Annotated in this window: 53 protein-coding genes (2 of these 53 running past the window's edge); 29 read left to right on the top strand and 24 right to left on the bottom strand. The window is 70.0% G+C overall.

What is annotated here, in order from left to right:
* Nucleotides 1-683: the 5' portion of a DMT family transporter gene (locus IEZ21_RS36790; protein ID WP_189326168.1), read on the bottom strand. 511 nt of this gene lie to the left of the window's left edge; 683 of the gene's 1,194 nt are visible here — the first part of the coding sequence; its start codon is at nt 681-683; the stop codon falls past the left edge of the window.
* A 414-nt stretch (nt 684-1,097) separates the two neighbouring features.
* On the opposite strand from IEZ21_RS36790, the gene glgA reads away from it, so the two are divergent.
* The 4 genes from glgA to IEZ21_RS36770 all read left to right on the top strand — a co-directional run bounded on the left by glgA (nt 1,098) and on the right by IEZ21_RS36770 (nt 6,921).
* Nucleotides 1,098-2,258 (top strand): glycogen synthase, encoded by a 1,161-nt coding sequence (gene glgA / locus IEZ21_RS36785; RefSeq protein WP_189326167.1) that lies wholly within the window; start codon nt 1,098-1,100, stop codon nt 2,256-2,258.
* 61 nt (nt 2,259-2,319) lie between these two features.
* A complete protein-coding gene (gene glgC, locus IEZ21_RS36780; protein WP_033319117.1) occupies nt 2,320-3,540 on the top strand; it encodes a glucose-1-phosphate adenylyltransferase in 1,221 nt (406 codons plus the stop codon).
* 432 nt (nt 3,541-3,972) lie between these two features.
* Nucleotides 3,973-5,310: a wax ester/triacylglycerol synthase family O-acyltransferase gene (locus IEZ21_RS36775; RefSeq protein ID WP_189326166.1), complete on the top strand. Its 1,338-nt coding sequence runs from the start codon at nt 3,973-3,975 to the stop codon at nt 5,308-5,310.
* Between the two features lie 114 nt (nt 5,311-5,424).
* Entirely contained in the window at nt 5,425-6,921 is a 1,497-nt protein-coding gene (locus IEZ21_RS36770; protein ID WP_189326165.1) for an SDR family NAD(P)-dependent oxidoreductase, read from the top strand.
* A 197-nt stretch (nt 6,922-7,118) separates the two neighbouring features.
* Here IEZ21_RS36770 and IEZ21_RS36765 read toward each other — a convergent pair whose 3' ends face one another.
* From IEZ21_RS36765 to IEZ21_RS36750, 4 genes are all read right to left on the bottom strand, one after another.
* Nucleotides 7,119-7,940: an SDR family oxidoreductase gene (locus IEZ21_RS36765; RefSeq protein ID WP_189326164.1), complete on the bottom strand. Its 822-nt coding sequence runs from the start codon at nt 7,938-7,940 to the stop codon at nt 7,119-7,121.
* Between the two features lie 45 nt (nt 7,941-7,985).
* Nucleotides 7,986-8,468, bottom strand: coding sequence for an inositol oxygenase family protein (locus IEZ21_RS36760; RefSeq protein WP_189326163.1), 483 nt, complete (start codon nt 8,466-8,468; stop codon nt 7,986-7,988).
* 132 nt (nt 8,469-8,600) lie between these two features.
* The gene (locus tag IEZ21_RS36755; RefSeq protein WP_189326162.1) at nt 8,601-9,230 is read right to left on the bottom strand and encodes an MBL fold metallo-hydrolase; all 630 of its coding nucleotides are present in this window, start codon (nt 9,228-9,230) and stop codon (nt 8,601-8,603) included.
* Entirely contained in the window at nt 9,230-10,318 is a 1,089-nt protein-coding gene (locus IEZ21_RS36750) for an S-(hydroxymethyl)mycothiol dehydrogenase (protein ID WP_189326161.1), read from the bottom strand. Before IEZ21_RS36750 ends, IEZ21_RS36755 begins: the two co-directional genes overlap by 1 nt.
* A gap of 405 nt (nt 10,319-10,723) precedes the next feature.
* Here IEZ21_RS36750 and IEZ21_RS36745 point away from each other — a divergent pair, with 405 nt between their 5' ends.
* Nucleotides 10,724-10,900: a hypothetical protein gene (locus IEZ21_RS36745; protein WP_189326160.1), complete on the top strand. Its 177-nt coding sequence runs from the start codon at nt 10,724-10,726 to the stop codon at nt 10,898-10,900.
* Nucleotides 10,901-10,959: 59 nt separating this feature from the next.
* Nucleotides 10,960-11,442 (top strand): GNAT family N-acetyltransferase, encoded by a 483-nt coding sequence (locus IEZ21_RS36740; RefSeq protein WP_189326159.1) that lies wholly within the window; start codon nt 10,960-10,962, stop codon nt 11,440-11,442.
* A 414-nt stretch (nt 11,443-11,856) separates the two neighbouring features.
* Here the strand turns inward: IEZ21_RS36740 and IEZ21_RS36735 are convergent, their stop codons facing one another.
* Complete coding sequence (locus IEZ21_RS36735; RefSeq protein ID WP_246568510.1) at nt 11,857-12,162, bottom strand: hypothetical protein; 306 nt, start codon at nt 12,160-12,162, stop codon at nt 11,857-11,859.
* A gap of 31 nt (nt 12,163-12,193) precedes the next feature.
* Nucleotides 12,194-13,537, bottom strand: coding sequence for an amidase (locus tag IEZ21_RS36730; protein ID WP_189326158.1), 1,344 nt, complete (start codon nt 13,535-13,537; stop codon nt 12,194-12,196).
* A gap of 415 nt (nt 13,538-13,952) precedes the next feature.
* Here IEZ21_RS36730 and IEZ21_RS36725 point away from each other — a divergent pair, with 415 nt between their 5' ends.
* The gene (locus IEZ21_RS36725) at nt 13,953-14,723 is read left to right on the top strand and encodes a DUF4142 domain-containing protein (protein ID WP_189326157.1); all 771 of its coding nucleotides are present in this window, start codon (nt 13,953-13,955) and stop codon (nt 14,721-14,723) included.
* An 80-nt stretch (nt 14,724-14,803) separates the two neighbouring features.
* On the opposite strand, the gene IEZ21_RS36720 is transcribed toward IEZ21_RS36725, so the two are convergent.
* Both IEZ21_RS36720 and IEZ21_RS36715 read right to left on the bottom strand, forming a co-directional pair.
* Nucleotides 14,804-15,334 (bottom strand): MarR family winged helix-turn-helix transcriptional regulator, encoded by a 531-nt coding sequence (locus IEZ21_RS36720; protein ID WP_189326156.1) that lies wholly within the window; start codon nt 15,332-15,334, stop codon nt 14,804-14,806.
* A gap of 71 nt (nt 15,335-15,405) precedes the next feature.
* The gene (locus IEZ21_RS36715) at nt 15,406-16,128 is read right to left on the bottom strand and encodes a FadR/GntR family transcriptional regulator (protein ID WP_189326155.1); all 723 of its coding nucleotides are present in this window, start codon (nt 16,126-16,128) and stop codon (nt 15,406-15,408) included.
* A gap of 164 nt (nt 16,129-16,292) precedes the next feature.
* Here IEZ21_RS36715 and IEZ21_RS36710 point away from each other — a divergent pair, with 164 nt between their 5' ends.
* The 8 genes from IEZ21_RS36710 to IEZ21_RS36675 all read left to right on the top strand — a co-directional run bounded on the left by IEZ21_RS36710 (nt 16,293) and on the right by IEZ21_RS36675 (nt 24,332).
* Entirely contained in the window at nt 16,293-17,369 is a 1,077-nt protein-coding gene (locus IEZ21_RS36710; RefSeq protein WP_189326154.1) for a sugar ABC transporter substrate-binding protein, read from the top strand.
* Nucleotides 17,366-18,901, top strand: a complete 1,536-nt coding sequence (locus IEZ21_RS36705; RefSeq protein ID WP_189326153.1) for a sugar ABC transporter ATP-binding protein — start codon at nt 17,366-17,368, stop codon at nt 18,899-18,901. The genes IEZ21_RS36710 and IEZ21_RS36705 overlap by 4 nt, the downstream gene beginning before the upstream one ends.
* Entirely contained in the window at nt 18,894-19,934 is a 1,041-nt protein-coding gene (locus IEZ21_RS36700) for an ABC transporter permease (RefSeq protein WP_189326152.1), read from the top strand. Before IEZ21_RS36705 ends, IEZ21_RS36700 begins: the two co-directional genes overlap by 8 nt.
* An 85-nt stretch (nt 19,935-20,019) precedes the next feature.
* Nucleotides 20,020-21,393, top strand: coding sequence for an L-fuconate dehydratase (locus IEZ21_RS36695; protein WP_189326151.1), 1,374 nt, complete (start codon nt 20,020-20,022; stop codon nt 21,391-21,393).
* Complete coding sequence (locus IEZ21_RS36690; protein ID WP_189326150.1) at nt 21,390-22,154, top strand: SDR family NAD(P)-dependent oxidoreductase; 765 nt, start codon at nt 21,390-21,392, stop codon at nt 22,152-22,154. Before IEZ21_RS36695 ends, IEZ21_RS36690 begins: the two co-directional genes overlap by 4 nt.
* Entirely contained in the window at nt 22,154-23,173 is a 1,020-nt protein-coding gene (locus IEZ21_RS36685) for an aldo/keto reductase (RefSeq protein WP_246568508.1), read from the top strand. Before IEZ21_RS36690 ends, IEZ21_RS36685 begins: the two co-directional genes overlap by 1 nt.
* A complete protein-coding gene (locus IEZ21_RS36680; RefSeq protein ID WP_033319100.1) occupies nt 23,170-23,484 on the top strand; it encodes an L-rhamnose mutarotase in 315 nt (104 codons plus the stop codon). The genes IEZ21_RS36685 and IEZ21_RS36680 overlap by 4 nt, the downstream gene beginning before the upstream one ends.
* Complete coding sequence (locus tag IEZ21_RS36675) at nt 23,481-24,332, top strand: amidohydrolase family protein (protein WP_189326149.1); 852 nt, start codon at nt 23,481-23,483, stop codon at nt 24,330-24,332. Before IEZ21_RS36680 ends, IEZ21_RS36675 begins: the two co-directional genes overlap by 4 nt.
* Here the strand turns inward: IEZ21_RS36675 and IEZ21_RS36670 are convergent.
* Nucleotides 24,320-25,738, bottom strand: coding sequence for a lipase maturation factor family protein (locus tag IEZ21_RS36670; RefSeq protein ID WP_189326148.1), 1,419 nt, complete (start codon nt 25,736-25,738; stop codon nt 24,320-24,322). The genes IEZ21_RS36675 and IEZ21_RS36670 overlap by 13 nt on opposite strands.
* A gap of 200 nt (nt 25,739-25,938) precedes the next feature.
* On the opposite strand from IEZ21_RS36670, the gene IEZ21_RS36665 reads away from it, so the two are divergent.
* Complete coding sequence (locus IEZ21_RS36665; protein WP_189326147.1) at nt 25,939-28,017, top strand: SpoIIE family protein phosphatase; 2,079 nt, start codon at nt 25,939-25,941, stop codon at nt 28,015-28,017.
* Nucleotides 28,018-28,147: 130 nt separating this feature from the next.
* On the opposite strand, the gene IEZ21_RS36660 is transcribed toward IEZ21_RS36665, so the two are convergent.
* From IEZ21_RS36660 to IEZ21_RS36650, 3 genes are all read right to left on the bottom strand, one after another.
* Nucleotides 28,148-28,792, bottom strand: a complete 645-nt coding sequence (locus IEZ21_RS36660) for a zf-HC2 domain-containing protein (RefSeq protein WP_033319096.1) — start codon at nt 28,790-28,792, stop codon at nt 28,148-28,150.
* Between the two features lie 219 nt (nt 28,793-29,011).
* A complete protein-coding gene (locus IEZ21_RS36655) occupies nt 29,012-29,527 on the bottom strand; it encodes a hypothetical protein (protein WP_189326146.1) in 516 nt (171 codons plus the stop codon).
* Between the two features lie 135 nt (nt 29,528-29,662).
* The gene (locus IEZ21_RS36650; RefSeq protein WP_033319094.1) at nt 29,663-30,208 is read right to left on the bottom strand and encodes a sigma-70 family RNA polymerase sigma factor; all 546 of its coding nucleotides are present in this window, start codon (nt 30,206-30,208) and stop codon (nt 29,663-29,665) included.
* Nucleotides 30,209-30,490: 282 nt separating this feature from the next.
* On the opposite strand from IEZ21_RS36650, the gene IEZ21_RS36645 reads away from it, so the two are divergent.
* A complete protein-coding gene (locus tag IEZ21_RS36645) occupies nt 30,491-31,639 on the top strand; it encodes a CapA family protein (RefSeq protein ID WP_246568506.1) in 1,149 nt (382 codons plus the stop codon).
* 8 nt (nt 31,640-31,647) lie between these two features.
* Here IEZ21_RS36645 and IEZ21_RS36640 read toward each other — a convergent pair whose 3' ends face one another.
* Nucleotides 31,648-33,102: an amino acid permease gene (locus IEZ21_RS36640; protein WP_189326144.1), complete on the bottom strand. Its 1,455-nt coding sequence runs from the start codon at nt 33,100-33,102 to the stop codon at nt 31,648-31,650.
* Between the two features lie 87 nt (nt 33,103-33,189).
* Nucleotides 33,190-33,663 carry a universal stress protein gene (locus IEZ21_RS36635; protein WP_033319092.1) on the bottom strand — a complete coding sequence of 158 codons (474 nt, stop codon included), beginning with the start codon at nt 33,661-33,663 and terminating at the stop codon, nt 33,190-33,192.
* Between the two features lie 193 nt (nt 33,664-33,856).
* Between IEZ21_RS36635 and IEZ21_RS36630 the strand changes: the two genes are divergently transcribed.
* On the top strand, nt 33,857-34,705 hold the full coding sequence (locus IEZ21_RS36630) for a polysaccharide deacetylase family protein (protein ID WP_189326143.1): 849 nt from the start codon (nt 33,857-33,859) through the stop codon (nt 34,703-34,705).
* Between the two features lie 94 nt (nt 34,706-34,799).
* Here IEZ21_RS36630 and IEZ21_RS36625 read toward each other — a convergent pair whose 3' ends face one another.
* Complete coding sequence (locus IEZ21_RS36625; protein ID WP_033319090.1) at nt 34,800-35,462, bottom strand: class F sortase; 663 nt, start codon at nt 35,460-35,462, stop codon at nt 34,800-34,802.
* A 332-nt stretch (nt 35,463-35,794) separates the two neighbouring features.
* Between IEZ21_RS36625 and IEZ21_RS36620 the strand changes: the two genes are divergently transcribed.
* On the top strand, nt 35,795-36,289 hold the full coding sequence (locus IEZ21_RS36620) for a hypothetical protein (RefSeq protein ID WP_189326142.1): 495 nt from the start codon (nt 35,795-35,797) through the stop codon (nt 36,287-36,289).
* A 91-nt stretch (nt 36,290-36,380) separates the two neighbouring features.
* On the opposite strand, the gene IEZ21_RS36615 is transcribed toward IEZ21_RS36620, so the two are convergent.
* Nucleotides 36,381-36,899 carry a hypothetical protein gene (locus IEZ21_RS36615; protein ID WP_189326141.1) on the bottom strand — a complete coding sequence of 173 codons (519 nt, stop codon included), beginning with the start codon at nt 36,897-36,899 and terminating at the stop codon, nt 36,381-36,383.
* A 341-nt stretch (nt 36,900-37,240) separates the two neighbouring features.
* On the opposite strand from IEZ21_RS36615, the gene IEZ21_RS36610 reads away from it, so the two are divergent.
* The 3 genes from IEZ21_RS36610 to IEZ21_RS36600 all read left to right on the top strand — a co-directional run bounded on the left by IEZ21_RS36610 (nt 37,241) and on the right by IEZ21_RS36600 (nt 41,522).
* A complete protein-coding gene (locus IEZ21_RS36610) occupies nt 37,241-38,242 on the top strand; it encodes an SCO0930 family lipoprotein (RefSeq protein WP_189326140.1) in 1,002 nt (333 codons plus the stop codon).
* A gap of 332 nt (nt 38,243-38,574) precedes the next feature.
* Entirely contained in the window at nt 38,575-39,387 is an 813-nt protein-coding gene (locus IEZ21_RS36605; protein WP_189326139.1) for an SAM-dependent methyltransferase, read from the top strand.
* Entirely contained in the window at nt 39,384-41,522 is a 2,139-nt protein-coding gene (locus IEZ21_RS36600; RefSeq protein ID WP_189326138.1) for a putative bifunctional diguanylate cyclase/phosphodiesterase, read from the top strand. The genes IEZ21_RS36605 and IEZ21_RS36600 overlap by 4 nt, the downstream gene beginning before the upstream one ends.
* Before the next feature lie 165 nt (nt 41,523-41,687).
* Here IEZ21_RS36600 and IEZ21_RS36595 read toward each other — a convergent pair whose 3' ends face one another.
* On the bottom strand, nt 41,688-42,569 hold the full coding sequence (locus IEZ21_RS36595) for a LysR family transcriptional regulator (protein ID WP_189326137.1): 882 nt from the start codon (nt 42,567-42,569) through the stop codon (nt 41,688-41,690).
* An 83-nt stretch (nt 42,570-42,652) separates the two neighbouring features.
* On the opposite strand from IEZ21_RS36595, the gene IEZ21_RS36590 reads away from it, so the two are divergent.
* From IEZ21_RS36590 to IEZ21_RS36570, 5 genes are all read left to right on the top strand, one after another.
* Nucleotides 42,653-43,360 carry a succinate dehydrogenase gene (locus IEZ21_RS36590; protein WP_189326136.1) on the top strand — a complete coding sequence of 236 codons (708 nt, stop codon included), beginning with the start codon at nt 42,653-42,655 and terminating at the stop codon, nt 43,358-43,360.
* Nucleotide 43,361: 1 nt separating this feature from the next.
* Complete coding sequence (locus IEZ21_RS36585) at nt 43,362-45,314, top strand: fumarate reductase/succinate dehydrogenase flavoprotein subunit (RefSeq protein WP_189326135.1); 1,953 nt, start codon at nt 43,362-43,364, stop codon at nt 45,312-45,314.
* Nucleotides 45,311-46,060, top strand: coding sequence for a succinate dehydrogenase/fumarate reductase iron-sulfur subunit (locus IEZ21_RS36580; RefSeq protein WP_189326134.1), 750 nt, complete (start codon nt 45,311-45,313; stop codon nt 46,058-46,060). The genes IEZ21_RS36585 and IEZ21_RS36580 overlap by 4 nt, the downstream gene beginning before the upstream one ends.
* Nucleotides 46,061-46,315: 255 nt before the next feature.
* On the top strand, nt 46,316-47,086 hold the full coding sequence (locus IEZ21_RS36575) for a GNAT family N-acetyltransferase (protein WP_189326133.1): 771 nt from the start codon (nt 46,316-46,318) through the stop codon (nt 47,084-47,086).
* Between the two features lie 251 nt (nt 47,087-47,337).
* On the top strand, nt 47,338-48,117 hold the full coding sequence (locus IEZ21_RS36570; RefSeq protein WP_189326171.1) for a lysophospholipid acyltransferase family protein: 780 nt from the start codon (nt 47,338-47,340) through the stop codon (nt 48,115-48,117).
* On the opposite strand, the gene IEZ21_RS36565 is transcribed toward IEZ21_RS36570, so the two are convergent.
* On the bottom strand, nt 48,114-49,121 hold the full coding sequence (locus IEZ21_RS36565; RefSeq protein ID WP_189326132.1) for an LLM class flavin-dependent oxidoreductase: 1,008 nt from the start codon (nt 49,119-49,121) through the stop codon (nt 48,114-48,116). The genes IEZ21_RS36570 and IEZ21_RS36565 overlap by 4 nt on opposite strands.
* Before the next feature lie 183 nt (nt 49,122-49,304).
* Between IEZ21_RS36565 and IEZ21_RS36560 the strand changes: the two genes are divergently transcribed.
* The gene (locus tag IEZ21_RS36560) at nt 49,305-51,710 is read left to right on the top strand and encodes a SpoIIE family protein phosphatase (protein WP_189326131.1); all 2,406 of its coding nucleotides are present in this window, start codon (nt 49,305-49,307) and stop codon (nt 51,708-51,710) included.
* A 467-nt stretch (nt 51,711-52,177) separates the two neighbouring features.
* On the top strand, nt 52,178-52,669 hold the full coding sequence (locus tag IEZ21_RS36555) for a phosphatase domain-containing protein (protein WP_189326130.1): 492 nt from the start codon (nt 52,178-52,180) through the stop codon (nt 52,667-52,669).
* Between the two features lie 50 nt (nt 52,670-52,719).
* Here the strand turns inward: IEZ21_RS36555 and IEZ21_RS36550 are convergent, their stop codons facing one another.
* From IEZ21_RS36550 to egtA, 5 genes are all read right to left on the bottom strand, one after another.
* Nucleotides 52,720-52,935: a dodecin gene (locus IEZ21_RS36550; RefSeq protein WP_189326129.1), complete on the bottom strand. Its 216-nt coding sequence runs from the start codon at nt 52,933-52,935 to the stop codon at nt 52,720-52,722.
* 80 nt (nt 52,936-53,015) lie between these two features.
* Nucleotides 53,016-53,978: an L-histidine N(alpha)-methyltransferase gene (egtD, locus tag IEZ21_RS36545; RefSeq protein ID WP_189326128.1), complete on the bottom strand. Its 963-nt coding sequence runs from the start codon at nt 53,976-53,978 to the stop codon at nt 53,016-53,018.
* Nucleotides 53,975-54,766, bottom strand: coding sequence for an ergothioneine biosynthesis protein EgtC (egtC, locus tag IEZ21_RS36540; RefSeq protein WP_189326127.1), 792 nt, complete (start codon nt 54,764-54,766; stop codon nt 53,975-53,977). The genes egtD and egtC overlap by 4 nt, the downstream gene beginning before the upstream one ends.
* On the bottom strand, nt 54,766-56,094 hold the full coding sequence (gene egtB / locus IEZ21_RS36535; protein WP_189326126.1) for an ergothioneine biosynthesis protein EgtB: 1,329 nt from the start codon (nt 56,092-56,094) through the stop codon (nt 54,766-54,768). The genes egtC and egtB overlap by 1 nt, the downstream gene beginning before the upstream one ends.
* Nucleotides 56,091-56,233, bottom strand: the final stretch of a protein-coding gene (gene egtA / locus IEZ21_RS36530) for an ergothioneine biosynthesis glutamate--cysteine ligase EgtA (protein ID WP_189326125.1). It continues 1,234 nt past the right edge of the window; the window shows 143 of its 1,377 coding nt (coding positions 1,235-1,377); the start codon falls outside the window, past its right edge; it ends in the stop codon at nt 56,091-56,093. The genes egtB and egtA overlap by 4 nt, the downstream gene beginning before the upstream one ends.

Below are 56,233 nucleotides of genomic sequence, written 5' to 3'. Positions count from 1 at the left end.
ACCACGGTCAGCGTGGCCAGCGGCGCCGCGAGTCCCGCGCCCCGGTAGGAGGCCTGCGAGAGCAGCATGCCGGCCGTGGCCAGGACGCCGATCACCGCCAGGGCGGGCAGCTGGCCGAGCGTGAAGGCGCCCGTCCAGTCCACCGCGACCGTCTTGGTGAACACCGACGACATACCGAACGCGATACCGGAGGCGATCGCCAGCAGCACACTGCGCACCGCCGGGTGCCGGTGCGCCGCGCGGGCCGCCATCATCAGGCCCACCACCGCACCGCCGGTGGCCAGGGCCACCGCAAGCTGCTGGGAGTTGTCCAAGGACTGCGAATCGGCCGTGCCGACCAGCGACAGCAGTCCGGCCAGGCCGACCGTCGCCATGATCGCGCCCCGCCAGGCCGTCGCACCGGCCTTGCGACGAACGAAGAGAGCCGCCATGGGAAGCGCGAACACAATGGTCAACGCGCCCAGCGGCTGCACCAGACTCAGGGGGCCGAAGGCTAGGGCCACGACGTGCAGCAGACCACCGAGGCCGTTGAGACCCACCGCGGCCCACCAGGCGGGCCGGCGCATGGGAGCGTACGACTGATCCGGCGTCGCCGCGGCGACCCGTTCCTGCACGATCGCGCCACCGGCGTAGGCGACGGCGGACACGAGCGAAAGCAGCACAGACAGTGCGAGGGCGCTCATGGGTCCCTCCTCTGCGTCTGGCTGGCGCGCTCCGGCTGGCGGGGAGTCCGGCGCGGCGAACGGTCGGTTTTCATGGTGAATACGATGCCCTTCGAAGGCGCTCGCGTCGTCGTCCTTGAGCAGGCATTGGGTCCTACTGCCGATGGAGTACGACGCGTGCCCAGTCCTCCCCAGGTTGGGTGACACCGGGTACAACTCCCATGCTCGAACCGGTATGCCCGCTTGGTCCACTCGAATTCCGTGAATCTCGCCGGATCTCGACCGTGATCACGTTCCGTGTCCGCGAGGTCGCACACTGGTGCGCTTCGCCCGCCCGTCGCACCGTTCCCACCCCGCTGTCACTTGCGGTCTTCCCCCGCGGGCCTGTTCTGGGTGACCATGGGGGAATCAGCCGCTGAGACAGGGGGTAACCGGGTGCGAGTGGGCTTGTTGACCCGGGAGTACCCGCCGGACGTGTACGGCGGCGCGGGCGTCCATGTCGAGTTCCTCGCCAGGGAGCTGCGGCCCTTGACGGACCTGGACGTGCACTGCTGGGGCGAGGGCACCGCGGGCGGAGTCCTCCGCCACCGGCCCTGGCCCACGCTCGACGGCGCCAACGACGCGCTGCGTACCTTCTCCGTGGACCTCGCGATGACCGCCGCCCTCGAAGGCCGCGAGCTCGTCCACTCGCACACCTGGTACGCCAATCTCGCCGGCCACCTCGCGAAAATGCTGTACGGCATTCCGCACGTGATGACCGCCCACTCCCTGGAGCCGCTGCGCCCCTGGAAGGCCGAGCAGCTCGGCGGCGGCTACGCCCTGTCGAGCTGGGCCGAACGCACCGCGATCGAGGCCGCCGACGCCGTGATCGCCGTCTCCGGAGCCATGCGCGAGGACATCCTCGGCTGCTACCCGGCCCTGGACCCGGCGAAGGTGCGCGTCGTGCACAACGGCATCGACACCTCCCTGTACCAGCCGGACCACGGCACGGACGTCCTCGAACGCCTGGGTGTCGACCCCGACCGCCCGTACGTCCTGTTCGTCGGCCGCATCACGCGCCAGAAGGGCGTGCCCCAACTGCTGCGCGCCGTACGGGACATCGACCCGGCCGCACAGGTCGTCCTGTGCGCGGGAGCCCCCGACACCCCGGAGATCGACCGGGAGTTCCGCGATCTCTTCCAAGAACTCAGCCACGTACGCCAGGGCCTGTTCTGGATCCCGCAGATGCTCCCGCGCCCGGACGTGATCCAACTCCTCACGCACGCCGCCGTGTTCGTGTGCCCCTCGGTGTACGAGCCGCTGGGCATCGTCAACCTCGAGGCGATGGCCTGCGGCACGGCCGTGGTCGCCTCGCGGGTCGGCGGGATCCCCGAGGTCGTCGAGGACGGCGAGACGGGTCTGCTCGTGTCCGTCGACGAGGGCGCCGAGGAGCACGCGGCGCAGCTCGCGCGCGCCCTCGACTCCCTGCTCGCCGACCCCGAGGCCGCCCGGCGGATGGGCGAGACGGGCCGGGAGCGGACGGTGCGGGAGTTCGGCTGGGACGCGGTGGCCCGGCGTACGGTCCAGTTGTACGAGGAACTCCTCAAACTGGGGTAAGCCTCAAGCAGGCGAAGTACAAGAAAATGGCACAACCGGGCGGGTAGAGGGGCGGCACGGCATGCGACGCGGTGGACCTTCGGTGCTGGGAATCGTACTGGCGGGCGGTGAGGGCAAGCGTTTGATGCCCCTGACCGCCGACCGTGCGAAACCCGCGGTCACGTTTGGCGGAACGTATCGCCTCGTGGACTTCGTACTTTCCAACCTTGTCAACGCGGATATTCTGCGCATCTGCGTACTCACGCAGTACAAGTCGCACTCGCTGGACCGGCACATCACCACGACCTGGCGGATGTCCAGCCTGCTGGGCAACTACGTCACGCCGGTCCCGGCCCAGCAGCGGCTCGGCCCGCGCTGGTACCTCGGCAGCGCCGACGCGATCCTGCAGTCACTGAACCTCATCTACGACGAGCAGCCCGAGTACGTGGCAGTGTTCGGCGCCGACCATGTGTACCGCATGGATCCGCGGCAGATGCTCGCCCAGCACATCGACAGCGGGGCGGGTGTGACCGTCGCCGGGATACGGGTGCCCAGGGGCGAGTCGTCGTCCTTCGGTGTCATCGCCCCCGGATCCGACGGCCAGACCGTCGACAGCTTCCTGGAGAAGCCCGCCGACCCGCCGGGTCTCCCGGACGACCCCGAGTCCGTGTTCGCCTCGATGGGCAACTACATCTTCACCACCAAGGCCCTGATCGAGGCCCTCCAGCGGGACTCCGAGGAGGAGAACTCCATACACGACATGGGCGGTTCGATCCTGCCGCAGCTCACCGAGCGCGGCGAGGCCCAGCTGTACGACTTCAGCGCCAACCATGTGCCCGGTGAGACCGTGCGCGACCAGGGTTACTGGCGTGACGTCGGCACCCTCGACGCGTACTTCGACGCCCATATGGATCTGATCGCCGAGCGGCCCGCCTTCAACCTCTACAACCGCCAGTGGCCCATCTACACCCACTCCGGCCAGCTCTCGCCGGCCCGCTTCAACGCCGGCGGCATCGCCAGCGAGTCGATCATCAGCGCCGGCTGCCTCATCCGCGGCCAGGTCAGCCGCTCGGTGCTCTCGCCGGGCGTGGTCGTCGACCCGGGCGCCGTCGTCCAGGGCTCGGTGCTGCACGACAACGTCCACATCGGGCGGGGCGCGGTGGTACGGGGCGCGGTGCTCGACAAGAACGTACAGGTACCGCCGGGCGCGACGATCGGCGTCAATCCGGAACGGGACCATGAGCTGTACACGGTCTCCAAGGGCGGTGTGATCGCGCTGGGCAAGGGGCAGCAGGTGTCGTAACGATCATCGGGACGGCCTCGGTGCGGAGTGCGCACCGGGGCCGTTCGCGTTGTCGGAGCCTTGAGGAGGCAGAACGAGACAGAGGTGCTCCGGCTGAAGGCCGCACATGAGGCATCGAGCCGGGACGCGTCCCTGGCGACCTCTGTGGGCTGCCCGGTCGAGTGACGGCCATCTGGCTGATTCCTGCGACCGGCGCTGTACGACATCCGCCCGCTCGTCTTCGCGGTGGGCGGATGGGCCGCCCGGCCGTATGCGGCCCGCAGGTCGCTTCAGCTGCCCGGAAAGAACCTCGTAGACCACATGCGTCCCATCCCTCACACGGAGGCGGGACTTAATCTGCTGTTAACTGTGCGTAGCTTGATCGTACTTGACCGTAATCGCTTGTCGGGGGTTGACTGCTTGCTCACCCGTCGTCGACGCGAGAGCAAGCCATTGACCTCCGACCTGCTTGCACCACTCGACCTGGCGTTCTGGAACATCGAGTCCGCCGAGCACCCCATGCATCTCGGCGCCCTCGGTGTCTTCGAGACCCATTCGCCCGCAGCGGGCGCCCACGCCGCCGACCTGCTCGCGGCCCGTGCCGCGGGTGTGCCCGGGCTGCGGATGCGGATCCGTGACGTATGGCAGCCGCTCTCCTTCGGGCAGCCGCTGGCCTTCGGCGGTGCGGCCCGCGAGCAGGTACGCGACTTCGACCCGCTCGACCATGTCCGGCTGCACGCGCCGACCGCGGACTTCCACGAATCGGCGGGCGTGCTCATGCAGCGCCAGCTGGAGCGCGGCAGGCCGCCGTGGGAGGCGCATGTGCTGCCCGGCGTGGACGGCACCTCGTTCGCCGTGCTCTTCAAGTTCCACCACGCCCTGGCCGACGGACTGCGGGCGCTGACGCTCGCGGCGGCGGTCATGGACCCCATGGACCTGCCCGAGCCCCGCCCCCGCCCCGCAGAGCCCGCCCGCGGCTTCCTCCCGGACGTACGCAAACTGCCGGGCCTCGTCCGCGGCACCCTCTCCGACGTGGGCCGGGCCCTCGACATCGGCGCCTCCGTAGCCCGCGCCACCCTGGGCGTCCGCTCCTCGTCCGCCCTGGTGTCGGAGCCGACCGGTACCCGCCGTATCGCGGGCGTGAACCTGGACCTCGACGAGGTGCACAAGATCCGCAAGAGCGTGGGCGGCACCGTCAACGACGTGCTGATCGCGATCGTCGCGGGCGCCCTGCGCCGCTGGCTGGACGAGCGCGGCGACGGCAGCGAGGGCGTCGTGCCGCGGGCCCTGATCCCCGTCTCCAAGCGCCGCCCGCGCACCGCGCACCCCCAGGGCAACCGGCTCTCCGGCTACCTGATCAAGCTGCCCGTCGACGACGCGGACCCGCTCGGGCGGCTCGACACGGTGCGTACGGCCATGAACCGCAACAAGGACGCGGGCCCCAACCGGGGCGCGGGTGCCGTCGCCCTGCTCGCCGACCATGTGCTGCCGCTGGGGCACCGGCTCGGCGGTCCCGTCGTCGGCCAGGCGGCCCGGCTGCTCTTCGACATCCTGGTCACCAGCGTGCCGCTGCCCAGCCTCGGCCTGAAACTCGGCGGCTGCCCGCTCACCGAGGTCTATCCGCTCGCCCCGCTCGCCCGCGGCCAGTCCCTCGCGGTCGCCGTCTCGACGTACCGCGGGCGCGTCCACTACGGGCTCGTCGCCGACGCGGAGGCCGTGCCGGACCTGGACCGGCTGGCCAAGGCGGTGATCGCGGAGGTGGAGGCGCTGAACGTCGCCTGCGCGCCCTGACGAGAGCGGTGATCACGCCGGGTTTGGTTCCTTCGCCCCGCGCTCCGTAAAATTCCGCCTTCGAAAGCGAGCGCGGTTCGAGCGCGGCGCGGAACCCGAGAAACGGCAACGACGATGACGGTGACAGACGACAGCCAGGCGCCCCCCGCCGTGGACACGGCAGAGGTGGCAGGCGCCTCGTACGGTCCCGGCATCGACCCGGAGCGGCTGGCTGTCTGCCTCAGCGTGCTCGAGGAGCTCGACAAGCTGGAGGTCGACCACCCCGACGCCGTCGCCGTGCGCCGCGCCACCGCGGGTGTCTACCGCACGGTGAAGCAGCGCCGCCGCCAGGAGCGCCGGGCCGCCAAGACCGCCCACGACAAGGCGGTCACGGAGGCGACGGCGACGGGTTCCGCCCAGCGCATCGACGACGAGACCGAGGGCATCCTGCCCTCGTCCGCCGTCGAGGCCGGGCAGATCGCGGGCATACTCCAGCGCCCGCGCTCCTGCTACACCTGCAAGACCCGGTACGTCGAGGTCGACTACTTCTACCACCAGCTCTGCCAAAACTGCGCCGCCGAGAACCGGGCCCGCCGCGACGCCCGCGCGGATCTCACCGGCAAGCGCGCCCTGCTCACCGGCGGCCGCGCCAAGATCGGCATGTACATCGCGCTGCGGCTGCTGCGTGACGGTGCGCACACCACGATCACCACACGCTTCCCGAACGACGCGATCCGCCGCTTCAAGGCCATGCCCGACAGCGACGAGTGGATCGGCCGCCTGAAGATCGTCGGCATCGACCTGCGCGACCCCGCCCAGGTGGTCGCGCTCGCCGACTCGGTCGCCGCCGCGGGCCCGCTCGACATCCTGATCAACAACGCGGCCCAGACCGTACGCCGCTCCCCGGGGGCCTACAGCGAGCTGCTCGCCGCCGAGTCCGCCCCGCTCCCGTCCGGCGAGCTGCCGCCCGCCGAGGTGATCGGCACCTTCGGCTCCGGTGCCGTGGCCGCGCTGCCGGTGGCCGGGGGCGGCGAGCTGACCGCCCAGGACGTCACGGACCTCGCGCTGGTGTCCGGCTCGGCGTCGCTGGAGCGCATCGCGGCCGGTACGGCGATCGACGCGGGCGGTCTCGTGCCCGACCTGCACGACACCAACAGCTGGATCCAGGCTGTCGAGGAGGTCACTCCGGTCGAGCTGCTCGAGGTCCAGCTCTGCAACTCCACCGCGCCGTTCATCCTCATCAGCCGCCTGCGCGCCGCGATGGCGGCCTCGGGGGCGAACCGCACGTACATCGTGAACGTGTCCGCCATGGAGGGCGTCTTCAGCCGCGGCTACAAGGGCGCGGGGCACCCGCACACCAACATGGCCAAGGCCGCGCTCAACATGCTCACGCGCACCAGCGCCCAGGAGATGTTCGAGAAGGACCGCATCCTGATGACCGCCGTCGACACCGGCTGGATCACCGACGAGCGGCCTCACCCGGACAAGATGCGCCTCGCCGACGCGGGGTTCCACGCGCCGCTCGACCTGATCGACGGGGCTGCGAGGGTGTACGACCCGATCGTGCGGGGCGAGCAGGGCGAGGATCTGTACGGGGTGTTCTTGAAGGACTACGCGCCCGGCAAGTGGTAGGGCTGCCCGCCCGCGGTAATCCGGTGGCCTGTGCGGGGGCCGCTGTCCTACCGTGAGGGTGCCCGGTGCGATGGCAACGCGTTCTTCGTGGTTCGACTCCGTGCAGGCCCTCCGCGGGCCTGTTGCCCTATGGGGGGCAATCGCGTAGCCGCCTTGATCTCGGGCAAACCGTGCACATCGTGTCGTGCTCAGCCGTGTCAGTACGCGCTGCTGTCGGCATCCGGCGGCGCCTGCGACCGCAGGCGCTCGTGGACGGCGTACGCCGTCGCCGTGTGTGCCGCCCGTACTCTCGTTCCGCCGTCCACCAGCAGGTCGGCCCCCGTGATCCACTCCGCCGCGTCCGAGGCCAGCCACACGACGGCCCGCGCGATGTCCTCGGGCTCGCCGATCCGGCCCAGGGGCAGCCCTGCGGCCACCTCGTCCTCACCCCGCTCCCACACGAACCGCGCCATCTCGGTGCGGACGAGACCGGGGGAGACCGAGTTGACGCGCACCTTCGGGGCCAGCTCGCCCGCGAGCTGCTGGGTGAGGTGCAGCAGGGCGGCCTTGCTGGTGCCGTACGCGCCCACGTTGGGGCCCACGTGGGTGGCGCCCTCCGTGCAGACGTTGACGACCGCGCCGCCGTGCTCGCCCATCCACGCTCGCCAGGCGCACTGCACCAGCCGTAGCGGCGCCTCGACGTTGACGGTGAACGCCTCGCGCCAGCGGTCCGGGTCGGCGTCCATGAGCGGGCCGTACGGCTCGTTCGTCGCCGCGTTGTTCACCACCACGTCGATCCGCCCGAACTCGCACAGCGTCAGCTCCGTCAGTGCCCGTAGATGCGCCGGTTCGGCGACCGAGCCCGCGAGGCCGACGGCCCCCAGTTCCTCGGCGACCTGGCTCACCCCGCCCGGATCACGCGCGGTCACACACACCCGCGCGCCCGCCCGGACGAGGGCCTCCGTGACCGCCCGCCCGATCCCGCGCGAAGCCCCGGTGACGATCGCGGCCCTGCCCGTGAGCCCGTACGGCGAAGTCATCCGCGTACGGTCTCATGACGGGCCGTCAGCTACCAGAGGTGTGCGTCAGCGGCGGACGGTGGCGCGCGCCGCGACCAGCTCCAGCACCGTGCGCCAGTCCTCCAGCACGCCGGCGTTCAGCCCGGCGACCTTGCCCGCCTCGTCCGCCTGCCGCAGGGACAGCACGTCGTCGTCGAACGGGCCGTCGTCCCACGGCGCGGCATACAGGCGTACGAGACGGGCCACCCGCTCGCCGAGCAGGGACCGCACGGCGTCCGCCGCGTGGTCCGCGTGACCGGCCTCGTCGCCGGGATACAGCAGCTGCCCTATGCCGTGCACCAGGCCGGCCACCTGGAGTTCCTTGTCACTGGGATGACCGCGCCGCAGCAGCGCGGCGGTCTGCAACGCGTGATCGTGCAGATCGAGCGAGCCGCCGACGGGGGACCCTCCGCTGGGGCGTGGCCTCGAGTGGCGGAGGTCCGGGGTGCCCCAGGCCCCCCGGCAGGCGTGCAGCAGATCCATCAGCTCATCGACACTGCGCAGCTCCATGCGCCAGTCCTCCCTGCCTGCGAGAAAGGCCGTTGTCCCGCGCCAGCAGATCATGGCCAGCTTTCAACCGAACCAACAGGATCTGAATAGCGAACCGAGTCCACCCCACGGCCTCCCCGCGGGAGCGCCGCCTCAGTGACCCCGGTCGATCCACTCCTTCAGATGCGGGGCCTCGGCACCGATAGTCGTCGAGTCGCCGTGGCCGGTACGGACCTCCGTCTCGGGCGGCAGGGTCAGCAGCCGGTCGCGGATCGAGTCGATGATCGTCGGGAAGTGAGAGAAGGAACGCCCCGTCGCGCCCGGCCCGCCCTGGAAGAGCGTGTCGCCCGTGAAGACGGTGCCCAGCTGGGGGGCGTACAGGCAGACGGCGCCCGGGGCGTGACCTGGGGTGTGCAGCACCGTCAGCTCCGTGCCGGCCACCGACAGCCGCTGTCCGTCGGCCAGTTCACCGTCCGGCAGGCGGTTCGGGTGGGTCTGCTTCCACAGCGGGAGGTCGTCGGCCTGAAGGAGGATCGGGGCGCCGGTGCGGGCGGCCAGGGCCGGGGCCGCGTCGATGTGGTCGTTGTGCGCGTGCGTACAGATGATGGCCACGAGCCGGCGGTCGCCGAGCGCCTCGGCGATGGCGTCGGCGTCATGGGCGGCGTCGATCACCACGGCCTCGGAGTCGTCGCCCACGATCCATACGTTGTTGTCGACGTCCCACGTGCCGCCGTCCAGGCTGAACGTGCCGGAGGTGACCAGGTGCTCGATACGGGCGGCCATCACAGCACCACCACCGAACGCAGCACGTCGCCCTGGTGCATCCGGTCGAAGGCCTGCTCCACCGCGCCCAGCTCGATCGTCTCGGTGACGAACGCCGCCAGGTCCAGACGCCCCTGCTGGTGCAGATCGACCAGCATCGGGAAGTCACGCGAGGGCAGACAGTCCCCGTACCAGGACGACTTGAGCGCCCCGCCCCGGCCGAAGACGTCCAGCAGCGGCAACTCCAGCTTCATGTCCGGTGTGGGGACGCCGACCAGGACCACCGTGCCCGCCAGATCGCGGGCGTAGAACGCCTGCTTGTACGTCTCCGGACGGCCCACCGCCTCGATGACCACGTCCGCCCCGAAGCCGCCGGTCAACTCGCGGATGGCTTCGACCGGGTCGGTCTCCTTCGAGTTCACCGTGTGAGTGGCGCCCATCGTCCGGGCCGTGGCCAGCTTTTTGTCGTCGATGTCGACGGCGATGATGCGCGCCGCGCCGGCCAGCTGGGCCCCGGCGATCGCCGCGTCGCCCACGCCGCCGCAGCCGATGACGGCCACCGAGTCGCCACGTGTCACCGAACCGGTGTTGATGGCCGCGCCGATCCCGGCCATCACTCCGCAGCCGAGCAGACCCGCGATAGCGGGGGACACGGCCGGATCCACCTTCGTGCACTGCCCGGCCGCGACCAGGGTCTTGTCCGCGAACGCGCCGATCCCCAGGGCGGGCGAGAGCTCCGTGCCGTCCTCCAGGGTCATCTTCTGCTTGGCGTTGTGCGTGTCGAAGCAGTACCAGGGCCGCCCGCGCAGACAGGCCCGGCAACGGCCGCACACCGCACGCCAGTTGAGGATCACGAAGTCGCCTGGCGCCACCTCGGTCACGCCCTCGCCGACCGACTCCACGATCCCGGCGGCCTCGTGGCCGAGCAGGAACGGATACTCGTCGCTGATTCCGCCCTGCTTGTAGTGCAGGTCCGTGTGGCAGACCCCGCAGGCCTGCACCTGGACCACGGCCTCGCCCGGACCCGGATCCGGGATCAGGATCGTGCGGACCTCAACCGGCTCGTTCTTACCGGGGGCGATGACACCCCGTACCTGCTGGGCGGCCATGTCGGGCTCCTTCGCGTAAAAGTGGCGCGTTTGATCATGTTGGCACAGGGCCGGACGACTGGCTCCGTGCCTGTGGACAACCAGTGGAGAACCAAGGGAGGCCAGTGGGCTCAAAGTCCGGTTTGTCGCGGAACGACTCTAAACAGTTACCTCGAGTTTTCAGCCCCATCGAGCGGACCTCCGCTCATCTGTGTACCCTGTACCGGAACGGACAGCATAATTGGGTCCCACCCACACCCATGGTCCGTCCCGGGACAAGCCGGTCACCACGGCCTGCTCTCACTTGAGTTACCGGCGCCACCGCGTCCGTACTGCCTGTAATCCAGACCCGATCGGGCGTCAGGCGACCGGTAGTAGACCGGCCCTGCCTGTCCCGAGGGTGATCCGACACATAAGGAGTGCGCGGTGACACCGGAGACGAAGAACAGCGATCAGCGCCCCAAGGAACGCACGGAGCGCGGAGGCAGCGGGCCCGAGGAGGCGCTCGGCAGTCTCGATGTGTGGTCCAGGTCCGCCCCGATTCGCCTGGCGGGTTACGAGGACGACCTGGCGGAGCCGCACATCCTGCCCAGCGTGGACTGAGACGTTCACCGAGGAAACAGCGCGATTGCTGACGGCATGGGCGTGCCAGACTCACGCCCATGCTGATCAGAGAAGCCGCGGCCGACGACTGGCCGCGGATCTGGCCTTTCTGGCACCGCATCGTCGCCGCCGCCGAGACCTACGCCTGGGACCCGGCCACCTCCGAAGAGGACGCCCGCGCCCTGTGGATGGCACCGGGCAAGCGCGTGTACGTCGCCGAGGACGCCACCGGAGCGGTCGTCGGCTCGGCCTACGTCACGCCCAACTACGGCGGCCCCGCGGCCCGTATCGCCAACGCCGGTTTCATGGTCGACCCGGACCACGCGAGCCGCGGCATCGGCCGCCGCCTCGCCGAACATGTCCTGACCGCGGCGAAGGCCGAGGGGTACCGGGGCATGGTGTTCAACGCCGTCGTGGAGACGAACCCCGCCGTGCGCTTGTGGACGTCACTCGGCTTCACCATCCTGGGCACCGTTCCGGAGGCGTATGAACATCCGAGGCACGGGCTGGTGGGGCTGCACATCATGTACCGGGCGCTTTAGCGCTCCGCTGGTTCTGCGGTTTTTGGCTGCGGGTGTGTGGGTGGCTGGTCGCGCCGTTCCCCGCGCCCCTTGGGTGGGTGGGGGGTGCGGGGTCGTGGGCCGGTGCGTCAGCCCGTCGCAGGGCGGGCATACGGCCCTGGGCTGGTACAGGGTGCGGGTTCTCCGAGACCGGAGCTAAGCGATGGGCATACGACGCACCGGCCCACGACCCCTCCCGCCGGAGGGCAAGTGACGGCGCGTTGGGGTGCGAGCTTTCCCGGGCACGGGCTTTTGGGAGTGCGGGCTCGTTCGGGGCGGGGTTTTTGGGCGCGGGAAGTCGCAGGCTTTTCAGGGGCGCGGGGAACTGCGCGACCAGCCACACTCAACCCGCACTCGCCCGTGAACAGAACCCACCCTCCCGGTAGGCGCCCCCGCTCAACCGCCGGAGGCGATGGCGTCGGTCGCGGTACCGGCCAAGCAGGCTTCGAAGGAGTCGCGGGTGGCCGCGAACCACGGCTCGGCCGAGCGCAGGGCCGCGGCCTCCCGCCGGTGCTCCTCGGTGAAGCCGATGCCGAGGGCGTGGGCGGTGATCAGGGTGAGGGTCCGTACACGCTCGGGGTGCACGGCCGTGTAGAGCAGCGGTTCGCCCTCGCCCATGACGTGATAGGCGAGTTCGGTTCCGTCATCGGCGGCGAAGGCGGGCATGGCGTCGTCCTGAGCGGCGGGCGACGGTCGCAGCAAGCCGTTTACGGTGCCCCCTTCTATTGGGGAGCTACGCCAGCGGCGCCGTACGCCGCCACGGCCGCAGCTCCTCCAACTGCCCTGCCAGCTCCAGGAGTTCGGTCTCCGAGCCGGGCCGCCCCACCAGCTGTACGGCGCACGGGGCACCCGACGGCAGGGTTCCGAACGGCACCGCCATCGCGGGCCAGCCCGTCAGGTTCCACGGCGGAGTCAGCGGCGAGTAGTTCGTGTTGGCCAGCAGATTGCGCAGCCAGCCGCGCTCGTGCCAGTCCGCGGCGGCGGGCCCCCGCCGGGCGAGAGCCGGAGTGAGCAGTACATCGTGCTCCGCGAAGAACGGCTCCATGCGTGTGCGCAACTGCTCCCTGCGCGCGCCCTCGCGCACCGAGGCCACGAAGCGGCGCCCCACAGCCGCGTGCACGCGCGTCCGTCGCGTGAGCTGCCGCGGGTCGAGGCCTGCCGCGTCCACCGCCGTCCCCGCCGTCCAGTGCGCGAGCGAGGTCGTGCCCAGCCACAGGGGGTACGGCGGGTCGGCACGCCGTACCCGATGACCCGCCTCGGCCAGCAGTTGAGCCGCCTCTCTGGCCGCGGTCGCGTAGGGGCGGCTGACCGTGACGCCGACCAGTGGGCTGCGTACGGAGACGGCGACGGTGCGCGTGACGGGCTCGGCCGTGCGTACGACCTCGGTGGCGGCCAGGACTGAGAACATCAGCCGGGCGTCCTCGACCGTGGTCGCCAGCGGACCGTTCTCCGACATGCCGAACCAGTCGCCGTGGCCGATGCCCGCCGGGACCGTGCCGAAGCCCGGCTTGAGGCCTATCAGCCCGCAGTTGGCGGCCGGTATCCGAAGCGAGCCCATGCCGTCGTTGCCCAGCGCGAGCGGCACCATCGCGGCGGCGACCGCGGCCGCGCTGCCGCCGGACGAGCCGCCCGCCGTGCGCGTGGTGTCCCAGGGGTTGCGGGCGGTGCCGTGCACGCCCTCCGTGGTGCCGAAGACGCAGAGTTCCGGCACGTTCGTCAGGCCCACGACGACCGCGCCCGCCGCACGCAGCCGGGCCACCGTGACATGGTCGTGGTCGGCCGGAGTCTCGTCAGTCGCGGCGGAACCGAGGCGGGTGGACTCGCCGCGTACGGCCAGGTTGTCCTTGACCGCCACCGGCACGCCCGCCAGGGGGAGTTCGGCCAGATCGGCGCGGGCCGCCACCTCGTCGGCCTCGGCGAGTGCCGCCGTCGCGCGCAGTTGACGGAAGGCGCCCACGCGGACGTCGAGCAACTCGATCCGCGCGAGATGCTCGGCCACCACCTCACGGGGAGTGGCCCGCTTCTCGCGTACGGCTGCGGCGATTTCGGTGGCGGTCCGGCCGGCCCAGGTGGTCACGGGGGCTCCTTGTCGGTGGTCAGAAGTACGGGTGACGCGTGAACTTACTCACTGGTATGAGGAGCACTGTGCCCGGGACGGGGCTTCACGTCGAGGGGCTGGAGGCCCTGGACCGCCCACGGTGTCGAGCAGTTGACCTGCGGCTGCTTCCGGAACTCGGTGCTGTCGGCAGGTGGAGGGGGCGTCATTGACGCTCACGGCTGCGGCACTTGGCGGTGGGCGGCGCCGGGGCTGCGGATTACGCCGTCGCGCGGGGCCATGCGTATCGTGCGGGTTCGCGCTGTATCGCTCATAGGTCTTAAACGCGTGTGGTACGAATCACACGGCGGACGGCAAAATTTACCGGGTGCAATGATCGCCGCACCTGGTTCGTCCGTACCTTCTGGCGTCAGCGCCAGTCACGCCAGGAGGATGTATGCGCATATCACGAAACATAGCGGGAACTGTCTTCGTGGTCGGCGGCATGACGATGACGATCGCCGCACTCGCCTACCCGGCGATGCTGGGACTCGAGAACACGTCCGCGAACCAGGAGCGTGTCATCGCCAACACCCGCTACGGGCCGATAACCGAGGCAGACCGCGACTTCGTGGTGAAGGTGCGCGCGGCAGGCCTGTGGGAGTACCCCCTGGGCGAGTTGGCCATGGAGCGAGGCACGACCCCGGCGATGAAGGAGGCGGGCAAGCATCTGGTCGTCGGGCACGGCAACCTCGACGTGATGTGCCGTCAGATCGCCCCGGAGCTGGGCATCACGCTGCCCAACCAAGCGTCCCCGCAGCAGCAGCAGTTCGTGGCGACCGTGGACGGGAGCAGCGGCAAGCAGTTCGACTCCACCGCGGTCAGTATCATGCGCGTCACGCACGGTCAGATCTTCCCGGTCATCGCCAAGATCCGCGCCTCCACCCAGAACAGCATGATTCGTCAGCTCGCCGACCTGGCCAATGCCACGGTCCTCGACCACATGACGATTCTGGAGAAGACCGAGCTGGTGAACTTCGAGCAGAACAACTTCCAGCAGACTGCCCCGCCGAAGCTGCCCAAGGACAACACCACTCCGCCCCCGCCCGCGCCGGGATCGCCGGTCCTGGTCCTCAAGCCGCGTCCGGACCTGAACATCAAGACGCCCGGCCCGCCGACCCCCGGGTCGTCGGTCAACTCGACGTCCAACCCGGCGTTGGGTGGGTGACGGTTGTCGGCCCGCCCTCGGCCCGTACGAGGGCGGCCGCACACCGGCCGCATATCAGCGGCACATCAGCGGTGCGGAGTTCAGGCTCCGCGTTCCAGCTCGGCGTCCGCCCAGCCCAGCGGATGATACTCGGGATCGTCCGCCGGGGCGGGAGGTTCTCCGCCGGCCTCGTTGAAGGCGGTGAGCGCCTCGATGAGCTCCACCCGCTGCCCGGGGTCGAGCCGTTTGACGATCTCGGCGAGGTCGGCGCGGCGCCGGGCCATGACCTCCCGCACCGTGTGCCGGCCCTCGCCGGTCAGCCGCAGCAGTGTCTCCCGGCGGTCGGCGGGATTGGTCTGCCGGTCGGCGAGACCGGCCGCGATCAGCCGGTCCACCATGCGCATGGCCGTCGACGGCGCCACATGGAGCAGTTCGGCCAGGGCGACCAGCTTGGTGGCGCCCCTCGTCGACAGCACCACCAGCATCCGGAACTGAGGGAGCGTCACCCGCTCTTCGACCACGGACAGTGAGCGGGCGGACACCGCGACCAGCAACCGCGACGCGGTCAGCACCGCGCGGGTCACCGCATCGACGTCATCCCCACCCAGCACGGGTGCCTCAGGCTCGGGCATGAGTCCTTTCTATCGCGTCGATCCACTTGAGTGCTCAAATGAAGCGAACAGATTTTCCTCCCCCGTGACGCTCACTGTCTGAGCTGGGTCCGCAGCCACTCCTCCACCTCGCCCACATGCGCGGCGGCAGCAGCCCGGGCCGCCTCCGGATCATGGGCGACCAGCGCGCGATGGATGGCCGCGTGCTCGCGGCGGGTGCGCGCGAAGGCGCCCTCCTCCTGATAGCCCCGCCAGACCCGGGCGCGGAACGTACGCGAGGACAGACCCTCCAGGATCGCCGCCATCGTGTCGTTGCCCGCCGCCGCCACGATCGCGCGGTGGAACGCCAGGTCGTGGGAGAGGATCTCCTCCGGGTCGTCCGTCGCGTGCATGGCCGCCAAGTGCTTCTCGACCTCGGCGAGTTCACCGGGGGTGATCCGCGCGGCGGCCAGCGCGGTTGCCGTCGACTCCAGGATCCGCCGCACCTCGAGCAGCTCCACGAGCTGGGGGCCGCGGGAGAGATCGGCGACCACACCGAAGGTCTCCAGCAGATCCCCGGCCTCCAGCTGCGTGACGTAGATACCCGACCCGTGCCGGGCCTCCAGTACACCCAGGACGGTCAGCGCGCGGATCGCCTCACGCATCGAGCTGCGCGAGATGCCCAGCTGGACCGCCAGCTCACGTTCGGTCGGCAGTCGCGCACCCGGTTCAAGGCGTCCCTCGCCGATCATCGCCTTGATCTGCTCGATGGCGCGCTGCGTCACGGTGCCCTTCTGTGGTGCGGGCTCCGTCTGCCTGGGCAGGGCCTCGTCCACGCCACTCCTCCTGTCGCCGGGTGCGCCCGCAGTCTAATCAGCTCAGTGGTCTGACCACTACGCTCAAAACGGCGAGATTTTGATGCCTGAGGGTGTTGTCAGGGGGAAGTGGTCTGATAAATATGCGTGCACTTGCTTGATCTCGCTCGATGAGGAGCCGACGGATGAGCCGACAGACAGCCGGTACAAGACTGCGGAAGAGGCGGACCCCCCTGCGAGCGGCGGCTGCGGCGACCTGCGCCGGCCTCGTGCTCGCAGCATGCGGCAGCACCGAGGACAGCGTCGCCTCCGGTGGCGAGGGCGGCGGCGAAGGCAAGGTCGGGGTGATCCTGCCCCTGCTGACCTCGCCGTTCTGGCAGTCGTACAACGACTACGTGCCGAAGATGGCGAAGTCCGAGGACGTGGACGCCCTCAAGACCGTCAACTCCAACAGTGACCCCTCGCAGCAGATCACCGACATCAACAACCAGCTCAACCAGGGCGTGAAGGGCCTCGTCGTGGCCCCCCTGGACAGCGCCGCGATCTCCGCCGGGCTCGACCAGGCCGAGCGCAAGGGCGTGCCCGTGGTCGCCGTCGACGTGGCGCCCGAGAAGGGCAAGGTCGCGATGGTCGTACGCGCCAACAACGTCGCGTACGGCGAGAAGGCCTGCGAGTACCTCGGCAAGCAGATCCCCTCCGGCAAGGTCGTGCAGATCATGGGCGACCTCGCCTCGGTCAACGGCCGAGACCGCTCCGAGGCGTTCCGCTCCTGCGTCAAGAAGAACTACCCGAAGCTGAAGGTCCTGGAGATCCCCGCCAAGTGGGAGTCCGACGCCGCGGCCTCCAAGCTCGACACCCTGCTGAACGCCAACCCCGACATCAAGGGCATCTACATGCAGGCGGGCGGCGTCTACCTCGCGCCGACGCTGCAGACCCTCAAGTCCAAGGGGATGCTGAAGAAGGCCGGCGAGAAGGGTCACATCTCGATCGTCTCGAACGACGGCATCCCGCAGGAGTACGAAGCCATCCGCAAGGGCGAGATCGACGCGACCGTGTCGCAGCCCGCCGACCTGTACGCCAAGTACGGCATGTACTACATCAAGCAGGCGATGCAGGGGAAGACGTTCAAGCCGGGTCCGACCGACCACGGCTCCACGATCGTCAAGCTGCCCAGCGGCATCCTCGAGGACCAGCTACCCGCGCCGCTGGTCACCAAGGAGAACGTCGACGACCCGAAGCTGTGGGGGAACACGGTCGGATGAGCACACCACTCGTGGAGGCGCGGGGGATCACCAAGCGGTACGGTCCCACCGTCGCCCTCCAAGACGGTCAGCTCACCGTCCTCCCCGGCGAGTCCCATGCCCTCGTGGGCCGCAACGGCGCGGGCAAGTCCACGCTCGTCACGATCCTCACCGGACTCCAGGCGCCTGACGAGGGCACGGTCCGCTTCGACGGCGAGCCCGCGCCCGCGCTCGCCGACCGGGACGCCTGGCGGCGCAAGGTGGCCTGTGTCTACCAACGGCCCACGGTGGTCCCGGAGTTGACGGTTGCCGAGAACCTCTTCATCAACCGGCAGCCCTTGGGCCGCGGCGGCTTCATCAGCTGGCGCCGGCTGAAGGAGCAGGCGGCGGAGGTCCTTCAGACCTGGGACGTGCACGTCGACCCGGAGGCGCGTACCGCCGATCTCAAGGTCGAGGACCGTCAAATGGTCGAGATCGCCCGGGCGTTGAGCTTCGGCGCCCGGTTCATCGTCCTCGACGAGCCCACCGCGCAGCTCGACAACCGGGAGATCGAGCGCCTCTTCACGCGCATGCGCGCGCTCCAGGAGTCCGGCGTCACCTTCCTGTTCATCTCGCATCACCTCCAGGAGGTGTACGAGGTGTGCCAGACCGTCACGGTCCTGCGCGACGCGCGCTGGATCACCACGGCGCCGGTCGCCGAACTGCCGCGCGGCGCGCTGGTGGAGGCGATGGCGGGGGAGGCGGTCGCCGAACAGCAGGCGGCTGCCGCGGACGCGGTGCTGGAACACGCGGACGCGGTGCTGGAGGACAACGGTGCCGACGCGCCGGTCGTGCTGGAGGCGAAGGGCCTGACCTCCGACACGTACGAGAACGTCGACCTGACCGTTCGCCGCGGCGAGGTCGTCGGCCTCGCCGGTTCCAGCGCCAGCGGGAAGATCACGCTCGCCGAGTCCTTCGCCGGACTGCACACCCCCACCTCGGGAACCGCCCTTCTGGACGGCACGCCGCTGCCGTTCGGCGATGTCCAGGGAGCCCTGAAGGCCGGCGTCGGCTGCGTCCCGCGCGACCGGCACGGCCAGGGGCTCGTCTTCGGGATGACCATCGGCGACAACGCCACCATGAGCATCCTGGACCGGCTCGGGAAGTACGGGTTCGTGGGCACCGCCCGCAAGCGTGGCTTCGCCACCGAACTGATCGACCGGCTGGACATCCACACCGAGGGCCCCGACCAGCCGGTCTCCGACCTCTCGGGAGGCAACGCCCAGAAGGTCGTCATGGCCCGCGCCCTCGCCTCCGACCCACGGCTTCTCGTCCTCATCAACCCCACCGCGGGCGTCGACGTGAAGTCCAAGGAGTCCCTGCTCTCCCGCATGGACTCGGCCCGCGACGACGGGACGGCCGTCCTCGTCGTCTCCGACGAACTCGACGACCTGCGCCGTTGCGACCGCGTCCTCGTCCTCTTCCACGGCCGCGTCGTGGCCGAGCACCCTGCGGGCTGGCGCGACCACGAGCTCATCGCATCCATCGAAGGAGTGGATCAGGACCATGGCTGACACGAAGGCCCCGTCGGCCTCGCCCGCCACCTCCAAACAGCCGCTCAAGGGCAGCAGCGCCAACGCCAAGTCCGTACTCCTGCGAAGGGCCCGCGAACTCGCCCTCGTACCGGCGCTGTTGCTGCTCCTCGTACTCGGCGCGTTCGTCAACGACTCGTTTCTCACCGAGCGCAATCTGATCTCGATCCTCGGTGCCTCCGCGGCCCTCGCGATGGTCGTGCTCGCCGAGTCGCTGGTCCTGATCACCGGGAAGTTCGACCTGTCCCTTGAGTCGGTCGTCGGCATCGCGCCCGCCGTCGGCGCACTGCTCGTGCTGCCCGCCGCGGCCTCCGGCTGGGGCACCGACCTCCCGGCAGGGCTCGCCCTGCTCGCGATCCTCGGCGTGGGCGCGGTCATCGGCGGCTTCAACGGCATCCTCGTGGTGAAGTTCAAGCTCAACGCGTTCATCGTGACGCTCGCGATGCTGATCGTCCTGCGCGGTCTGCTGGTCGGCGCGACCAAGGGCAAGACGCTGTTCGGCATGCCCGACGCCTTCTACACGCTGGCCACCACCACCTTCCTGACGGTGCCCATCTCGGTGTGGCTGGCGGCCGCCGCGTTCGGAGCCGCGGGCCTCATGCTCAGGTACCACCGCTGGGGACGCGCCCTGTACGCGATCGGCGGCAACGCGGACGCGGCGCGCGCGGCCGGTATCCGGGTCGAGCGCGTGATGCTCGGCGTGTTCATCATCGCCGGGGCACTCGCCGCGGTCGGCGGGCTGATGCAGACCGGCTACGTCGGCGCGATCAACGCCAACCAGGGCCAGAACATGATCTTCACGGTGTTCGCCGCCGCGGTCATCGGGGGCATCAGCCTCGACGGCGGCAAGGGCACGATGTTCGGTGCCCTTACGGGCGTCCTCCTTCTTGGAGTTGTCCAGAACCTGCTCACGCTCGCCCAGGTCCCGTCCTTCTGGATCCAGGCCATTTACGGAGGAATCATCCTGGTAGCCCTCATGATCGCCCGCGTGACGACCGGTCGTGCTCAGGATTAGAGCTCAGGACTAGAAGCACCCTGGCCGCCGCCGTTCCCCTACGACGCCGACGCACGACCTCTGTCCCGGACCGAAAGGCACTTCTGTGTCCTCACCTGCCGCTTCCCGCATCACTGCGGTCGACACCTTCGACATTCGCTTCCCCACCTCGCGTGAGCTCGACGGCTCCGACGCGATGAACCCGGACCCCGACTACTCGGCCGCGTACGTCGTGCTCCGCACGGATGCGGCCGACGGCCTGGAGGGGCACGGATTCACCTTCACCATCGGGCGTGGCAACGATGTCCAGGTCGCCGCGATCGACGCGCTGCGCGCGCATGTCCTCGGGCGGCCGGTGGACGAACTGTGCGCGGACCCGGGGTTGTTGGCCCGGGATCTGACCGGCGACAGCCAACTGCGCTGGCTCGGACCCGAGAAGGGCGTGATGCACATGGCGATCGGCGCCGTCGTGAACGCCGTCTGGGACCTCGCCGCCAAGCGTGCCCACAAGCCGCTGTGGCAGCTGCTTGCCGACGCCACCCCCGAGTTCCTCGTCTCCCAGGTCGACTTCCGTTACATCGCGGATGTGCTCACCCCCGAGGACGCCCTCCACCTGCTCAGACGCGGCAGAGAGGGGGCCGCGGAACGCACCGGACTGCTCAAGGAACGCGGCTTCCCCGGCTACACCACCTCGCCCGGCTGGCTGGGCTACTCCGACGAGAAGCTCACCCGGCTCGCCCGCCAGGCCGTGGCCGACGGCTTCACCCAGATCAAGCTCAAGGTCGGCGCGGACCTCGCCGACGACGTACGCCGCTGCCGCGTGGCCCGCTCGGTCGTCGGCCCCGGCATCCGTATGGCCATCGACGCCAACCAGCGCTGGAACGTCGACGAGGCCATCGAGTGGACCAAGGCGCTCGCCGAGTTCGACCCGTACTGGATCGAGGAGCCCACCAGCCCGGACGACATCCTCGGCCATGCCAAGATCCGCGAGGCCGTCGCACCGGTCAAGGTCGCCACCGGCGAGCACGTCCAGAACCGGATCGTCTTCAAGCAGCTGCTCCAGGCCGGGGGCATCGACGTCCTGCAGATCGACGCGGCCCGCGTCGGCGGCGTCAACGAGAACCTCGCGATCCTGCTCCTCGCCGCCAAGTTCGGCGTGCCCGTCTGCCCGCACGCCGGCGGCGTCGGCCTGTGCGAACTCGTCCAGCACCTCTCGATGTTCGACTACGTGGCCCTCTCCGGCACCACCGAGGACCGCGTCATCGAGTACGTCGACCATCTGCACGACCACTTCCTCGACCCGGTGGTGATCAGGGAAGGTCACTACATGGCACCCACCGCGCCGGGCTTCTCGGCCACCATGCGACCCGAGTCCCTCGCCGAGTTCACGTTCCCCGGCGGCACGTTCTGGGCCGCCGACCTCGCCCAGCAGGCACGCACCGATCAGAAGCTCACCGGCCAGAAGGGGGCAGCGGCATGACCGACACCCGGGACTTTGCGGGGCTCAAGGCGCTGGTGACGGGTGGCGCGTCCGGCATCGGCCGGGCCACCGCGGAACTTCTGACCGCCCGCGGCGCCCAGGTCGCCGTCCTCGACCTGGACCCGTCGAGCGTCGACAAGCCCCTGCTCGGATACCAGGCGGACGTCAGTGACGACACCTCCGTACGCCAGGCCGTCGCCGCCGCCGTCGCCGACCTCGGCGGACTCGACGTACTGGTCAACAACGCGGGCATCGGCGCCCAGGGCACCGTCGAGGACAACGACGACGCCCAGTGGCACCGGGTCCTGGACGTCAACGTCCTCGGCATGGTGCGTACGGCCCGCGCGGCCCTGCCCCACCTGCGCGAGTCCACGCACGCGGCCATCGTGAACACCTGCTCCATCGCCGCCACCGCGGGCCTGCCGCAGCGCGCCCTGTACTCCGCGTCCAAGGGCGCCGTGCTGTCGCTGACCCTCGCCATGGCAGCCGATCACGTCCGCGAGGGCATCCGCGTCAACTGCGTGAACCCCGGCACCGCGGACACCCCGTGGGTCGGCCGCCTCCTGGACGCCGCGGCGGATCCCGCCGCCGAACGGGCCGCCCTGGAAGCCCGCCAGCCCACCGGCCGGCTCGTCTCCGCGCCCGAAGTCGCGGGCGCCATCGCCTACTTGGCGAGCCCGTTGTCCGGCGCGACCACCGGCACGGCACTCGCCGTGGACGGCGGCATGCAGGGGCTGCGGCTGCGGCCGGTGGGGCAGTGATGCGCACGCCGATGCGGTCCCGGGGCCTGGGGCGATCCGGCGTCCAGGTCACCGAGCTGGCCTTCGGCGCCGCGGGCATCGCGGGCCTGTTCACGCCGGTCAGCGACGAGCAGGCGTACGCCGCACTCGAGACCGCCTGGGATGCGGGGATCCGCTACTTCGACACGGCGCCGCACTATGGGCTCGGCCTGTCGGAGGGGCGCGTCGGCGCGATGCTGCGCGGGCGGTCCGGGTACACGGTGTCCACCAAGGTGGGCCGACGTCTGGAGCCGGTCGACGAGGTGACCGGCGACGATCTCGCCAACGGCTTCGCCGTGCCCGCCACCCACCGCCGCGTCTGGGACTTCAGCGCCGACGGCGTACGCCGGGGCCTGGAGGAGAGCCTGGAGCGGCTCGGCCTCGACCGCGTCGACATCGTCTACCTCCACGACCCGGACGACCACGCGGACGAAGCCTTCGGGGAGGCCTACCCCGCCCTGGAACGGCTGCGCTCCGAAGGCGTCGTCGGCGCGATCGGCGCCGGTATGAACCAGGCCGAGATGCTCACCCGCTTCGTCCGCGACACCGACGTCGACGTGGTGCTGTGCGCGGGCCGCTACACGCTCCTCGACCAGCGGGCCCTGACCGAACTGCTGCCGTCCGCGGCACAACGCGGCACGTCCGTCGTCATCGGCGGCGCCTTCAGCTCCGGGCTCCTGGCGGACCCGAAGCCGGGTGCGACGTACAACTACGCTTCCGCGCCACAGGAGTTGCTGGACCAGGCCCTGGCGATCAAGGCGATCGCCGAACGCCACGGCACCACCCTGCGCGCCGCCGCTCTCGCCTTCCCGCTCGCGCACCCCGCCGTCGCGAGCGTTCTCGTCGGTACCCGCTCGGCGGACGAAGTCCGCGACACCGTACGGCAGTTCGCGACAGACGTACCCGCGGAGTTCTGGCAGGAGCTGCGGGAGTCCAAGCTGCTGCCCGAGGAGGCACCAGTCCCCGTACATGCCCCCGTCGCAGGAGAGGAGCCCGCATGAGAATCGCCCTGCACACCAAGGTCCGCGCCGACCGCATCGCCGAGTACGAGGCCGCCCACCGCGAGGTGCCGGTCGAGCTCACGGACGCGATCCGCGCGGCCGGCGTCACCTCCTGGACGATCTGGCGCAGCGGCACCGATCTCTTCCACGTCCTGGAGTGCGAGGACTACGGGCGGCTCCTCGCCGAGCTGGAGAAGCTGCCGGTCAACATCGTCTGGCAAGCACGGATGGCGGAGCTCCTTGACGTGGTGCACGACTACTCGTCCGAGGGCGCGGAGGCGGGCCTGCCGGTCGTCTGGGAGCTTCCATGACGGAACGTACGATCGTCGATGCGCACCACCACGTATGGGACCTCTCCGTACGCGACCAGGACTGGATCACCGGCCCCGAACTCCAGTCCCTCCGACGGAACTTCACCATCGCGGACCTCGAACCCGAGACACGGGTCGCCGGAGTCGACCGCACCGTCCTCGTGCAGACGATCACCGTGCCCGAGGAGACCCCGGAGTTCCTGGCCCTCGCGGAGGAGACCGAGCTGATCGGGGGCGTCGTCGGCTGGACCGACCTGACCCGGCCGGACGTCACCGAAGAGCTGGCACGGCTGGCGGAACTCCCGGGCGGCGCGTACCTGCGAGGCATCCGCCACCAGGTCCAGGGCGAGCCCGACCCCGAGTGGCTGCTGCGTCCGGACGTACGCCGAGGACTCACTGCCGTCGCTACGGCGGGCCTCGTCTACGACCTGATCGTCCTGCCGCACCAGCTCCCCGCCTGTGTGAAGGCGGCCGAAAGCCACCCCGAACTCACCTTCGTACTCGACCACCTGGGCAAACCGCCCATCGCCTCCGGCGAGCTCGAACTCTGGGCCACCCACATCCGCGCGCTCGCCGCACAGCCCAACACCGTCTGCAAGCTGTCCGGCATGGTGACGGAGGCGGACCCGAAGAGCTGGACGGTGAACGATCTGGCGCCCTACGCGGACACGGTGCTGGAAGCCTTCGGCCCGTCCCGGCTGATGTTCGGCTCGGACTGGCCGGTGTGCACACTGGCCGCCACGTACGCCCAAGTGCTGGACGCCGCCGAAGAGTTGACGGCCGGGCTGAGCGACAGCGAGCGGGCCGAGGTCTTCTCGGGCACCGCGAGCCGCGTCTACGCCCTCTGAACGGAGACCTCAAGCCGTGTGGGCGGCAGGAACTCCCGTACGTACGTCCGCTGCCAGCAGGCGCCCGTCTCCCGCAACTCGCGCCAGGTCGTGTACCGGTAGCGGTAGAAGCCGGCGCGTACGTACCTGGGCGGCTCGTCGGCCGGGAACGGGGAGCGGCGCAGCAGCCGCAGGGTGTCCCGGTCGTTCTCCAGCAGCCGCTCCACCAGGGCGCCGAACCACGTGCCGGCGTACGCGGGGGAGAGCCCCACGAACCACATCAGCCAGTCGAGCCGCAGATGGTACGGGGCGAACTGGCGCGGCCAGCGCCGTGGATCACCCGGCTTGCCCTTGAACTCGTACTCCCGCCAGTCGGAGTCCGCGCGCGGCACCTCGTCCAGCGTGCCCTCGAGGACCACCTCGTACCTCAGGCGGCTGACACTGCCGAACGCCCCGTAGGTGTTCACGAGGTGGAGCGGGTCGAAGGAGCGGTTCATGACCTGGCGGCGGGAGACCAGATTGCGGGCCGGACGGTAACTCAAGGCGACCAGTCCGGCGGCGACGGCCAGGACCACGATCTCGTACCAGAGCGGAGCTGTCGACGGTCCGCGCGTCACTCCGTAGTCCACGGCCGACAGCGCGAGAACGATCGTGATCCAGTTCAGCCAGGCGAAGTTGCCCGACAGGACCAGCCACAGCTGGGTGACGATCATCAGGGACGCGGCGGCCGTCGCGATGGGCTGAGGAGTGAAGAGGAGGACGGGGACGACGAGTTGGGTGAAGTGGTTGGCCGCCACCTCCGTCCGGTGGAAGGGCTTCGGGAGATGGTGGAAGAACCAGCTCAGCGGGCCCGGCATCGGCTGGGTCTCGTGGTGGTGGTCGAGGCAGGTCAGCTTCCGCCAGCAGGCGTCGCCGCGCATCTTGATCAGACCGGCCCCGAACTCGACGCGGAAGAGGATCCAGCGCAGTAGGAAGAGCATCACGATCGGTGGGGCGGCCTCGTCGTTGCCCAGGAAGACGGCGAGGAAGCCGGCCTCCAGGAGCAGGGACTCCCAGCCGAAGGAGTACCAGGTCTGCCCGACGTTCACAATCGACAGATACATCACCCAGGGGATGAGCCACAGCAGCATGCCGCCCCAGAGTGTCAGTTGACCGTCCAGGCCCGCGATGAGGGCGACCGAGACCGCGCAGCCGGTCCAGGCCCAGGCCGCGAAGAAACGGTCCGAGTAGTGGAGGTGGAACACGCTCGGTGCCCGCCGGAACGGCACCCGGGCGACGAAACGGGGCACGGGCAGCATGCCCCGCTCGCCGATCAGCGCGCGGAACTGCAGCGCCGCACTCAGGAAGGCGAAGAGATACACGACGGCCAGCGCCCGCTGGAAGACCAGCCGGCTCACCCAGTACTCGGGGGCTGTGAACCACTCCATCTCGCCAGCCACCTCCTTTGCGCCTAAACCGGCGCCGCTCTCGCGGACCTGGTTGATCGCCGTCGTGGTTGCTCAATTGATGGTTGCGCTGTTCATCACTTTCATCGTGACTCCTTCCCCGGGGTGCGAGTCGAATCCGCTCAGATCTCGGTAGTGACAAGAAGTCGAAGATTTGGCCAATCCCTGGCAAGGTATGGCCCATGGTTGATCGGGGAGCGAGCGCCCTGTCACTCCCGGACGACTGGCCCGCCCACCCGGACCCGATCCTGGCGCTCAACCGTATGGGCAGCTTCGACTGGGACCTGGACACCGGGATCATGCAGATGGACCCCCAGGCCCACGAGATCTTCGACATGCCCACCGGCGAGTACGACGGCCGCATCGAGACCCTGTCCCCGCGGGTGCCCCCGGCCGAGGCCCACCGCCTGGACACCCATGTCTCCCAGGCGATCAAGGACGGCAGCGAGAACTACGGGGCGTACTTCCGCATCCGCCGCCGCGACGGCACTCTCCGCTGGACCCACACCCAGGGCTACATCCGGCGCGACGAGACGGGCCGGCCGCGCCGCGTCATCGGCATCATCCGCGACGCCACCCAGGAGCTGATCGAGAGCGAGGCCCAGCGCGAGCAGGCGGCCCTCGACGAGTTCCGCCGCCGGCAGACGAACGTCGTGCAGATCGCCACCGCCGCGCTCGCGCACGCCCGCACCGTCCAGGACGTCATCGACGTCCTCACCGACACCCACGGGCTGACCCACCTCGGGGCGACGAGCCTGGTCATGGGCCTGGTGGAGGCCGGCCGGATACGCCTCGTCGCGGAAGGGCCCGTGGGCAGCTTCGTACCCGGCACCCGGGTCACGCGCATAGACGAGCAGTACCCGATGAGCGAGGTCGTCCGCACCCTCACCCCGCGCTTCATCGAGTCACCGGAGGACTTCGCCGAGTCGTACCCCCTGCTGTGGCCGCACATAACCGACCTCCACATCACCTCGGCCGCCTATCTGCCGCTGATCGCGCAGGCCCGCCCCATCGGCGCACTCGGCCTGCTCTACCACGACAAGCGGGGCTTCACCGCGGAGGACCGCAACGTCCTCGTCGCCCTGGGCAGCAGCATCGCGCAGAGCCTCCAGCGGGCCATGCTCTACGAGCAGGAGAAGGACCTCGCCCAGGGCCTCCAGCAGGCCATGCTGCCGCGCTCCATACCCGCCGTCCCCGGCGCCGACATCGCCGTCCGCTACCGCTCGGCCTCGCTGGGCCGCGACATCGGCGGCGACTGGTACGACGTCATCCCGCTGCCCGGCGGCCGGGTCGGCGCCGTCATCGGTGACGTGCAGGGCCACGACACCCACGCGGCAGCCGTCATGGGCCAGCTGCGCATCGTGCTGCGCGCCTACGCCGCCGAGGGCCACACGCCCGCCACCGTCATGGCCCGCGCCTCGGTGTTCCTCGACGAACTCGACACCGAGCGCTTCGCGACCTGCACCTACGCGGAGGCCGACCTGTCCACCGGAGTGGTCCAGATCGTGCGGGCCGGCCATGTCGACCCATTGATACGCGACCCGGACGGCAGCTGCCACCGGCTGACCGTCGAAGGGGGACTGCCGCTCGGTCTGTCCGCCGAGTTCGGGCGGCTGCACTACCAGGTCGACACCTTCGAACTCGACCCGGGCCAGACCCTGCTGCTCTACACCGACGGGCTCGTCGAACAGCCCGGAGTGGACCTCGATGAGGGGATGAAGACGCTCCAGGCACTCGTGCACACGGGCCCCGACGACGTACGCGACCTCGCCGACCGGCTTATCGACGTGGCCGAGGAACGCGGCGGCGACGACGACGTCGCGCTGCTCCTGCTGCGCCGCCTCGGCCATGATGTCGCGCAGCAGTCCGGCGGACGGCTCCAGCAGCACATCGGGCCGGGCGATCCGGAGGCGCTCGCGGGTGCTCGGCACATGATCCGCGCCGCGGTGGCGGCCTGGGGTGCCGAGGACCGCGCCGACGAGGTCGAGCTGGTCGCCGACGAGCTGATCACCAACGCCCTGATGCACACCGAGGGTTCCGCAGTCGTCACCCTGCGCGCCCTCACCGGCTCCGACCGTCGGCTGCGCGTCGAGGTCGAGGACGCCTCCAGCGCCCTGCCGCGCCGCCGGGAGGCGGGGGAGTCCGGGGTCTCGGGGCGCGGACTGCTGCTGGTGGACCGGCTCGCGGACGTGTGGGGTGTGGAGGCGCGAGGCGGCGGCAAGTGCGTGTGGTGCGAGTTCATCGTGCCGGAACGGAACTGACAACTGCCGCGCACGGCATCGTCTGCGCCGGACGGCGCTCTGGACGTATGCCGGAACTTCCCGAGGCCGAAGCGCTCAAGGGCTGTCCAAGTTCCTGAAGCAACCCCGGGGCCAGAAGTAGCTCCGGGGATCAGGGGGCCTTGAGCTTCACCAGCGTCTCGTCGTCCGTGCGCACTTCGTACCGGACGATCTCGTCGGTGTGCATCGACGCGGAGGCCTGCATGGGGCTGGGTGTGCCGCCGCCCGCCTGCCAGTTCATCAAGGTCTCCTCCGAACCGTCGCTGCCGATGGCGACGAACTGGCAGGGCTGGGGCTCGGAGATGCCCTTGACCATGAAATCCACGTCGCTGCCCCAGGCCCGGTCATGGCCGGTGACCTCGGCCCACACGCCCGTACTGGGGTCGGTCGCGGCGACCCGTTGTCCGTCCGCGTCGGATCCGCCGGCGAGCACCGCGACCGCGGGCCCGCCCACCGCGATCACCACCGCGGCGGCGACGGCGAACAGCCAGCGTGTACGCCCTTTCCGGCGTGACTTGCCCACGTCCTCCAGCAGCCGGTCGAGGAGCGCCGGACCGGGCCTGGTCATGGGATTGATCGTGCGCGGAGTCGCCTCGGCATATGCCCGCAGGGACCGTGTCGTGGGGGCGAGTTCGCGTATCTGCATTGCGCACTGAGGGCACTCCATGAGGTGGTCCTCGAAGCGGAATGCATCCGCAGCGTCCAGCACGCCGAGCGCATAGGCGCCGACGTCGCGATGGCGTTCCAGGGACCTCATACCTCATCCTCGTGGCGATGGTGAGAGCTACTCGTGACGATGGTGAGAGCCAGGAGTAGCTGCTTGCCCACCGGTACGCAGGAGAACGCCGAATCACTCAAGCCCCGTCGGAAACCAACCAGGAGATTCGGAGCCGGAGCGCCTGCGGATTGGTCGCGAACCAAAAAAAGTCGCGGATCAGAAAACTTCGGAGAACGGAAAGGTCACGGAGGTCACGGATCAGAAAAGGTGGATCGCGAGATGCCCCAGCGGCAGGCCAAGGCGCCAGGCCGGCGTCCACACCTTCGGGCCGTCGTCCTCGCCGGGCACCGGACCGCCGCCCGGTACCGCGTCCAGGTCCGGCGCAAGGAGCTCGGTCTCCTCCAGCCAGCGCCAGGCCGCTGTCGCCAGCTCCAGGTCCGGAGCGGGACCACCCGATTCGACCGCCTCGGCCGCCAGCCCCGCAAGCCGCTCACGCACCCAGTCCTGCCACGGCTGGTCGTACGCCGTCAGCGAAAGCCAGGTCTCCAGCTGCGAGACGACGCGGATGCCGGAAAGCTCACCGCTCGTGTCCGACAGGAAGATGGTCAGCGCCAACGCGTCGCGCCCGGCGCGGAACTCGAATGACGTCGGTGGCATCAGGTCCCCGGTACGCAACAGCTCATCGGCGATGTACTCGGCGTACAACCACGCCATGGGTACGACGAGCTCACCGCCGCCGGTGCCCTCCGTGCTCTCGTGGCCTCTGTGCAGCATCCCTTCCTGCCTTCCTCCGGTGCATGCGCGTCGCCCGACCCCGGGCCCCATTCCGGAACACGGATGAGGACAGCCGATTACTCAACAGAGGGTCTCGGCAAGGCGCTTTACGGAGGTTTGACTCGACCATTGGTTTCACCGCAGGTCGGCCGCGTATCCCGGAAGTACCCGGCGCAGGGCCCGCAGCGCGTAGTACGCGCGGGACTTCACCGTACCGGGCGGGATACCGAGCTCCGCGGCGGCTTCCGCCACACTCGCACCGCGGAAATACACTTGCACCAGGACTTCCCTGTGCTCGGGAGTGAGTGTCTTCACAGCCTCGCGCACATCGAGGGTGGCCGCTGACCTTTCCGCGTGATCGGCACAGACCCGCGCACTCTCCAGTACGGCGTCCCCGACCTCGGCGGGCCGCGCCTGACGGGCCCTGCGCGCATCGATGGCGAGCCGTCGCCCCACAGTCAGCAGCCAGGGCCGTACGGAGTCGAAGTCGTCGGCCCGCAGGGCCTCGGGGTGCTGCCAGGCGCGTACCAGTGTTTCCTGCACCAGATCCTCGGCGCGCTGCCGGTCTCCGTCCGAGAGCCTCAGCAACAGGGCGAAGAGCGGTGCGCCGTGCTCCCGCTGCAACTCGGCCAGCTCGTGCTCGGCGGTCGTCCTGCTCGTGATGGTCGTGGCGGCCGTCATGGCCGTATGTCAGCGCAGGTCGCTCCGCCGGGACAGGCCGTGCGCGCGGATCGTCGGCGGACGGTCGAACCTGTCGACGAACGGTGCGATGAACGGTCGATCGGGGGTGGCCGGTGGCTGACGCCGGCAGTCTCCGGCTGGCCGGAACGGCTCGTTCGCCAGGCCGGAGGGGCCGGAGGGGCCCGTCTGGGCTACCTGGCTGGTATGGCTCCTTGACTCCTGTGTCGCCTCTGGGTGGATTCGTAGCTATTAATGCTTAAATACGACTACACCGGAGCGGACTTGAAAACTTCACACAGGCGACCCACGACCCTGGCCCTGGCAGTCCTGCTCCTCACGGCGGCGGCCCCCGGCTGCCAGCAGACGCAGGAGCCGCCCACACGGACCGGAGATCCCGCACCGCACGCCCGAGACACCCGCTTCACGCTCGTCGCCTCCGGCGACGTCCTGCCGCACAGCTCGGTCATCCGCCAGGCGAACGCGGACGCGGGCGGCAGCGGATACAACTTCCGGCCCATGCTCGCGGGCGTCAAACCCGTCGTGACCCGGGCCGATCTGGCGATCTGCCACATGGAGACGGTGTACGGCGCGGACGGCGACTACTCCGGCTACCCCCTCTTCAAGTCCCCGCCCGAGGTGGCCGCGGGCCTCGCCGCCACCGGCTACGACGCCTGCTCGACTGCCTCGAACCACACCCTCGACGCCGGCCCCGCAGGCATCCATCGCACGCTCGACGCACTCGACCGGGCGGGCGTACGGCACGCCGGATCCGCCCGCACCGCCGCCGAGGCGAGCACGCCCACCCTCCTGCGGGCGGGCCCCGCGAAGGTCGCCCACCTCGCGTACACGTACGGCACGAACGGCATCCCGCTCCCCGAGGACAGGTCCTGGTCGGTGAACCTGATCGACCGCGACAAGATCCTCGCGGACGCCCGGGCCGTCCGGAAGGCGGGCGCCGACGTCGTGGTCCTCTCCCTGCACTGGGGCACCGAATGGCAGGACGCGCCCGACGCGCAGCAACTGCTGCTGAGCAGGCAGCTCACCGAAGCCCGCACGGACGGCCGCCCCGCCGTCGATCTGATCCTCGGCACCCACGCCCATGTCCCGCAGGCGTACGAGAAGGTCAACGGCACCTGGGTCATCTACGGCATGGGCGACCAGATCGCCGGAGCGATGGTCAACCACAGCGGCGCCCACGACCCCCGCGGCAACGAGAGCACCATCGGCCGCTTCACCTTCGCCCCGCCCGCCGGACCCGGCGGACGGTGGAAGGTCGAGAAGGCCGAGTTCGTACCGCAGTGGTTCGACACCGGCTCCCACCGCGTCGTGAACCTGAACGAGGCGCCGGCCCAGAGCGCCGTACGCGACCGGATCCGCCAGGTCGTCCTCAGCCGGGGCGCGGCCGAGGACGGACTCGTCATGGGGAAGTAGCCCCCGCGTCATGGGGAGCTGGGCCCAGTCGTCCCCGACTTCGCCGCCGCTTCCGCCTTGGCCAGCTCCGAGCGCCGGTACGAGTACGCGAAGTAGAAGACGAGGCCGAGCAGGAACCACACGGCGAACCGCGCCCACGTCTGCCACTGCAGGAACGTGATCAGCCAGATCGAGAAGACGACGCCGACCGCGGGCACGAACGGCATCCACGGCGTACGGAAGGTGCGCGGCAGGTCCGGCTGCTTGTAGCGCAGCACTATCACCGCGACGCACACGACGACGAACGCCAACAGGATCCCGATGTTGGTCAGTTCGGCCGCCTCGCCGATCGGCAGGAACCCGGCGATGACGGCCGAGGCGACGCCCGCGATCCAGGTCACGCGCGTGGGCACATGCCGCGTCGGATGCGTCTTCGCGAACCACTTGGGCAGCAGCCCGTCGCGGGACATCGAGAACCAGACACGGGTGACACCCAGCATGAACGTGAACATCACGGTGAGAATGCCGATGATCGCGCCGACCGCGATGACGTTCGCGAGCCCGCCGAGGCCCACCGACTGGAACGCCGTCGAGAAGCCGCTCTCCTTGTCGATGTCCGGATAGTCCTGCATACCCGTCAGGACAAGACAGGCGAGCACGTACAGCACCATCGAGATGGCGAGGGAGTAGATGATCGCCTTCGGCATATGGCGCTGGGCGTCCTTCGACTCCTCGGCGGCCGTCGACATGGCGTCGTACCCGAAGACCGCGAAGAAGACGGTCGCCGCGCCCGTGAACGCCCCGCCGACCCCGTACGGGAAGAACGGGTTGTAGTTCGCCGTGTCGATGTGGAAGACGCCGACGCCGATCACCAGGAGCACCACCGCGACCTTCAGGATGACGACGACCATCTCGAAGCGGGCCGCGTTCTTGATGCCCAGGTTCAGCAGGTACGCGATGAGCAGGCACAGCACCGCCGCGAACAGGTCGACCTTGTGCCCGTCGCCGGTGCTCGGCGCGCCCAGCATCCAGTTGGGCAGATCGGCGCCCATCTCGCCGACCAGGAAGCTGAAGTAGCCGGAGATGCCGATCGCGACCACCGCGACGATCGCCGTGTACTCGAGGAGCAGGTCCCAGCCGATGAACCAGCCCGCGAACTCGCCGAGGACCGCGTAGCCGTACGTGTAGGCCGAGCCCGCCTTCGGGATGAGGCCCGCGAACTCGGCGTACGACAGCGCCGCCGCGGCACTCGCGACGCCCGCGATGAGGAACGACACGAGGACCGCGGGCCCTGCCGTCCCGTTCGCCACCGTGCCGGCGAGCGTGAAGATGCCCGCGCCGATGATGCCGCCGACCCCGATCGCGGTCAGCTGCCACAGGCCGAGCGAGCGATCGAGACGTGCGCCTTCGCCGGCTTCCGTCTCTTCGATACGTTCGATGGGTTTGCGGCGGAGAATCCCTTCGCCCATTCTGAGCCCGGCCATGTGCCTCACCTCTTCGCAGACGGCAACCGGCTTTGGCGGGATCATGATGGCCCGGTGGCAGTCGTGACGGAAGGGGCTACGCGTCGGTTACGGCACAACCGTCACAGGCCATCGCCCGGCCTTCACAAGGCGTACGGCCACCGAGCCGATGAAGCGGTGCCCCGCCTGCTCGGACGCTCCCACCACGACGGCGTCCGCCTTGAGTTGGTCCGCCGCGGTGACCAGACCGTTGTACGCGTCGCCGCGAAAGGTGTGGAACTCCCAGCGGACCTCGAATATGTCCTTGACCTGCTCGGTCGCTTCGTGCATGTCCCGGACGAGCCCTCGGGCGATCTCATCGGTCGTGTCGGCGACCGGAACCCCGGCCGCGGTGCCCGCCGCCAGCACCGGCTGGACGTACACCACGGCGAGCAGCGCCCGCTGCCGCCGGGCGAGACCGGCGGCGTAGGCCACGGCGCGCAGCGAGGAGTCGGAGCCGTCCACACCGGCCACGATGACCTTCGGCCCGTCCGTGCCCCGCTCGAAGCCCTGTGATTGCCCTGGTGAGTGCTGTTCCGTCACGGCGCCGAGGCTATCGGAACGCGCAGGCCCTGCCGCGGGCGGGGAACCGGCCGGGTGCACGCGCTGACGGTGCGTGAGGCGTGCTGCCGTTTGCGCCTGTGTGTCGCGCCGAGCTGGTCCCAACGGGTGTTTTCGTGCGGCCGGACCGGTGTCGGTGCGCGTGTCAGGGCCTAGGCCGGGTGACTCATTAATCATGAAAAAGGATCAAATGCTCTCCCGGCGCAGGGCGTTGCTCATCGGCGCCGCCGTCCTGGGAGCGGCTGGAGCGGCCGGTACGGCACGCCTCCTCGCCGCCGATCCGGCCCAGCCACCGGGCCGACCCTCCGCGAACCCCGCCGGCGGCGCCCCGCAGGGCCGCGCCCAGCGGGCCTCCGCCTACCGGCTCCAGCCCATCGCCGGATACGGCCCCGTGCCCAGCGCGCCGGGGCGGACCCTCGTACGGCACGAACCGTTCCTGCGTATCGCGGGACGCGGCCCCAGCATGGTGCTGACCTTCGACGACGGCCCCGACCCCCGCTACACCCCCCACGTCCTGCGCACCCTCAAGGTCCACGACGTCCGCGCGATGTTCTTCGTGTGCGGCTCGATGGTCGTCGAGAATAAGGACATGCTCCGGGAGATGGCCGACGAGGGACACATCGTCGGCAACCACACCTGGTCCCACCCGCTGCTGACCCGGTTGACCCGGTCCGCGATCCGCTCCGAGATGGAACGCACCAGCGAGATCATCGAGAAGGCGTACGGGGAATGGCCGGGCTGGTTCCGCGCACCGTACGGGGCCTGGAACCGGGCCGTCTTCGAGCTCGGCGCCGAACTCGGCATGGAACCGCTCGCCTGGACCGTCGACACCCTCGACTGGCAGTCACCCGGTGCCCGCACCATCGAGCGCCGGGTCATGAAGGGAGCGGCCCCGGGTGTTGTGATCCTCGCGCACGACGCGGGCGGCGACCGTTCGCAGAGCGTCCGCGCGTTGCGCGACTATCTGCCGCGACTGCTGGACTCGGGCTATCACATCACCGTGCCCCGGCGGCAGTTCACGTAGACCGACGAGAAGACGAGAATCCGCCGGCTCAACGGGGAGCCGGCGGAATTCCACGGGACTTTACGAGACTTTCGCCCGCCCGGCCGGGGAACGCTCAGCGAACCTCGATCAGGCGGGAGAAAACGACGACGTTCCCGTCGTAGCCGTTCTGCTGGGAGAAACCGCCTCCGCAGGTGATGACGCGCAATTCGGGAACTCCGGTGTCGCCGTAGACACGGTCGCCGGGGAAGTTGTTCTTCTCGAACACCTCGATGCCGTAGATCTCGAATACGGCGAGCTTCCCGTCCTTGCGCATGACCTCCACGCGCTGTCCCTTTTGGAGGGACCCGAGACCGTAGAAGACGGCGGGGCCCTGCTTGTTGTCCACATGCCCGACCACGACGGCCGTGCCCTTTTCGCCGGGCGAGACCGCGCCGGTGAACCAGCCCGCGAGATTCGGGTCCTCCGGCGGGGGCGCGTCCACCCAGCCCGCCATGTCGAGCCCCACCGGCATGACGGGGGCGTCGACCTGGATCGCGGGGATGCTGATGCGGTCGACCTCGGAGAACGGCAGCGGAGCCGGTCCGCTCGGGCGGACCTTCGCGGGCGCGCTGCTCTCCGCGGCTGCGGCAGTCGCGGGCTGCGGAGGACCCACGTCGAACTCTCCCGAACCATTGCGAATAAGTGCGAGACCGGTCAGCAGAACAAGCGCCAGTACGCCCCAGGGAGCACGCTTCCTCTGCCACTCCTCCTCTTCGGCCAGCTCGGACGCAGACATTCGCAAACCCCTCTCGACATGGCCGTCGCCACGTCACTCGCGCGTACGAGAAAGCTAAGTCCAAGGCTCTCGGCAGGCGACGGGAGACGCGCGAACGGGTGGCCGTTCCGAAGGCCGTGCGCCATCCGAGTCGCCGCGTAAGAGAAATTTCTGACGGCCCGTGACCTGCGGCAATATCCGATTACGTGCCATTCTCGCGGCGTGTCCACTCACCAGGACGGAGCATTCTCGAAATGCGGCCCCGCGCACGGCATCTGAGGGTCTGTATGGGAGGCGTTCTCTCGCCGATCGACCCGGGGACGGTTCCCGGGGCGCCTTCCGCGGAGGATCACATGCGTATCACTCGTGCCCTGGCGGTCTCTGCGACAGCTGTCCTCGCCCTCGGTCTCGCTGCCCCCTCGGCCGCGGCCCGGGATGGCTTTGACCACCCGAGCAACATCGTCGCCACACCCAGCGCCATCGCCCCGGGTGGGCAATTGACGGTCACAGTCGACGGGTGCCCCAGGGGTGGCCACATGACGTCGGACGCGTTCCCGCGGACGGAACTCAGGCCGATCCACCACGGCAGCGGCACGTCCAAGGGGGTTGCGACCATCCACCGGACCGCCAGGCCCGGTGCCCACCACATCACGGTCGACTGCGACGGAAAGACGCTCACCAAGGACAACGCGTTCACCGTCATTGGTGGCACCCAGGGCGGTCTCGGCGGCAGCATCACCAGCGGTGCCACGCCGACCGACATGGCGATCGGCGGCGGACTGATGGGCCTCGCGTTCGTCGGCAGTGCGGTGTTCTGGATGCGCCGCCGCTCCGAGATCAGGGCCTGACGAAGCAAGGCCTGACGACTTCCAGCCCTTCGCCCCGGACCACACGGTCCGGGGCGAAGGGCTGGAAGGTGACGGGCTGGAAGGTGAGCCGTCAGTTGTGCTCGTCGGCGGTGCGGCGGTTCGACCAGTGGTACGCCGCACCGACCGAGCCCGCGACGAGTGCGAGGCCGAGGCCGATGTCGCCCAGGTCGAAGTCGGCGAAGGTGCCGCCGACACCGGCGTTGACGCCCTTGTGGGCGTACATGTGCGACTGACCCGGCTGCTGCCCGGCCTCGATGGTGAGGTCCTTGTGGCCGTACTCCTCCCCGCACTGGAAGGTCACCGGTTCCCCGGCGCCGGGCTCGGCAGCCCAGCCGACGACGGCCTCGGCCGAGTGCTCCCCCTTGGGGATCACCACCGGGTCGAAGACACCCGAGGACACCTCGACCTCGGTCTCGCAGCCCCAGACGGACAGCGTGACGCGGTCACCCGCGGCGGCGGTCGTCGGGGAGACATCGAAACCGAACGAGTTCCCGCGGTCGCCGCCATCCACGGCGAAGGCCGCCGGAGTGGCCAGGGTCAGGGCGCCGACGCCCAGCAGTGCGGCTGAAGCGAGGTGTACCGCGCGCATGGTGAATCCTCCTGGTCCCGAGGAGCAGCCGCGGACCTTTTCCGCTTGCGTCGTACATGCACCTCGATGGTCGAAACGCTAAAAAGGTCCGGAACCGGGTGCGATCGCAGGAGTCCGAATGGGCCAGCGGCTGCCCTCGCGACGCGCCCAGGGGGCGAGAACAAGCCATTTCGGGGATGCCGAGGCACAGCCGAGTCACATACGCCGCATGTTTCACAGGCGTTGCTCAAAGAATTTTGCGAGCCGCTTGAACGCTCCCGGCGCTCTCACCCGTACCTAGGGCCATACGCGGCGCAGTGGTGCGCCGCAACATCTGAGTGATTAGCGGGGAGTTACCCAAAATGAAGACCTCCTGGCGGAGCGCCTCCCTCGTAGCGGCCGCTGCGGCCCTGGCGCTGACGACTGCGTGCGGCTCGGACACCCCCCAGTCCACGGGAAGCCAGAACGTAGGGGCGGCACCCGCCGCCAACGGGGTGGGCAATGACTACGGGGCCGGCACGAGCACGCCCACTCCAGGTGCGGGACAGGCCGGTGCCGGTGCGCAGGCGCAGACCGCCGGCCAGCTTGCCGTGTCGAAGAACAAGGCCCTCGGCGAAGTGGTCACGGACGGCGCCGGTATGACGCTCTACCGCTTCGACAAGGACACCGCCTCACCGCCGAAGACGAACTGCGAAGGCGACTGCGCCACGGCCTGGCCCCCGGTCCCGGCCTCGGACGCCACCGCTGCGGCGGGCATGGACAAGACGCTGCTCGGTGAGGTCACCCGTGCCGACGGTACGAAGCAGCTGACTCTCGACGGCTGGCCGCTCTACCGGTACGCGAAGGACACGAAGGCCGGTGACACCAAGGGCCAGGGTGTGCAAGGCACTTGGTACGCATCGGCGCCCGACGGCAAGAAGGCGGCGGCGGACGCCGCAGAGGCCGGAGCCGGCGAAGACGCCGGTGAGGACGCTGGGGCGGAGGCCGCCGACCGGCCCGGCCTTTCGACCCGACAGGACCCTGAGCTGGGCGAGGTCGTCGTCGACAAGAACGGTATGACGGTCTACCGCTTCGAGAAGGACGTCCCGTGGCCGATGAAGTCGAACTGCGTCGGTGAGTGCCTGGAGAAGTGGCCGACCGTCGACCCGGTCGACGCCGCCGACACCAAGGGCATCGAGAACAAGGTCGAGGGCCGTCGCGGCTACGTCGTCCTGAACCGTCCGGACGGACTCAAGCAGCAGAGCATCGACTGCTGGCCGATGTACACCTTCGCGGGCGACAAGAAGCCCGGCGACATCAACGGCCAGGGCGTGGGCGGCACTTGGTACGCCATGGCCCCCGACGGCAGCGCGATCAAGAAGTAGGCAGCACCGCGCACGACAGACCACGCACGCGACAGACCACGCAGCACTCAAGGTACGGAAGGGAGGAGTCGACAGGAGGCAGACAACTGACACGCCCCAGATAAGGGGTCGAGCCGCACAACCCCCGGTCCACCCCCTCCGCACCGCACGGAGGGGGTTGGCCGTTTTTCACCGCTCTCAGGGCTTCGGGGCGATTTCGTACGACGTCAATTGCGCATGTGCCTCCGGCAGTGACCGGGAACGGATGGTCAATTTCCGTTTCTGCTCGCCCCGTTGGCAGGCGATCAGTAGCCTCAGCTCGAACACCGGATCGCCTACGGTTGGAGAGATAGATGGAGCGTCCCGCCTGGGCCCCACGTGGCATCGACATCTCGGTGCCCAGCGTGAGCCGCATCTACGACTACTACCTGGGCGGATCGCACAACTTCGACATCGACCGGGAAGCAGCCCGCAAGGCGATGGAGTTCATGCCGGGCCTTCCGAAGATCATGCAGGCGAACCGCGCTTTCCTGCGCCGGGCCGTCCGTTTCGCTGCGGACGAGGGCATCACCCAGTTCCTGGACATCGGCTCAGGCATCCCCACCTTCGGCAACGTCCACGAGGTCGCCCAGAGCGCCAGTCCCGAAGCGCGCGTTCTGTACGTCGACAACGACCCGGTCGCCGTCGCGCACAGCGAGGCCGTCCTGGAGGGCAACGAGGGCGCGGACGTCGTCGCCGCCGATCTTCGCAAGCCCCAGGAGATCCTGGCGAGTTCTCAGTTTGAGCGCCTGATCGACCAGAATCGGCCAGTGGCGCTTCTCCTCGTTGCCATACTTCACTTCGTGGAGGACGAGGACGGCCCGTACGAGGCGGTGGCCCAGCTGCGCGACGCGCTTGCGCCGGGCAGCCTGCTCGTCGTCACGCACGCCTCCTATGAGGGCATCCCGCTTCCCCCAGAGCGGGCCGAAGGTGCCGTCGACGTCTACAAGGACATTCGCAATCCGCTGATCATGCGCTCGCGCGACGAGATCGCGCGGTTCTTCGAGGGGTACGACATGGTGGAACCCGGACTGGTGCCGATGCCGGAATGGCGGCCCGACACGGCACTCGAGGACGAGGATCCGTATGCCTATTCCGGGTTCGCCGGCGTGGGGCGCACGGCGTGACCGCGGAGCCGGACGGGCCGGAAGACAGACTCCGCAGATTCGCGACGATCTGGAGCCGGGCGGTCTTCCCGCACACGGCGACATCGCTGACCCGCCCCGAGCTCGAGCGGGAACTGCTGCCGCTCGCCCGGCGGTTGAGCGAGGCGCTGCGGGCCAGGACGTTCGACGCGGCTGAGGGCCGGGCGGTCGGCGCCGCGCTGATCGACGCCCACTGCACAGAGCCGGAGGCGCTCAGCCGCGCACTCGACTGCGTGGACGCCTACCTGGTGCTCTACTGCGGCGGGGACGGACCCCGGGAGGACCTGCGCAGCCGTTCGGCGCGGTTGCAGCACGCCATGGCCGCCGGGTTCGCCGAGGCGCTGCGGGAGCGGACGCTGGCCGAACAGGAAGCCATCGCGCGAGCGGCCCTCCAGGCTCAGGGGGTGGTCGCTCAGGCGCTGCACGCGACCGAGGCGCGGCTCCGCGCGGTGTTCGAGGGCGCGGCCATCGGAATCGGCATCGCGGACCTCGACGGCAACGTCCTGCAGGTGAACAAGGCCCTGCTGCGGATGTTCGGCGGCACCGAGGAATCGGTGCGCGGCCGTAAGGTGGTCGACTGGACGCACCCCGACGACGCTCCTCAAGTCTGGCGTCTGTACGAGGAGCTGGTGCGCGGCGAGCGCGAGCACTACCACGTGGAGAAGGCCTTCTACCGACCTGACGGAACGGTTCTGTGGACCAATCTGACGGTCTCCCTGCTGCGTGACGCCGACGGCCGGCCCCAGTACCAGCTCGCCCTCATGGAGGACACCACCGAACGCCGGCTGCTCAATCTGCGGCTGCGGTACGAGGCGACCCATGACGCCCTCACCGGACTGCCCAACCGCACGCTGTTCTTCGAGCGGCTCGAGAAGGCGCTGTCCGCGGGCGAGGGCATGCGCTTCGGGCTCTGCTATCTCGACATCGACGGCTTCAAGACCATCAACGACAGCCTCGGGCACGCCGCCGGTGACCGGCTGCTCGTCGAGGTCGCCGACCGGCTGCAGTCCTGCGCGACCGCGCCCGGCGAGATGGTCGCCCGGCTCGGCGGCGACGAGTTCGTGGCGCTGACCACCGGGCCCGACACCGAGACAGAGGTCGACGCGCTCGCCGACCGCATCATGAACGCCCTCGTCACCCCGGTCCGTATCGACGGCCGGGAACTGACCGTCCGCGGCAGTATCGGCATCGTCGAGGGCCCGGCCGGCGAACGCGGCCCCGCGGAGGTGCTGCGCAGCGCCGACATCACGATGTACCGCGCCAAGTCGGCGGGCGGCAACCGCTACGAGCTCGCCGACCCCGAGGCCGACGCCCGCGCCATCACCCGCCACGGATTGACCACGGCACTGCCCGCGGCTCTGGATCGCGGCGAGTTCTTCATCGAGTACCAGCCGCTCGTGCACCTCGGCGACGACAGCGTACGAGGCGCCGAGGCCCTCGTCCGCTGGCTGCACCCCCAGCACGGCGTGCTCGGCCCCGACCGGTTCATCCCGCTCGCCGAGCACACCGGCCTCATCGTCCCGCTCGGCCGCTGGGTGCTGGAACAGTCGGTCCGCCAGGCCCGCGACTGGCAGGAACGTCACGGCGAACAGGCGGGCCCGTTCCGTATCAACGTGAACCTCTCGCCGTGCCAGCTGACCCACCCCGGCCTGGTCGCGGACACGGTCGACATCCTGGAGCGCGCCGGCCTCGAACCGAACTCCCTCTGCCTGGAAGTCACCGAGTCCGCCCTGATCGGCGCCGACGACGACCTCCTCAAGCCGCTGCGCCGCCTGGCCGAGATGGGCGTGGACATCGCCCTCGACGACTTCGGCACCGGCTACTCCAACCTCGCCAACCTGCGCCGCCTCCCGGTCAGCATCCTCAAGCTCGACCGCTCCTTCACCCGGAGCATGCAGCAGTTCCCGGCGGACCCGGTCGACCTGAAGATTGTTGACGGCATCGTCTCCCTCGCCCACAGCCTCGACCTCACGGTCACGGTAGAGGGCGTGGAAACGGGCGCCCAGGCAGAACAACTGAAGATCCTGGGCTGTGACACGGCCCAGGGCTGGTACTACGCCCGCCCCGGCCCACCGGACAGACTCCACGAACTGGCGTTGGTGGACGCGACAGGCTGACGGTTCCGTGAAACCGCGCGGTTCCCGGTGCGCCCCTTTAGGGGCGCGGGGCTGTATCGATTTGCGGCTCCGCCGCGCGGGCGCGACCAGCCCCGACGGACCCGCAGTCCGCAACGGCGCATCCCGTGCTACGGCGCACCCGGAGGCGCCACGACCAGCGAAGGGTCACCTCTCAAGCAACATCCGCTGAAGCTCCCGAGCCGCCCGAGGCGGAGCCACATCGCTGCGGTGGGCAAGGGCGATGGTGCGGTGCAGGCCGGGGCGGGCGAGCGGAGTCACCCGCAACCCCCGCCCCGCCCGAGTAGCCACCATCCGCGGCACCACAGCAACCCCGAGCCCCGCCCGCACAAAGCCCAGCACCGCATCCATCTCCCCACCCTCCACCGCGAAGTCCGGCTCAAACCCAGCGGAGCGACACGCGGCGACGGTCAGTTCCCGCAGGTCGTACCCGTGCCGGAACATGACCAGTCGCTCACCCTCCAGGTCGGGAATCCGCACCGTACGACCCCGCCCCGGCGTGGGTGCGTCCGGCGACGACACCACCACCAGGTCCTCCCGCAGCACCTCGACCGTGGTCAGCGCGGGTGACGGCGAAGGCAGCGGCAGCACCACGAGGGCGAGATCGAGCGCACCGCGAGCGAGCTCCCGTACGAGATCGTGCGAACCTCCCTCCTCGATCAGCAGCCGGATGCCGGGGTACCGGTCGTGGAAGGCGCGCAGCACGTCGGGCAGCAGCCCCGTGCACACGCTCGGGGTCGCACCGAGACGGACCCGCCCGCTACGCAGCTGAACAAGTTCCCCCACCTCGTGCCGGGCCGTCTCCGCGTCGGCCAGGATGCGACGGGCCAGCGGCAGCAGCGCCTCGCCGGCGTCCGTGAGCGTGATGTTGCCGCGTGCGCGCAGGAACAGATCCGCCCCCAACTCCCGTTCCAGCGCCTTGATCTGCTGGGAGAGGGAGGGTTGCGCGACATGGACGAGGTCCGCGGCCCTGGTGAAGTGCCGGGTCTCGGCGACGGCCACGAAGTACTGGAGCTGCTGGAACTGCATTCCGCCACCATAGGCCTTGGCTATCGAAACCAGCCATTCCATGTCTTGGACCGATCGGGGCCTCTGGCCCTAGCGTGCGTCCCATGGCGCTGCTAACGCGGACGGACCGAAAACCGTCCATGACCCGCACGATGTGGGACTCCTCCGTCGGCAAGAAGACGGTCATGGCCGTGAGCGGTCTGATCATGCTGGCGTACCTGGTCGTCCATATGCTGGGCAACCTGAAGATCTTCTTCGGATCCGACGAGTTCAACGAGTACGCACACGCCCTGCGTACCCTCGGCGAACCCTTCCTGCACTACGAATGGGCGCTGTGGATCATCCGCGTCGTCCTGGTCGCCGCCGTCGTCGCGCACGCCGTCTCCGCGTACCAGCTGAGCCGCCGCGACATCAAGGCGCGGCCCACCAAGTACGTGCACAAGAAGCCGCGGGCCAGCTACGCGACACGGACGATGCGCTGGGGCGGGATCATCCTCGGCCTGTTCATCGTCTGGCACATCCTCGACCTGACGACCGGCACCGTGCACCCGGGCGGCTTCGAGGCCGGACACCCGTACCAGAACGTGATCGACACCTTCTCCACCTGGTACGGCAACGTCGTCTACATCGTCGCGGTGCTCGCGCTCGGCCTGCACATCCGGCACGGCTTCTGGAGCGCGGCGCAGACCCTCGGGGTCGGCAGCCGCACCCGCGACCGTGCCTTCAAGACCATCGCCAACGTGCTCGCGCTGGTGCTGACGGTGGGCTTCGTCTCCGTACCCGTGGGCGTGATGACCGGAGTGGTGAGCTGACATGACCGCTGAGTACGCCGACTACGCGACCGGGGAGCCGGTCGCCGACACCAAGGCCCCGTCCGGACCCGTCAACGAGCGCTGGGACACCCGCCGTTTCGAGGCCAAGCTGGTCAACCCCGCCAACCGCCGCAAGCACACGGTGATCGTTGTCGGCACCGGCCTCGCCGGCGGCTCCGCAGGGGCCACGCTCGCCGAACAGGGCTACCACGTCGTGCAGTTCTGCTACCAGGACTCGCCGCGCCGCGCCCACTCGATCGCCGCGCAGGGCGGCATCAATGCCGCGAAGAACTACCGCAACGACGGCGACTCGATCCACCGGCTGTTCTACGACACCGTCAAGGGCGGCGACTTCAGGGCCCGCGAGTCCAACGTCCACCGCCTGGCGCAGATCTCTGTCGAGATCATCGACCAGTGCGTGGCCCAGGGCGTGCCTTTCGCCCGCGAGTACGGCGGCCTCCTCGACACCCGGTCCTTCGGCGGCGTACAGGTCTCCCGGACCTTCTACGCCCGCGGGCAGACGGGCCAGCAGCTGCTGCTCGGCGCGTACCAGGCGCTGTCCCGGCAGATCGCCGTCGGCAACATCGAGATGCATCCGCGTACCGAGATGCTGGACCTGATCGTGGTCGACGGCCGGGCGCGCGGGATCGTGGCCCGCGATCTGATCACGGGCCGTATCGACACATACTTCGCGGACGCCGTCGTCCTGGCGAGCGGCGGCTACGGCAACGTCTTCTACCTCTCGACGAACGCCATGAACTCCAACGCCACCGCCATCTGGCGGGCGCACCGGCGCGGCGCGTACTTCGCGAACCCCTGCTTCACGCAGATCCACCCGACGTGCATTCCGCGCACCGGCGAACACCAGTCGAAGCTCACGCTGATGAGCGAGTCGTTGCGCAACGACGGCCGGATCTGGGTGCCGAAGGCGAAGGGCGACCAGCGGCCCGCGAACGAGATCCCCGAGGACGAGCGCGACTACTACCTGGAGCGCATCTACCCGTCCTTCGGCAATCTCGTGCCCCGTGACATCGCTTCCCGGGCCGCCAAGAACGTCTGCGACGAGGGCAGGGGAGTGGGCCCCGGCGGGCAGGGCGTGTATCTGGACTTCGCCGACGCGATCAAGCGCATGGGCCGCAAGGCCGTCGAGGCCAAGTACGGCAACCTCTTCGACATGTACCAGCGGATCACCGACGAGGATCCGTACGAGGTGCCGATGCGCATCTATCCCGCCGTCCACTACACGATGGGCGGGCTGTGGGTCGACTACGACCTCCAGACCACCATCCCCGGCCTGTTCGCGATCGGTGAGGCCAACTTCTCGGACCACGGGGCGAACCGGCTCGGCGCCTCGGCGCTGATGCAGGGGCTGGCCGACGGCTATTTCGTACTGCCGTCGACGATCAACGACTACCTCGCCCGCAATCCGCACCATGAGAAGGTCACGGCCGAACACCCCGTCGTCCAGGAGGTGCTGGCCGAGACCGAGGACCGCCTCAGCCTGCTCCTCGCCGTCGACGGCGACCGCACCCCCGACTCCTTCCACCGTGAACTCGGCGAACTCATGTGGGAGTTCTGCGGAATGGCGCGTACGGAGACGGGGCTGCGCAAGGCCCTGGAGCGTATCCCGCAGATCCGCGAGGAGTTCTGGCGGCGCATCAAGGTCCCCGGCACCGGCGAGGAGTTCAACCAGTCGCTGGAGAAGGCGAACCGCGTCGTCGACTACCTGGAACTCGCCGAGCTGATGTGCCTCGACGCGCTGCACCGCGGCGAGTCCTGCGGCGGCCACTTCCGGGAGGAGTCCCAGACCCCGGATGGTGAGGCGGAGCGCCGGGATGAGGAGTTCTCGTACGCGGCGGCCTGGGAGTTCACCGAGACCGGCCAAGCACCCGTCCTGCACAAGGAAGACCTCGTCTTCGAGTACGTTCACCCCACTCAGCGGAGCTACGCATGAAGCTCACCCTGCGCGTCTGGCGGCAGCGGAACGCCGACGCCGACGGAGCGATGTCCACGTACGAAGTGGACGACATCTCGCCCGACATGTCCTTCCTGGAGATGCTCGACACCCTCAACGAGGAGCTCATCCTGGGCGGCGAGGACCCCGTCGCCTTCGACCACGACTGCCGTGAGGGCATCTGCGGCGCCTGCTCGCTCGTCATCAACGGCGACGCGCACGGTCCGGAGCGTACGACCACCTGTCAGCTGCACATGCGGTCCTTCAAGGACGGCGACACGATCGACATCGAGCCGTGGCGGGCCTCCGCCTTTCCGGTGGTCAAGGACCTGGTGGTCGACCGGTCGGCGTTCGACCGGATCATCCAGGCAGGCGGCTACATCACCGCGCCGACCGGCGCCGCGCCCGAGGCCCACGCCACGCCCGTACCGAAGCCGGACGCGGACTTCGCGTTCGAGCACGCCGAGTGCATCGGCTGCGGGGCCTGCGTGGCAGCCTGCCCCAACGGGGCCGCGATGCTGTTCACCTCGGCCAAGATCAACCACCTGAACGTCCTGCCGCAGGGCGCTCCCGAGCGCGAGACCCGAGTGCTCGACATGGTGGCGCAGATGGACGAGGAGGGCTTCGGCGGCTGCACGCTCACCGGCGAATGCGCGACGGCCTGCCCGAAGGGCATTCCGCTGGTCTCCATCACCGGCATGAACAAGGAGTGGCTGCGCGCGACCCGTAAGTCGGGCAAGCGTTAGCCGTACGTCGTTCGCCGTCAAGGTGCGGACGGGCGGGGCCGGGAGTGGTGCTCTCCGGCCCCGCCAAGCTTTGTCAGGGCCGCCGCACCCGGGCATTCAACAAGCCCACATCCCACCTCTCTGCGTAGGTTACGCGCTGGTCAGCCGGCGTCGGGAGAACAGGAACGAGCACGCCGTACCCAACCGGCCTGCTCACCTTCCGCTCCGCTCACCTCCCGCCGCACACCGGCCAACGTCCCCAGGAGAGAGCCAGCCATGACCGGCGTAACCACGCTCGACAGCCCGCCGCAGGCGACCGCACCCACCCGCTACACCGTCACCCTGGCCCGCGATGAGACGGACGTGCTGGCCGCGCAGCGCCTACGCCACGACGTCTTCGCGGGAGAGATGGGAGCCCTGCTGACCACCCCGCAGCCGGGCCTCGACATCGACGCCTTCGACGCCTACTGCGACCACCTCCTCGTCCGCGACACGGTGAGCGGGCAGGTCGTCGGCACCTACCGACTGCTGCCGCCGGAGCGCGCCGCGGTCGCCGGACGGCTGTACTCGGAGAGCGAGTTCGACCTCGGGCCGCTCGCCGGGATCCGCTCCGGGCTCGTCGAGGTCGGCCGCTCCTGCGTCCACCCCGACCACCGGGACGGCGCCGTCATCGGTCTCATCTGGGCCGGTATCGCGCGCTACATGGTCGAAGGCGGCCACGAATGGCTCGCCGGCTGCTGCTCCATCCCCCTGGCCGACGGCGGCACGCTCGCCGCGGGCACCTGGGACCGAGTACAGGAGAAGTACCTGGCGCCCGAGGAGTACCGCGTACGCCCGCTGCTGCCCTGGAACCCCGAGGGCATCCAGCGCCCGGCCCGCACCGAACTCCCCGCACTCCTGCGCGGCTACCTCCGCCTCGGCGCCTGGGTCTGCGCGGAACCCGCCCACGACCCCGACTTCGGCGTGGCCGACCTGTACGTGCTGCTGCCGATGCACCGCGTCAACTCCCGCTACCTGCGGCACTTCTTGTCGCTCGTGCCGGCCTGATGAACGCCTCCCGCATGAATGTGACGGGAGCGTTCCGCATCGGCGTGCTGCTCCGTCCGCGGCGCGGCGTGGCGGCCCTCGCGAGCCCGGGCGCGGGCACGGCCGCGCTCCCGGGCCGCCGGCCGGTGCCCCGAGCACGCCGGGGCGGGACGCGGATCGCGGACCGCCCCGGTGCCGCGCCCTCCGGCTCCGCCCCGGCCAGTGCCTGGCTGCCCAGCGCCCCGTGCACCCCGGGGGCCTGCGTAGAGTCGATGGGGTCCCTGGCCGCCGTACCGCTGGCCGTTCTGCGGCTGACCGTGGTCGTCGCCGTGCTCCTCGTCGGGATCGTGCTGACCCCGGTCGTCGGACGGCTCGCGGGGGCGGGGCGCGACCGTGCCATCCGGCTCTGGTGCCGGACGATCGTGCGCGCGGCGGGCGTACGCGTACAGACCGCCGGAGCCGCCCCGCCCACCGGCGGGCTGCTGCTGGTCGCCAACCACATCTCCTGGCTGGACATACCGCTGCTCGCGGCCGTCCGTCCCGGGCGGATGCTCGCCAAGGCCGAGATCCGGCAGTGGCCCGTGGCGGGCGCGCTGACCGCGCGCGGCGGGGCACTGTTCATCGAGCGGGACCGGTTGCGCGCGCTGCCGACGACGGTCGCGCGGATCGCGGACACCCTGCGCGACGGCGCCGCGGTCGTGGTCTTCCCCGAAGGCAGCACCTGGTGCGGCCGGGCCCAGGGGCAGTTCCGCAGGGCCGTCTTCCAGGCCGCACTGGATGCCGCCGTACCCGTCCAGCCGGTGCGCCTGCACTACCGGCTCGACGGGGGAGCGGCGACCACGGCACCCGCGTTCGTCGGGAGCGACTCGCTGCTCGCCTCGGTGTGGCGGGTCGTTTCGGCGCGCGGCCTCGTGGCCGAGGTGCGCGTACAGCCGGTGCTCGCGCCGGGCAGCGCACCCGACCGCCGGGCCTTGGCCCGCGCCGCCGAGACGGCCGCCACCCACCGGAGCTGCGCGAACTCGGAGGAAGATCACAGACCTGTCGCTGCCTAGGTGCCGCCCAGGCCCGCGATCCGGGCCAGCCTCTCGTACGAGTCCAGGAGGGCGCCGCGGTCGTACGTACTGGTCGTGACCAGGACCTCGTCCGCGTCGGTCTCCTTGAGCACCGTCTCCAGTTCGTGGGCGACCTGTTCCTCGGTGCCGGCGATATGACCCCTGAGCCCGGACTCGTAGAAACCGCGCTCCTTGTCGCTCATCCTCAGCGTCTCCACGCGCTCGGCGGGCGGCAGCGGAGGAAAGGTGCCGCGGGTGCGGGAGTGCGCCATCGACCAGGCCTCCGGGAGCAGCAGACGGCGGGCCTCCTCGGGGCTGTCCGCGACCGCGATGGTGCCGGAGATGACGACGTACGGCTCGCTCGCCCAGGCGGAGGGCCGGAATGTCGCGCGGTAGTGATCGATGCCGCGCCGCATCTTCTCGCGGCCGCGGAGGTCGCCGATGACCATCGGCAGGCCCGCCCGGGCGGCGATGGTGGCGCCCTCGCCCATGGCCAGCACGAACGGCGGCACGGTCAGACCTTCGGCCGGTCGCGCGTGCACACCCGTCGGAGAGGTGCCGCGGAACCAGCCCAGCAACTCGTCGAGCTGCCCCGCGAAATCGTCGGCGACGTCCTTGTCCCGGCCCAGCGCCTTCCGTACGCCGTCGGTGAAGCCCACGGAGCGGCCCAGACCCATGTCGATACGTCCCGGAAACAGGGACTCAAGGACGCCGAACTGCTCGGCCACGACCAGGGGTTGGTGATTGGGCAGCATCACCCCGCCCGTGCCGACCCGGATCGTGCGCGTCGCGGCGGCGACCGCGGCGGCCAGCACGGTCGGCGCGGAACCGGCGACTCCTGGCACGCCGTGGTGTTCCGAGACCCATATCCGGTGGTAGCCGAGCCGCTCGAGCTCCTGGGCCAGCCGCACGGTGTCACGCAGCGCCTCGGGGCCGTCGTGCCCCTCCCGGGTGCGCGAGCGGTCGAGGACGGAGAAACGGGTCGCCGCGATCACTGGATTCACATGAACTTCAACGCCCGCGGCGCGCCAGGATTCCCGGCACGGGGCGTGCGGACGTCCCACGAGCCGCGTACCTGTCCCCGCGAGCCTGAGGAGAACAGGCAGTCCCGTTGAGTACGCCCTCCCATGGGGCCATGCTGAGGGCATGGCCCCGGGGTGTTCCCGTGGCGGGCGAGAGACGTGTCCATGGACCCAGACGTATTCGGCTCGGGGTGGGAAGCGACCGCCGTCGTGGACGGCGGCGGGCGGATCCTGGCCTGGAGCGAGGATGCCCGACGGATGCTCGGTCACGACTCGGCGGACGCCGTGGGCCGTGACGCCCGGGAACTGCTGGCCGCCGAGCTTCCGTACGCGGTCCGTGGCGCCTGCGCCTCCCGTACGGCGTGGAGCGGTGGCGCCGTGGTCCGCACCCGCGAGGGGCGGCGCCTCGAGCTGCTCGTCCACCTCCGCCCGCTGACCGGCGCCGACGACGACCCGCTGTGGATCGTCGCGGCCACCGCGGCGGACGAACCCGCCCCCGAGACCCTGAACCGCTGGGCGATCGAGCAGCTGCCCATCGCCGTGGTCGTGTGCGACGACGACGGCAGGATCGTACGCACCAATGAAGCCTTCACCGCCATGTCGGGAGCGACAGAGGACCAGCTTCGGGGCCGCGGCATCGCCGAGCGGACCACCGGTGAGGTCGTCGACGGCCTCGACGAGCTCCCCCGTCTGGCCGAAGAGGCCATGCGAACCGGAGACGTCGTCCGCCATCAGGCCTATGTGCGGACCCTGGGGACGAGACGTGAGCGCTCCTGGTCCTCCCTGCTGTTCCCGCTCAAGGACCCGCAGGGCCGCGCCCGGGGCGTCGCCGCCGCCGTGTACGACACCACCGAGCAGTACTGGGCGCGGCGACGGATGTCCGTGGTGAACGCGGCGAGCCTCAGCATCGGAACCACCCTCGACGTCACGCGCACCGCCCAGGAACTCGCCGAGATCGGCATCGAGGGGTTCGCCGACTTCGTCCTCGTCGATCTGCTCGACGACCTCTTCCAGAACACCGAGACGGACCTCACGCCGGGCGCGGGCCCGCTGGTCTTCCGCCGGTGCGCCCAGGCGTCCGTACTGGAGGGCTGCCCGGAAGCCACCGTCGAGATCGGACAGCGGCACGTCTACGCCGCCGACTCACCACAGGCCAAAGCCCTCGCCGTCAGCCGTCCCTCCCAGCACCGGCTCGACAGCGCGAGCCTCCCGGCGTGGCTGACCGCGGATGCGGACCGTGCGCGCAGCGTCATCACCCACGGGATGCATGCCCTGCTGGTCGTTCCGCTGCAGGCCCGGGGCGTGACGCTCGGGCTGGCCCAGTTCCATCGTCACCGCATCACCGAGCCCTTCGACGACGAGGATCTGCTGCTGGCACGGGAGATCGCGACCAGGGCGGCCCTGAGCATCGACAACGCCCGCCGCTACTCCCGTGAGCGGGCCACCGCGGTGACCCTCCAGCGCAGCCTGCTGCAGCGCGGCACGCCGGTGCAGTCCGCCGTGGACGTGGCCACCCGCTATCTGCCGGCCGGCACGCGCGCGGGGGTGGGCGGCGACTGGTTCGACGTGATCCCCCTGTCCGGTGCCAGGGTGGCGCTCGTGGTGGGCGACGTGGTCGGTCACGGGCTGCGGGCCTCGGCCACCATGGCGCAGTTGCGGACCGCGGTGCGTACGCTGGCCGATGTCGACCTGCGGCCGGACGAGCTGCTCACGCAGCTCGACGACGTGGTGATCCGGCTGGCCCGCGAGGAGCCCGGCGCACCCGGCTCCGTCGCCGGGGCCCGGCCGGTCGCGGAGTTGAGCGCCACCTGCCTGTACGCGGTGTACGACCCTGTCTCCCGGAGCTGCTCGCTCGCCAGCGCGGGGCATGTGCTGCCCGCCGTGGTGACGCCCGACGGCACGGTCGCCTTTCCGGACCTGTCCGTCGGCCCGCCGCTCGGTCTTGGTGGACTGCCCTTCGAGATCTCGGAGTTCGAGCTTGCGGAAGGCAGCCTGCTCGCCCTCTACACCGACGGACTGATCGAGGCGAGGGACCGGAACATCGATACGGGCCTGGCCCTCATGGGCCGGGTGCTCGGGCAACCCGTCCGCTCCCTGGAGAAGTTGTGCGACGACCTGCTGGACGAGCTGCTGCCCGGCCGTCCCGTGGACGACGTCGCCATCCTGCTGGCCAGGACCCGTGTCCTCGACACCACCCGAGTGGCGACCTGGGACCTGCCGAACAACCCGCAGATCGTCGCCGAGGCCCGCAAGTTCGCGTCCGCTCAACTCGCCGCCTGGGGACTGGAAGAGGCCGTGTTCACCACGGAACTGGTGGTCAGCGAACTCGTCACCAACGCCATCCGCTACGGCGGTGACCCCATACGGCTCCGCCTGATCCGGGACGAGGTCCTCATCTGCGAGGTCTCCGACGGCAGTAACACCGCACCCCATCTGCGCCGCGCCCGCGTCTTCGACGAGGGCGGCCGGGGTCTCCTTCTTGTTGCACAGCTCACCGAAAGCTGGGGCACCCGCCAAACTCCGTTCGGCAAGATCATCTGGGCCGAGCTGAGTGTGACCCCTGAGGTTTGAGGGGGACTACCAGGGGTTTCTTTCCCCAGCCCCGCCCCTTCCCGAAACTGGGGCTGCCGCCCCAGGCCCCCGCCAGGGGGTGGGGTGACATGTCGTGTCGCGGCTGCGGGTGCGTCGTGGCTGGTCGCGCAGTTCCCCGCGCCCCTGAAAAGCAAAAGCCTGCGGCTATCCGCGGCCCGAAGATCCCGGCGCCCCGAGGACCCGGTCCCCGGGAAAGCCCGTGCCCCCGACTGCCCGCAGTTTCCCTCCGGCGGGAGGGGGCGTGGGCCGGTGCGTCGTATGCCCGTCGCGTAGCTTCTGTCTCGGAGAACCCGCACTGTGTACCAACACCGGGCCGTACGCCCAGCCTGCGACGGGCTGACGCACCGGCCCACGACCCCGCACCCACCACCCACCCCGGGGGCGCGGGGAACTGCGCGACCAGCCACGGAATACCCGCACCCGCCCAACCGCCGGAGGCACCCCGCGTGACAGACAACAACCGCAAACCACTCGCCGTGTTCGACCTCGACAACACGCTCGCCGACACCGCGCACCGGCAGCGGTTTCTGGAGCGCAGGCCACGCGACTGGGACGCCTTCTTCGCGGCGGCGCCGTACGATCCGCCGCTGACCGAGGGCGTGGCGTTGGTGCTGGAGCACGCCGAGGAGTGTGAGGTCGTCTACCTCACCGGGCGGCCCGAGCGGTGCCGTGCGGACACGGCGGAGTGGCTCGCCGCGCACGGACTGCCCGAGGGCCGTATCTGGATGCGGCGCGACAACGACCGCAGGCCCGCCCGGCGCACCAAGCTGGAGATCCTCCGCGGGCTCGCCCGGAACCGCGAGGTCCGGGTGCTCGTGGACGACGACGAGTTGGTGTGCGAGGACGCCGAGCGGGCCGGCTTCACGGTCGTACGGGCGCGCTGGGCGACCCAGTCCGCGGCGCTGAAAGTGGCTCAGGAGCGAGAGGGCCGCACCTGAGCCGGTCCGGCTGCTGAAGGAGGGCGGGACCGGGAGGGGTCACTCCCAGGTCATTCCCCCTCATCCAGCCGGAAGCCCACCTTCAGACCGACCTGGTAGTGCTCGATCTGCCCGTTCTCGATCTGGCCGCGGACCTCCGTGACCTCGAACCAGTCCAGGTTGCGCAGCGTCTGCGATGCCCGGCTGATCCCGTTGCGGACCGCCTGGTCGATGCCATCGGGTGAAGTGCCGACGATCTCGGTGACCCGGTATGTGTGGTTGGTCATGCGGGTGCTCCTCTCCGCGGTGGCGGGTGTGCCACTGCGTCATTTCCAAGGTGCCGTACGAGGCGGATGACCGCGACCCGTCACCGGGCCATGCTCAGCGACAGCGCGAACCGTCCCTCCTCGTCCGTCCACCAGTGCGTCATCTCCAGCCCGGCCGCGGCCATTTCACCGCGTACGCCGTCCTCGCGGAACTTCGCCGAGACCTCGGTCCGCAGCTCCTCACCGGCCGCGAAGTCGACGGCGAGGTCGAGCGCGGGGATCTTCACGGTCAGCCGCGAACGCGCGCGCAGCCGCATCTCGATCCACTCCTCCTCGGCGTCCCAGAGGGCGACATGGGCGAAGTCGTCGGGGTCGAAGTCGGCGCCGAGTTCGCGATTGACGACGGAGAGGACGTTCTTGTTGAACGCCGCCGTCACTCCCGCCGCGTCGTCGTAGGCGTCGACCAATACTGACTCGTCCTTCACCAGGTCGGTGCCCAGTAGCAGGGCGTCGCCGGGGGAGAGGAGGGTGCGTACGGAGGCCAGGAACGTGGCCCGTTCGGCGGGGAGCAGGTTGCCGATCGTGCCGCCCAGGAACGCGACGAGCCGCGGCCCGGGTGTGCCGGGCAGGGTGAGGCCGCCGGTGAAGTCGGCGATCAGTGCGTGTACGGCGAGCGACGGGTGCTCGGCGATCAGCGCCTGCCCGGCCTGCGTGAGCGCGCTCTCGCTCACGTCGACCGGCACGTACGTGTGCAGAGCGGGCAGTGCGTCGAGCAGGTGCCGGGTCTTGTCCGAGGAGCCGGAGCCCAGTTCGACCAGGGTGCGCGCGCCGGTCGCGTCGGCGATCTCGGCGGCGCGGGCGACGAGGATCTCGCGCTCCGCGCGCGTGGGGTAGTACTCGGGCAGTTCGGTGATCTTCTCGAAGAGCTCGCTGCCATGGGCGTCGTAGAACCACTTCGGCGGGAGCGTCTTGGGCGTGCGGTTCAGGCCGTGCAGGACGTCGGCGCGCAGCGCGGCCTCGGTGGCGTCCTCGGGCAGGGTGCGGGTGACCAGGAACGTGCTCACGTACGGGGCTCCTTGTACAGGTCGGATGCCTTGGGTTCGTCGACGTCCTTGAGTGGCGTGAGCAGGACGTCTGTGCGGCTTGCGGCCAGCAGGGTGCGGTCGGGTACCTCCTGCCAGTGCGGATCGTCGTCGTACGGCTCGGAGGCCACGACGGTGCGGCGGCCGGGCTCGGTGAGATACCAGAGGGTGTCGCCCCAGGCGGTCGCGGCGATCGTCTCGCCGTTGGTGAGAAGGAGGTTGAGCCGCGAGCCGGGCGCGGCTGCCGCGACGTCCAGGACCGTGTCGGCGAGCGCCTGACCTTCCTCGTCGCCGGCGCGCAGCCGGTTCAGGATCAGGGCCCAGACGAGGGCCGAGTCGCAGCGCGCCTCCAGTGACAGCAGTTCGGCGGACGGCAGGGTCTGCGCGAGCGGGGCCAGGGAACGTGGCCAGCCGCTGATCGCGCCGTTGTGGCTGAACAGCCAGGGGCCCGCGGAGTACGGCGCTGCCGCGGCCTCCCCGTCCGCGCCCGCCACGGTCGCGTCGCGTACCGCGGCGAGCAGGGCGCCCGAGCGCACCACCCGCGCCAGGTCGGCGAAGGACTGGTCGCCCCAGATGGGGCCCGTACGCCGGTACCGCGCAGGTCTCGGATCCCCTTCGGCGTACCAACCGACCCCGAAACCATCGGCGTTGACGGTCCCGTGCCGCTGTCGGCGCGGCGCCCACGACTGGCGGAACAGGCTGTGCGCGGGCTCCACGAGAAGTCTGCCGAGCGGTTCCTCGGGTCCCAGGTAGGCGAGATGACGGCACATCAGGCGGTCTCCGCGGCAGCGTCGCGTGCGGTACGGAATCCGGAGAAGATCTGCCGCCGGATCGGATAGTCCCAGTTGCGGAACGTCCCCCGGCAGGCCACCGCGTCGACCGCGAACGAGCCGCCGCGCAGCACCTTGTGCTCCGGCCCGAAGAACACCTCCGAGTACTCCTTGTACGGGAAGGCCGTGAACCCCGGGTACGGCAGGAAGTCGCTCGCCGTCCACTCCCAGACGTCGCCGATCAACTGCCGTACGCCCAGTGGTGATTCACCTGCCGGATAGCTTCCGGCGGGGGCCGGCCGCAGATGGCGCTGACCGAGGTTGGCGTGCTCGGGCGTCGGGTCGGCGTCGCCCCACGGGTAGCGTGTGGAGCGGTCGGCCGCCGGGTCGTGCCTGGCCGCCTTCTCCCACTCGGTCTCGGTGGGCAGCCGCCGCCCGGCCCAGCGCGCGTAGGCGTCCGCCTCGTACCAACTGACGTGCAGCACCGGCTCGTCGGGCGGTACGACCTCGGTGACGCCGAAGCGCCGCCGCAGCCACTGGCCGCCGTCGCGGCGCCAGAAAAGCGGCGCCTCGATGGAGTGCGTACGGATGTGGGTCCAGCCGTCGGGGTCCCACCAGCGGGGATCGCCGTAGCCGCCGTCCGCGATGAACGCCTGGTACGCGGCGTTCGTCACCGGCGTGGTGTCGATGAAGAACGGCGGTACGAGACGCCGGTGTGCGGGCCGCTCGTTGTCCAGCGCCCATGGTTCGGCCGAGGTGCCCATCGTGAACGGGCCGCCGGGGACCAGGACTTCGGCCGGTCCGGTGAACGGCGGCGCGGGCGTGGGATCCGGCGCCGTCAGGGCCGCGGGCCCCTTGCGCAGCTGATGGGTGATCAGCATCGTCTCGTCGTGCTGTTGTTCGTGCTGGGCGATCATGCCGAAGGCGAAGCCCGCCTCGGTCAGCGGCGTACCGCGGAAGCGCGTGCCCTCCAGGACGTCCAGCGCCCGGCCGCGCACCTCCGCGGCATAGCGGCGGGCCTCGTCCGGCGGCAGCAACGGCAGGGAGGGCCGTTCGGCGCGCGGGTGCTCGAACGCGTCGTACAGTCCGTCGATCTCGGGCCGCATCGCGTCACGCCCCGCGACCTCCCGCAGTAGCCACATCTCCTCCTGGTTGCCGATGTGCGCGAGGTCCCAGACCAGTGGGGACATCAACGGCGAGTGCTGCGCGGTGAGATCGGGATCCTCCACGCAGGAGGTCAGCAGGGCGGTGCGGTCGCGGGCCGTGGTCAGCGCCGCCAGGGCGCGCTCCCTGAGCGTCTCCGGGTCGGTGAGGTCGGGGGCGGTCATGAGCGGATGTCCTTCCCGTGGTGCGGGTGTTGCGTGCCGTGGGCGCGGTCGATCAGGGCGGTGGCGTCCAGGCCGATGGCCTCCAGTTCGGCGGCGTCCACTTCGGTGGCGTCGAGTTCCATGGCGTCGAGCAGGTCGT

Origin of the sequence: Streptomyces flaveus (genome assembly GCF_014647675.1) — a bacterium.
GTDB classification, from domain to species: Bacteria; Actinomycetota; Actinomycetes; order Streptomycetales; family Streptomycetaceae; genus Streptomyces; species Streptomyces flaveus.
This window is presented reverse-complemented; position numbering and strand designations above follow the sequence as displayed.

Bases quoted from the DNA above. Each gene is read 5' to 3' on its own strand.
- glgC (WP_033319117.1), top strand. From the start codon at position 2,320: ATGCGACGCGGTGGACCTTCGGTGCTGGGAATCGTACTGGCGGGCGGT.
- IEZ21_RS36770 (WP_189326165.1), top strand. From the start codon at position 5,425: ATGACGGTGACAGACGACAGCCAGGCGCCCCCCGCCGTGGACACGGCA.
- IEZ21_RS36765 (WP_189326164.1), bottom strand. From the start codon at position 7,940: ATGACTTCGCCGTACGGGCTCACGGGCAGGGCCGCGATCGTCACCGGG.
- IEZ21_RS36760 (WP_189326163.1), bottom strand. From the start codon at position 8,468: ATGGAGCTGCGCAGTGTCGATGAGCTGATGGATCTGCTGCACGCCTGC.
- IEZ21_RS36755 (WP_189326162.1), bottom strand. From the start codon at position 9,230: ATGGCCGCCCGTATCGAGCACCTGGTCACCTCCGGCACGTTCAGCCTG.
- IEZ21_RS36750 (WP_189326161.1), bottom strand. From the start codon at position 10,318: ATGGCCGCCCAGCAGGTACGGGGTGTCATCGCCCCCGGTAAGAACGAG.
- IEZ21_RS36740 (WP_189326159.1), top strand. From the start codon at position 10,960: ATGCTGATCAGAGAAGCCGCGGCCGACGACTGGCCGCGGATCTGGCCT.
- IEZ21_RS36725 (WP_189326157.1), top strand. From the start codon at position 13,953: ATGCGCATATCACGAAACATAGCGGGAACTGTCTTCGTGGTCGGCGGC.
- IEZ21_RS36720 (WP_189326156.1), bottom strand. From the start codon at position 15,334: ATGCCCGAGCCTGAGGCACCCGTGCTGGGTGGGGATGACGTCGATGCG.
- IEZ21_RS36710 (WP_189326154.1), top strand. From the start codon at position 16,293: ATGAGCCGACAGACAGCCGGTACAAGACTGCGGAAGAGGCGGACCCCC.
- IEZ21_RS36705 (WP_189326153.1), top strand. From the start codon at position 17,366: ATGAGCACACCACTCGTGGAGGCGCGGGGGATCACCAAGCGGTACGGT.
- IEZ21_RS36700 (WP_189326152.1), top strand. From the start codon at position 18,894: ATGGCTGACACGAAGGCCCCGTCGGCCTCGCCCGCCACCTCCAAACAG.
- IEZ21_RS36690 (WP_189326150.1), top strand. From the start codon at position 21,390: ATGACCGACACCCGGGACTTTGCGGGGCTCAAGGCGCTGGTGACGGGT.
- IEZ21_RS36685 (WP_246568508.1), top strand. From the start codon at position 22,154: ATGCGCACGCCGATGCGGTCCCGGGGCCTGGGGCGATCCGGCGTCCAG.
- IEZ21_RS36680 (WP_033319100.1), top strand. From the start codon at position 23,170: ATGAGAATCGCCCTGCACACCAAGGTCCGCGCCGACCGCATCGCCGAG.
- IEZ21_RS36675 (WP_189326149.1), top strand. From the start codon at position 23,481: ATGACGGAACGTACGATCGTCGATGCGCACCACCACGTATGGGACCTC.
- IEZ21_RS36670 (WP_189326148.1), bottom strand. From the start codon at position 25,738: ATGGAGTGGTTCACAGCCCCCGAGTACTGGGTGAGCCGGCTGGTCTTC.
- IEZ21_RS36665 (WP_189326147.1), top strand. From the start codon at position 25,939: ATGGTTGATCGGGGAGCGAGCGCCCTGTCACTCCCGGACGACTGGCCC.
- IEZ21_RS36660 (WP_033319096.1), bottom strand. From the start codon at position 28,792: ATGAGGTCCCTGGAACGCCATCGCGACGTCGGCGCCTATGCGCTCGGC.
- IEZ21_RS36655 (WP_189326146.1), bottom strand. From the start codon at position 29,527: ATGCTGCACAGAGGCCACGAGAGCACGGAGGGCACCGGCGGCGGTGAG.
- IEZ21_RS36650 (WP_033319094.1), bottom strand. From the start codon at position 30,208: ATGACGGCCGCCACGACCATCACGAGCAGGACGACCGCCGAGCACGAG.
- IEZ21_RS36640 (WP_189326144.1), bottom strand. From the start codon at position 33,102: ATGGCCGGGCTCAGAATGGGCGAAGGGATTCTCCGCCGCAAACCCATC.
- IEZ21_RS36630 (WP_189326143.1), top strand. From the start codon at position 33,857: ATGAAAAAGGATCAAATGCTCTCCCGGCGCAGGGCGTTGCTCATCGGC.
- IEZ21_RS36625 (WP_033319090.1), bottom strand. From the start codon at position 35,462: ATGTCTGCGTCCGAGCTGGCCGAAGAGGAGGAGTGGCAGAGGAAGCGT.
- IEZ21_RS36620 (WP_189326142.1), top strand. From the start codon at position 35,795: ATGCGTATCACTCGTGCCCTGGCGGTCTCTGCGACAGCTGTCCTCGCC.
- IEZ21_RS36615 (WP_189326141.1), bottom strand. From the start codon at position 36,899: ATGCGCGCGGTACACCTCGCTTCAGCCGCACTGCTGGGCGTCGGCGCC.
- IEZ21_RS36610 (WP_189326140.1), top strand. From the start codon at position 37,241: ATGAAGACCTCCTGGCGGAGCGCCTCCCTCGTAGCGGCCGCTGCGGCC.
- IEZ21_RS36605 (WP_189326139.1), top strand. From the start codon at position 38,575: ATGGAGCGTCCCGCCTGGGCCCCACGTGGCATCGACATCTCGGTGCCC.
- IEZ21_RS36595 (WP_189326137.1), bottom strand. From the start codon at position 42,569: ATGCAGTTCCAGCAGCTCCAGTACTTCGTGGCCGTCGCCGAGACCCGG.
- IEZ21_RS36590 (WP_189326136.1), top strand. From the start codon at position 42,653: ATGGCGCTGCTAACGCGGACGGACCGAAAACCGTCCATGACCCGCACG.
- IEZ21_RS36585 (WP_189326135.1), top strand. From the start codon at position 43,362: ATGACCGCTGAGTACGCCGACTACGCGACCGGGGAGCCGGTCGCCGAC.
- IEZ21_RS36580 (WP_189326134.1), top strand. From the start codon at position 45,311: ATGAAGCTCACCCTGCGCGTCTGGCGGCAGCGGAACGCCGACGCCGAC.
- IEZ21_RS36575 (WP_189326133.1), top strand. From the start codon at position 46,316: ATGACCGGCGTAACCACGCTCGACAGCCCGCCGCAGGCGACCGCACCC.
- IEZ21_RS36570 (WP_189326171.1), top strand. From the start codon at position 47,338: ATGGGGTCCCTGGCCGCCGTACCGCTGGCCGTTCTGCGGCTGACCGTG.
- IEZ21_RS36560 (WP_189326131.1), top strand. From the start codon at position 49,305: ATGGACCCAGACGTATTCGGCTCGGGGTGGGAAGCGACCGCCGTCGTG.
- IEZ21_RS36550 (WP_189326129.1), bottom strand. From the start codon at position 52,935: ATGACCAACCACACATACCGGGTCACCGAGATCGTCGGCACTTCACCC.
- egtC (WP_189326127.1), bottom strand. From the start codon at position 54,766: ATGTGCCGTCATCTCGCCTACCTGGGACCCGAGGAACCGCTCGGCAGA.
- egtB (WP_189326126.1), bottom strand. From the start codon at position 56,094: ATGACCGCCCCCGACCTCACCGACCCGGAGACGCTCAGGGAGCGCGCC.